Origin of the sequence: Rhodococcus sp. BL-253-APC-6A1W (assembly GCF_012843405.1) — a bacterium.
GTDB lineage: Bacteria > Actinomycetota > Actinomycetes > Mycobacteriales > Mycobacteriaceae > Rhodococcus.
Genome location: NZ_JABAFB010000003.1, coordinates 113,042 through 170,712, shown reverse-complemented (window position 1 = coordinate 170,712; position 57,671 = coordinate 113,042). Strand labels below are relative to the sequence as shown.

49 protein-coding genes (2 of these 49 running past the window's edge) are annotated in these 57,671 nt (G+C 67.6%); 30 read left to right on the top strand and 19 right to left on the bottom strand.

The features are described from left to right. From ileS to HF877_RS05410, 3 genes are all read left to right on the top strand, one after another. A protein-coding gene (gene ileS, locus HF877_RS05420) for an isoleucine--tRNA ligase (protein WP_346765079.1) crosses the window boundary here: on the top strand, nt 1–2,189 show its 3' portion. The gene continues 910 nt to the left of window position 1, outside the view; only the last 2,189 of its 3,099 coding nucleotides appear in the window; the start codon falls outside the window, past its left edge; the stop codon is at nt 2,187–2,189. A gap of 53 nt (nt 2,190–2,242) precedes the next feature. Beyond that, the gene (locus HF877_RS05415) at nt 2,243–3,580 is read left to right on the top strand and encodes a DNA polymerase IV (RefSeq protein ID WP_346765068.1); all 1,338 of its coding nucleotides are present in this window, start codon (nt 2,243–2,245) and stop codon (nt 3,578–3,580) included. Nucleotides 3,581–3,701: 121 nt separating this feature from the next. Then, on the top strand, nt 3,702–4,196 hold the full coding sequence (locus tag HF877_RS05410; RefSeq protein WP_169620152.1) for a hypothetical protein: 495 nt from the start codon (nt 3,702–3,704) through the stop codon (nt 4,194–4,196). A gap of 94 nt (nt 4,197–4,290) precedes the next feature. Here the strand turns inward: HF877_RS05410 and HF877_RS05405 are convergent, their stop codons facing one another. Then, nucleotides 4,291–5,247, bottom strand: coding sequence for a hypothetical protein (locus tag HF877_RS05405; RefSeq protein ID WP_169620151.1), 957 nt, complete (start codon nt 5,245–5,247; stop codon nt 4,291–4,293). Between the two features lie 206 nt (nt 5,248–5,453). On the opposite strand from HF877_RS05405, the gene lspA reads away from it, so the two are divergent. The 5 genes from lspA to dnaE are packed head-to-tail and all read left to right on the top strand — an operon-like array spanning nt 5,454 to nt 12,118. Next, entirely contained in the window at nt 5,454–5,996 is a 543-nt protein-coding gene (gene lspA / locus HF877_RS05400) for a signal peptidase II (protein WP_240952056.1), read from the top strand. A gap of 14 nt (nt 5,997–6,010) precedes the next feature. Next, nucleotides 6,011–6,919, top strand: coding sequence for an RluA family pseudouridine synthase (locus tag HF877_RS05395; protein ID WP_206036640.1), 909 nt, complete (start codon nt 6,011–6,013; stop codon nt 6,917–6,919). 3 nt (nt 6,920–6,922) lie between these two features. Further along, a complete protein-coding gene (locus HF877_RS05390; RefSeq protein WP_169620149.1) occupies nt 6,923–7,570 on the top strand; it encodes a hypothetical protein in 648 nt (215 codons plus the stop codon). Between the two features lie 52 nt (nt 7,571–7,622). After that, nucleotides 7,623–8,543: an EamA family transporter RarD gene (gene rarD / locus HF877_RS05385; protein ID WP_346765067.1), complete on the top strand. Its 921-nt coding sequence runs from the start codon at nt 7,623–7,625 to the stop codon at nt 8,541–8,543. A gap of 38 nt (nt 8,544–8,581) precedes the next feature. Next, on the top strand, nt 8,582–12,118 hold the full coding sequence (dnaE, locus tag HF877_RS05380) for a DNA polymerase III subunit alpha (RefSeq protein ID WP_169620147.1): 3,537 nt from the start codon (nt 8,582–8,584) through the stop codon (nt 12,116–12,118). A gap of 511 nt (nt 12,119–12,629) precedes the next feature. On the opposite strand, the gene HF877_RS05375 is transcribed toward dnaE, so the two are convergent. Together HF877_RS05375 and HF877_RS05370 are read right to left on the bottom strand one after the other, a co-directional pair. Further along, a complete protein-coding gene (locus HF877_RS05375; protein ID WP_169620146.1) occupies nt 12,630–13,622 on the bottom strand; it encodes a hypothetical protein in 993 nt (330 codons plus the stop codon). Then, on the bottom strand, nt 13,619–14,611 hold the full coding sequence (locus HF877_RS05370) for a hypothetical protein (RefSeq protein WP_169620015.1): 993 nt from the start codon (nt 14,609–14,611) through the stop codon (nt 13,619–13,621). The genes HF877_RS05375 and HF877_RS05370 overlap by 4 nt, the downstream gene beginning before the upstream one ends. Before the next feature lie 399 nt (nt 14,612–15,010). On the opposite strand from HF877_RS05370, the gene HF877_RS05365 reads away from it, so the two are divergent. From HF877_RS05365 to HF877_RS05350, 3 genes are all read left to right on the top strand, one after another. Beyond that, a complete protein-coding gene (locus tag HF877_RS05365) occupies nt 15,011–15,190 on the top strand; it encodes a hypothetical protein (protein ID WP_169620145.1) in 180 nt (59 codons plus the stop codon). Nucleotides 15,191–15,826: 636 nt separating this feature from the next. Then, complete coding sequence (locus tag HF877_RS05355) at nt 15,827–16,222, top strand: YciI family protein (RefSeq protein WP_169620143.1); 396 nt, start codon at nt 15,827–15,829, stop codon at nt 16,220–16,222. Then, complete coding sequence (locus tag HF877_RS05350) at nt 16,219–17,457, top strand: DUF6596 domain-containing protein (RefSeq protein WP_169620142.1); 1,239 nt, start codon at nt 16,219–16,221, stop codon at nt 17,455–17,457. The genes HF877_RS05355 and HF877_RS05350 overlap by 4 nt, the downstream gene beginning before the upstream one ends. Before the next feature lie 98 nt (nt 17,458–17,555). Here HF877_RS05350 and HF877_RS05345 read toward each other — a convergent pair whose 3' ends face one another. Next, nucleotides 17,556–18,056, bottom strand: coding sequence for a TetR/AcrR family transcriptional regulator C-terminal domain-containing protein (locus HF877_RS05345; protein WP_296549088.1), 501 nt, complete (start codon nt 18,054–18,056; stop codon nt 17,556–17,558). Nucleotides 18,057–18,340: 284 nt separating this feature from the next. On the opposite strand from HF877_RS05345, the gene HF877_RS05340 reads away from it, so the two are divergent. After that, nucleotides 18,341–19,246 (top strand): alpha/beta hydrolase, encoded by a 906-nt coding sequence (locus HF877_RS05340; RefSeq protein WP_169620140.1) that lies wholly within the window; start codon nt 18,341–18,343, stop codon nt 19,244–19,246. 294 nt (nt 19,247–19,540) lie between these two features. Here HF877_RS05340 and HF877_RS05335 read toward each other — a convergent pair whose 3' ends face one another. Then, a complete protein-coding gene (locus HF877_RS05335) occupies nt 19,541–19,765 on the bottom strand; it encodes a hypothetical protein (protein ID WP_169620139.1) in 225 nt (74 codons plus the stop codon). A 115-nt stretch (nt 19,766–19,880) separates the two neighbouring features. Here HF877_RS05335 and HF877_RS05330 point away from each other — a divergent pair, with 115 nt between their 5' ends. From HF877_RS05330 to ilvA, 3 genes are all read left to right on the top strand, one after another. Next, nucleotides 19,881–20,315: a nitroreductase family deazaflavin-dependent oxidoreductase gene (locus HF877_RS05330; RefSeq protein ID WP_169620138.1), complete on the top strand. Its 435-nt coding sequence runs from the start codon at nt 19,881–19,883 to the stop codon at nt 20,313–20,315. A gap of 4 nt (nt 20,316–20,319) precedes the next feature. After that, nucleotides 20,320–22,086, top strand: coding sequence for a pyruvate dehydrogenase (locus HF877_RS05325; RefSeq protein ID WP_169620137.1), 1,767 nt, complete (start codon nt 20,320–20,322; stop codon nt 22,084–22,086). Nucleotides 22,087–22,213: 127 nt separating this feature from the next. After that, a complete protein-coding gene (ilvA, locus tag HF877_RS05320) occupies nt 22,214–23,524 on the top strand; it encodes a threonine ammonia-lyase IlvA (protein WP_346765066.1) in 1,311 nt (436 codons plus the stop codon). A gap of 30 nt (nt 23,525–23,554) precedes the next feature. On the opposite strand, the gene treZ is transcribed toward ilvA, so the two are convergent. After that, nucleotides 23,555–25,318: a malto-oligosyltrehalose trehalohydrolase gene (gene treZ, locus HF877_RS05315; RefSeq protein ID WP_169620135.1), complete on the bottom strand. Its 1,764-nt coding sequence runs from the start codon at nt 25,316–25,318 to the stop codon at nt 23,555–23,557. 103 nt (nt 25,319–25,421) lie between these two features. Between treZ and HF877_RS05310 the strand changes: the two genes are divergently transcribed. Continuing rightward, the gene (locus tag HF877_RS05310; protein ID WP_169620134.1) at nt 25,422–26,072 is read left to right on the top strand and encodes a TetR/AcrR family transcriptional regulator; all 651 of its coding nucleotides are present in this window, start codon (nt 25,422–25,424) and stop codon (nt 26,070–26,072) included. Nucleotides 26,073–26,078: 6 nt separating this feature from the next. Here the strand turns inward: HF877_RS05310 and HF877_RS05305 are convergent, their stop codons facing one another. Continuing rightward, a complete protein-coding gene (locus HF877_RS05305) occupies nt 26,079–26,492 on the bottom strand; it encodes a YchJ family protein (RefSeq protein ID WP_169620133.1) in 414 nt (137 codons plus the stop codon). 56 nt (nt 26,493–26,548) lie between these two features. On the opposite strand from HF877_RS05305, the gene HF877_RS05300 reads away from it, so the two are divergent. Further along, complete coding sequence (locus tag HF877_RS05300; protein WP_169620132.1) at nt 26,549–27,034, top strand: TIGR00725 family protein; 486 nt, start codon at nt 26,549–26,551, stop codon at nt 27,032–27,034. A 92-nt stretch (nt 27,035–27,126) separates the two neighbouring features. On the opposite strand, the gene HF877_RS05295 is transcribed toward HF877_RS05300, so the two are convergent. Next, the gene (locus HF877_RS05295) at nt 27,127–28,398 is read right to left on the bottom strand and encodes an amidohydrolase family protein (RefSeq protein ID WP_169620131.1); all 1,272 of its coding nucleotides are present in this window, start codon (nt 28,396–28,398) and stop codon (nt 27,127–27,129) included. A 572-nt stretch (nt 28,399–28,970) separates the two neighbouring features. On the opposite strand from HF877_RS05295, the gene HF877_RS05290 reads away from it, so the two are divergent. The 5 genes from HF877_RS05290 to HF877_RS05270 all read left to right on the top strand — a co-directional run bounded on the left by HF877_RS05290 (nt 28,971) and on the right by HF877_RS05270 (nt 33,478). Further along, complete coding sequence (locus HF877_RS05290) at nt 28,971–29,777, top strand: hypothetical protein (protein WP_169620130.1); 807 nt, start codon at nt 28,971–28,973, stop codon at nt 29,775–29,777. 464 nt (nt 29,778–30,241) lie between these two features. After that, the gene (locus tag HF877_RS05285; RefSeq protein ID WP_169620129.1) at nt 30,242–31,819 is read left to right on the top strand and encodes an ABC transporter substrate-binding protein; all 1,578 of its coding nucleotides are present in this window, start codon (nt 30,242–30,244) and stop codon (nt 31,817–31,819) included. 28 nt (nt 31,820–31,847) lie between these two features. Then, nucleotides 31,848–32,669, top strand: a complete 822-nt coding sequence (locus tag HF877_RS05280; RefSeq protein WP_169620128.1) for an SDR family oxidoreductase — start codon at nt 31,848–31,850, stop codon at nt 32,667–32,669. An 87-nt stretch (nt 32,670–32,756) separates the two neighbouring features. Then, a complete protein-coding gene (locus tag HF877_RS05275) occupies nt 32,757–32,978 on the top strand; it encodes a helix-turn-helix transcriptional regulator (protein WP_169620127.1) in 222 nt (73 codons plus the stop codon). Next, complete coding sequence (locus tag HF877_RS05270; protein WP_169620126.1) at nt 32,975–33,478, top strand: DUF2029 domain-containing protein; 504 nt, start codon at nt 32,975–32,977, stop codon at nt 33,476–33,478. The genes HF877_RS05275 and HF877_RS05270 overlap by 4 nt, the downstream gene beginning before the upstream one ends. A gap of 76 nt (nt 33,479–33,554) precedes the next feature. On the opposite strand, the gene treY is transcribed toward HF877_RS05270, so the two are convergent. From treY to HF877_RS05255, 3 genes are read right to left on the bottom strand one after another with little or no spacing between them, the layout of a single operon-like run. After that, nucleotides 33,555–35,918, bottom strand: a complete 2,364-nt coding sequence (gene treY, locus HF877_RS05265; protein ID WP_169620125.1) for a malto-oligosyltrehalose synthase — start codon at nt 35,916–35,918, stop codon at nt 33,555–33,557. After that, nucleotides 35,915–38,119 (bottom strand): glycogen debranching protein GlgX, encoded by a 2,205-nt coding sequence (gene glgX / locus HF877_RS05260; protein ID WP_169620124.1) that lies wholly within the window; start codon nt 38,117–38,119, stop codon nt 35,915–35,917. Before glgX ends, treY begins: the two co-directional genes overlap by 4 nt. Before the next feature lie 44 nt (nt 38,120–38,163). Beyond that, on the bottom strand, nt 38,164–40,242 hold the full coding sequence (locus tag HF877_RS05255) for an SGNH hydrolase domain-containing protein (RefSeq protein WP_169620123.1): 2,079 nt from the start codon (nt 40,240–40,242) through the stop codon (nt 38,164–38,166). 149 nt (nt 40,243–40,391) lie between these two features. Between HF877_RS05255 and HF877_RS05250 the strand changes: the two genes are divergently transcribed. The 3 genes from HF877_RS05250 (at nt 40,392) to bioD (ending at nt 43,556) form a co-directional block, all read left to right on the top strand. Then, nucleotides 40,392–41,681, top strand: coding sequence for an adenosylmethionine--8-amino-7-oxononanoate transaminase (locus HF877_RS05250; RefSeq protein WP_169620122.1), 1,290 nt, complete (start codon nt 40,392–40,394; stop codon nt 41,679–41,681). 61 nt (nt 41,682–41,742) lie between these two features. Continuing rightward, nucleotides 41,743–42,882: an 8-amino-7-oxononanoate synthase gene (locus tag HF877_RS05245; RefSeq protein WP_169620121.1), complete on the top strand. Its 1,140-nt coding sequence runs from the start codon at nt 41,743–41,745 to the stop codon at nt 42,880–42,882. After that, on the top strand, nt 42,879–43,556 hold the full coding sequence (bioD, locus tag HF877_RS05240) for a dethiobiotin synthase (protein ID WP_169620120.1): 678 nt from the start codon (nt 42,879–42,881) through the stop codon (nt 43,554–43,556). The genes HF877_RS05245 and bioD overlap by 4 nt, the downstream gene beginning before the upstream one ends. Here bioD and HF877_RS05235 read toward each other — a convergent pair. Then, entirely contained in the window at nt 43,553–44,185 is a 633-nt protein-coding gene (locus tag HF877_RS05235) for a methyltransferase domain-containing protein (RefSeq protein WP_169620119.1), read from the bottom strand. The genes bioD and HF877_RS05235 overlap by 4 nt on opposite strands. Before the next feature lie 154 nt (nt 44,186–44,339). On the opposite strand from HF877_RS05235, the gene HF877_RS05230 reads away from it, so the two are divergent. From HF877_RS05230 to HF877_RS05215, 4 genes are read left to right on the top strand one after another with little or no spacing between them, the layout of a single operon-like run. Next, nucleotides 44,340–44,627: a hypothetical protein gene (locus HF877_RS05230; protein WP_169620118.1), complete on the top strand. Its 288-nt coding sequence runs from the start codon at nt 44,340–44,342 to the stop codon at nt 44,625–44,627. After that, entirely contained in the window at nt 44,624–45,433 is an 810-nt protein-coding gene (locus HF877_RS05225) for a hypothetical protein (protein WP_169620117.1), read from the top strand. The genes HF877_RS05230 and HF877_RS05225 overlap by 4 nt, the downstream gene beginning before the upstream one ends. 57 nt (nt 45,434–45,490) lie before the next feature. After that, nucleotides 45,491–47,407: a fumarate reductase/succinate dehydrogenase flavoprotein subunit gene (locus HF877_RS05220; RefSeq protein WP_169620116.1), complete on the top strand. Its 1,917-nt coding sequence runs from the start codon at nt 45,491–45,493 to the stop codon at nt 47,405–47,407. A 1-nt stretch (nt 47,408) separates the two neighbouring features. Next, a complete protein-coding gene (locus HF877_RS05215; protein WP_169620115.1) occupies nt 47,409–48,167 on the top strand; it encodes a succinate dehydrogenase/fumarate reductase iron-sulfur subunit in 759 nt (252 codons plus the stop codon). 16 nt (nt 48,168–48,183) lie between these two features. Here HF877_RS05215 and HF877_RS05210 read toward each other — a convergent pair whose 3' ends face one another. From HF877_RS05210 to HF877_RS05180, 7 genes are all read right to left on the bottom strand, one after another. Next, complete coding sequence (locus tag HF877_RS05210) at nt 48,184–49,164, bottom strand: iron-siderophore ABC transporter substrate-binding protein (RefSeq protein ID WP_346765065.1); 981 nt, start codon at nt 49,162–49,164, stop codon at nt 48,184–48,186. 92 nt (nt 49,165–49,256) lie between these two features. Then, a complete protein-coding gene (locus HF877_RS05205; protein ID WP_169620114.1) occupies nt 49,257–50,408 on the bottom strand; it encodes a VWA domain-containing protein in 1,152 nt (383 codons plus the stop codon). Continuing rightward, nucleotides 50,405–52,618, bottom strand: coding sequence for a DUF5682 family protein (locus HF877_RS05200; protein ID WP_169620113.1), 2,214 nt, complete (start codon nt 52,616–52,618; stop codon nt 50,405–50,407). The genes HF877_RS05205 and HF877_RS05200 overlap by 4 nt, the downstream gene beginning before the upstream one ends. Further along, a complete protein-coding gene (locus tag HF877_RS05195) occupies nt 52,597–53,697 on the bottom strand; it encodes an AAA family ATPase (protein ID WP_169620112.1) in 1,101 nt (366 codons plus the stop codon). Before HF877_RS05195 ends, HF877_RS05200 begins: the two co-directional genes overlap by 22 nt. After that, nucleotides 53,694–55,118 (bottom strand): DUF5691 domain-containing protein, encoded by a 1,425-nt coding sequence (locus HF877_RS05190; protein ID WP_169620111.1) that lies wholly within the window; start codon nt 55,116–55,118, stop codon nt 53,694–53,696. The genes HF877_RS05195 and HF877_RS05190 overlap by 4 nt, the downstream gene beginning before the upstream one ends. After that, a complete protein-coding gene (locus tag HF877_RS05185) occupies nt 55,115–56,425 on the bottom strand; it encodes an SWIM zinc finger family protein (RefSeq protein WP_169620110.1) in 1,311 nt (436 codons plus the stop codon). Before HF877_RS05185 ends, HF877_RS05190 begins: the two co-directional genes overlap by 4 nt. A 42-nt stretch (nt 56,426–56,467) precedes the next feature. Beyond that, entirely contained in the window at nt 56,468–57,094 is a 627-nt protein-coding gene (locus tag HF877_RS05180) for a TetR/AcrR family transcriptional regulator C-terminal domain-containing protein (RefSeq protein ID WP_169620109.1), read from the bottom strand. A gap of 121 nt (nt 57,095–57,215) precedes the next feature. On the opposite strand from HF877_RS05180, the gene bioB reads away from it, so the two are divergent. Then, a protein-coding gene (bioB, locus tag HF877_RS05175) for a biotin synthase BioB (protein WP_169620108.1) crosses the window boundary here: on the top strand, nt 57,216–57,671 show its 5' end (the start). It continues 558 nt past the right edge of the window; the window shows 456 of its 1,014 coding nt (coding positions 1–456); the start codon lies at nt 57,216–57,218; its stop codon lies beyond the right edge, outside the window.

Below are 57,671 nucleotides of genomic sequence, written 5' to 3'. Positions count from 1 at the left end.
TCGATTTCTTCGTCGGCCGGGACAACGCGCACCAGGTGATCGCCGCCGACTACGTCACCACCGACTCCGGTACCGGAATCGTCCACCTCGCACCGGCTTTCGGTGAAGAGGACATGGAGTACTGCCAGCGCAACGGCATCGAACTGGTGCAGCCGCTCGACCCGGGTGGCAAGTTCACCTCGATGGTGCCGCCGTACGAGGGCCTCCAGGTCTTCGACGCCAACCCGGTCATCATCAAGGACCTCAAGGCCGCCGGAAAACTCTTGCGCCACGAGACGATCGAGCACTCGTACCCGCATTCCTGGCGTTCGGGCCAGCCACTGATCTACATGGCGGTGCCGTCGTGGTTCGTCGCGGTCACCGAGTTCCGCGACCGCATGGTCGAGCTGAACAAGCAGATCACCTGGGTGCCCGAACACATCCGCGACGGACAGTTCGGTAAGTGGCTCGAGGGTGCACGCGACTGGAACATCAGCCGGAACCGCTACTGGGGCAGCCCGATCCCGGTCTGGGTGTCGGACAACCCGGAGTATCCCCGAGTGGACGTCTACGGCTCGCTCGACGAACTCGAGCGTGACTTCGGCGTGCGGCCCGACGATCTGCACCGGCCCATGATCGACCTGCTCACCCGGCCCAATCCCGACGATCCCACCGGGGCGTCGACGATGCGCCGGGTTCCCGAGGTGCTCGACTGCTGGTTCGAATCGGGCTCGATGCCGTTCGCGCAGGTGCACTACCCGTTCGAGAACACCGACTGGTTCGACTCGCACTTCCCCGGCGATTTCATCGTCGAGTACAACGGGCAGACGCGCGGCTGGTTCTACACGCTGCACGTCCTCGCGACCGCGCTGTTCGACCGTCCGGCGTTCAAAACCGTTGCTGCCCATGGCATCGTCCTCGGCGAGGACGGCCTCAAGATGAGCAAGTCGAAGGGCAACTACCCCGACGTCAACGAGGTGTTCTCCCGCGACGGCTCCGACGCCATGCGGTGGTTCCTCATGTCGTCGCCCATCCTGCGCGGCGGCAACCTGGTCGTCACCGAGCAGGGCATCCGCGAGGGCGTGCGACAGGCGCTGCTGCCGCTGTGGAACGCATGGAGCTTCCTGCAGCTGTACGCGTCGACCCCCGGAACGTGGCGCACCGACTCGTCGAACGTCCTCGACCGGTACATCCTGGCCAAGCTGGCCGAGACCCGCGACGTCATCACCGACGCGCTCGAGGCCGTGGACATCGCCGGTGCCTGCGACGAGTTGCGCACATTCTGTGACGCACTGACCAACTGGTACGTGCGACGGTCCCGCTCGCGGTTCTGGGACGAGGACCGCGACGCGATCGACACCCTGCACACGGTCCTCGAAGTCGTGACGCGGCTCGCGGCGCCGCTCCTGCCGCTGGCCACCGAAGTGATCTGGCGTGGGCTGACCGGCGAGCGCTCGGTGCATCTCGCCGACTGGCCCACCGCGGAGGAACTGCCCGCCGATCCCGCGCTCGTCACCGCGATGGACGAGGTCCGCGGTGTCTGCTCGACGGTGCTGTCGCTGCGCAAGGCACAGCATCTCCGCGTGCGGCTGCCGTTGCCGCTCGTCACGGTCGCGACACCGGGCTCGGCGCACCTCGAACCGTTCGTCGACCTGATCAAGGACGAGGTCAACGTCAAGAAGGTCGTGACCACCGACGACGTGGAAGCGCACGGCCGCTTCGAGATCGCGGTGAACGCACGGGTCGCCGGACCGCGCCTCGGTAAGGACGTCCAGAAGGTCATCAAGGCAGTCAAGGCAGGGGACTGGACCGAGTCCGAGGACGGCGTCGTCACCGCAGCCGGCATCGAGTTGCTGCCGGAGGAGTACACGAGCAGGCTCGTCGCGGCGGAACCGGAATCCACCGCCGCACTGCCCGACGGCAACGGGCTCGTCGTCCTCGACACGGCCGTGTCCGAGGAACTCGAGGCGGAGGGCTGGGCCAAGGACCGCATCCGGGAGCTGCAGGACGCGCGCCGCAACCTGGGTCTGGATGTGTCCGACCGGATCTCGGTGCAGTTCGAGGTTCCCGCAGACCGCGCCGAGTGGGCGGCCCGGCACCGTGATCTGATCGCCGGTGAAGTCCTCGCGACGACGTTCGACCTCGGCCCCACCGGACCGGACGCGATCGAGCTGGGTGAAGGAGTCCGCGCGTCCATCACCAAGGCGTGAATGCGCGGGCGGGCAGGCGTGAGCGCGTCGGTGTGGGGCTCTAACCTGGAGACGTGCCCGCCTCCGTGAGTCGGCGCTGGGTTCTGCACCTGGACCTCGACGCGTTCTTCGCGTCCGCCGAGCAACTGACCCGGCCGACCCTTCGGGGTCGGCCGGTGCTCGTCGGTGGGCTCGGTGCCCGCGGCGTCGTCGCGGGCGCGAGTTACGAGGCTCGTGTGTACGGCGCGGGCTCCGCCATGCCGATGAGCCGCGCACGCCGGCTCATCGGAGCGTCGGCAGTGGTGCTGCCACCGCGGGGGGTGGTCTACCACCACCTGAGTTCGGTCGTGTTCGAGACCTTGCGTGCCCACGTCCCGGTGCTCGAGACCTTGTCCCTCGACGAAGCGTTCGCCGAACCGACCGGACTCGCGGGAGCGTCCGCCGCCGAGGTCGAGCGGTTCTGCACGGAACTGCGCGCACACGTGCTCGAGCGCACCGGACTGGTTGCCTCCATCGGGGCGGGTTCGGGAAAGCAGATCGCCAAGATCGGGTCGGGTCTCGCGAAGCCCGACGGACTTCTCGTCGTTCCGCCCGACGAGGAATTGGCGCTGCTGCACGGTCTTCCGGTCCGCAAGCTGTGGGGTATCGGACCGGTCTCGGAAGAGCGGCTGCGCAAGCTCGGAATCGACACCATCGGCGATCTCGCATCGATGCCGGTCGCGGAAGCCGCGTCCGTCCTCGGGCCCACCGTGGGCCCGGGGCTGCACCGGCTCGCCAACGGGCACGACGACCGGCCCGTCGCGGAGCGGGCCGAAGCCAAACAGATCAGCGCCGAAACCACCTACGCCACCGACATCGTCGCGCTCCCGGACCTGCGACGCGCCATCTCGGCGAGTGCGCTCGCGGCGCACACCCGGCTGTGCAAAGACGGTCGTGCCGCGCGCACGGTGGTGCTCAAGCTGCGGAAATCCGACATGTCGGTGCTGACCCGGTCCTCGACGCTGCCGTACGCCACCGAAGACCTGCAGGTGCTCACCGCGGCCGCGCAACGGCTCTCCCTCGACCCGCTCGACATCGGCCCGATCCGCCTCGTCGGGGTCGGCTTCGCCGGATTGTCGGCGTCGGTGCAGGACACCTTGTTCCCGGAACTGGACCGGTCGGACGGCGATGCGCCGGACACCGTCGCCGACGACGCGGATCTCCCGGCGATCGCGCCGGTGCTCGCGGACCGGTGGCGTCCGGGAACGGATGTGTTCCATCCCGAATACGGGCACGGGTGGGTGCAGGGAGCGGGCCACGGGGTCGTCACCGTGCGATTCGAGACCCGCTCGACGGGACCGGGACCCGCTCGTACACTCCCTGAAGACGACTCGCGTCTCGAGATGGCCGATCCGCTGGCGAGCTTGAACTGACACGGGTTCTCACTACCCTCACGGTGTTCTTACTACCGCCGGGTACTGTTGCGGACGATCGCAACCGGATGAACCGGGCACGAATACTCGTGCACGACCGAGAAACGAGAAGGACGACAAGTTGAAGCTTCGCAAGATCACCGTGGCCACGGTGGCGCTCGCCGCCGCCCTCACGATGTCCGCCTGCAGCTCGGATGACGGAGGTAGCACCGAGACCACCGCGAAGACCACGACGGCAACCACGACGACCGAGGTCGTTGCGGACTACCCGCCCGTCCCGACCCCGGAGGAACTGCAGGCCTCGCTCGACCGCGCGTTCGACGAGACCGTGCCCGCCGAGGAGAAGACCGACCTGGTGCAGGGCGCCGAGCTCGATCCCACCCTGATCGACCAGGTCGCCATCGCTGCGAAGCAGGCCGGTGCGGTGATCACCATCATCGACGTCAACGACAACGAGAACGGCACCGCCACCGCCGGCATCGAAACCCAGCTCGGCGACCAGGTCGCCACCGGCACCGTCGATTTCGTCGCGGAGGACGGTGTCTGGAAGCTGTCGAAGAACAACGCCTGCGGCATCGTCGCGGCCGCGCAGCTGCAGACCCCTGCCTGCCCCTGATATCCCTGCCCGACCCTGATACAAGGGTTAGGCACAGAACGGTGCCCTACGCGGATTTCCGCGTAGGGCACCGTTTTTCGCTGTTCGGACCCGGTCAGTTCTCGGGGGAGTGCCATTCCACGCGGTCGACCTGCGACTGCGCGAGCCGGGTGGTGGCGTCGGGGTCGACGTAGACCTGGTCGCCCGACAGCACGAGTGTCCCCTCGACGGGCAACGGAAGCATCGGATCGAATGTCATGCTGCCTTCCCCGGCCATCGTGTAGTGCTCGATGTCGAGTTGGCCCTGTCCGTTGGGCAGCATCCACACCGAGCCCTGCGGTGTCTGCTCGACCCGGACGTCGACGGTGACGCGCTCGTCGTCGTCGGAGACCAGCGTGGCGGTGCTCACCTGGTCGATCGTGACGCCGGCGCTCATCACCTGCTGACGGATCTGCCACACCGCGCCCACGCCGATCTCGGCGTCCGGGAACGAGACCATGCGGTACACGGACTGATAGAACGCCTGCTCGATCGCGGAGCGGGCGACGTTCGCCGTTTCCACCGTCGGCGCCAATCGGAGTGCACTGATCGCGCCGGTCGGGGCGACCGTCAGCCCGGCCCGGGAGCCGGCAGCGTCGGCGAGCGCCGACGCGAGCATCGGATCGGGCGACGTCCCTTCGCCGAGAACGATGTCGACGAGCGTGCTCGGCTGGGTGTCGGAGACCGCCTGCGTCACCGACGCGGCGAGGGGAAGGTTGAGTTCGGGAGTGGAGAAGTCCTGACGTGGCTCTTTGTCGATCTGCTGGAACACCTCCGAGCGGGTGGTCAGCACGACGTTCTGCTCGACGTCGGCCGGAGGTGCGAGCCGCACCACCGCGCGGGGCTCGCTGCCCGCCTCCAACACCGTGGTCGTCACCGCGGATACGGGCACCGTCACCTCGGAGGATGTCGCCGCGGATGTAGCAGGGGCGCCCTCCGAAGAATCGCCGCATCCGGTGACGAACGCGGCGAGGGAGAGAACGGCGGCGAGGGCACACGGCCTCGGGTGAGGGAATCTGGACAGCACAGGCACATCACCAGGGTAGCCACGGCGGGAGGGGTGACCGCTCACTCGTGCGGGTAGGGGATGATGTAAAGGTGACTGACGAAGCTTCCCGCCCCGATCCCGCGGGCGATCCCGCTGTGCCGAGGGCGGTGGAGACGCCCACACCCGACGCGGTAGCGGCACCCCTGCCCGACGCGGTAGCGGCACCCCTGCCCGACGCGGCAGAGGAACCCTTGGACGGCGCGGTGAAGTCCCCGGTCGGTCGTCGGGCGACCCGCGCCCTCTTCGTCCTCGCGTTCCTGATCTACGTGGCGGACCTCGTGACGAAGGTGCTCGCCGTCCGCTTCATCGATCCTGCCGATCCGGTGTCCATCGTCGGCGACACGGTGACGCTCACGCTCGTCCGTAATCCCGGTGCCGCGTTCTCCATGGCCACGGGCATGACCTGGCTGCTGACCATCGTCGCGATCGGCGTGGTCATCGGCGTGATCAAGATCGGGAGGACACTGCAGTCGCGCTGGTGGGCACTGGGCCTCGGCCTGGTACTCGGCGGGGCGCTGGGCAACCTCACCGACCGCCTCTTCCGTTCCCCCGGCCCGCTGCAGGGTCACGTGGTGGACTTCGTGTCGGTCGGATGGTGGCCGGTGTTCAACGTCGCCGACTCCGCGATCGTGTGCGGAGCGATCCTCCTCGTCGCGCTGACCGTGTTCGGTATCGAGCCGAACGGCAGCAGGTCCACGAAATCCGACACCACCGGAAAGGAAAGCCGCCAGTGAGGGAAACCCGGTCGATGCCTGTACCCGACGGGCTCGACGGGATGCGTGTCGACGCCGGCCTCGCCCGCCTGCTCGGTTTGTCCCGTACCGCCGTCGCCGCACTCACCGAGGAGGGCGCCGTCCTCGTGGACGGGACGCCCGTCGGCAAGTCCGATCGTCTCTCGGCCGGGTCGTGGCTCGAGGTCGAACTCCCCGAGCCGCCGCGTCCGCTGACCATCGAGCCACAGCCCGTCGAGGGCATGGAAATCCTGTACGCCGACGACGACATCGTCGCGGTCGACAAGCCCGTCGGGGTGGCGGCGCACGCGAGCGTGGGGTGGACCGGGCCGACCGTCATCGGCGGTCTCGCAGCCGCAGGGTTCCGCATCTCCACGTCCGGTCTGCACGAACGGCAGGGCATCGTGCACCGTCTCGACGTCGGGACTTCGGGGGTGATGGTCGTGGCGACCTCCGAGCGGGCCTACACCGTGCTCAAACGCGCCTTCAAGCAGCGCACCATCGACAAGCGGTACCACGCGCTGGTGCAGGGCCACCCGGATCCGAGCAGCGGCACCATCGACGCACCCATCGGCCGGCACCGCAGCAGCGACTGGAAATTCACCGTGGCCGCGGACGGCAAGCCCAGCGTCACCCACTACGACACCATCGAAGCGTTCCAGGCCGCGAGCCTGCTCGACGTCCACCTCGAGACCGGCCGCACGCACCAGATCCGGGTGCACTTCTCGGCGTTGCGGCACCCGTGCTGCGGCGACCTCACCTACGGTGCCGACCCGCGCCTCGCGGCCAGGCTCGGTCTCGAGCGCCAGTGGCTGCACGCAAAGTCGCTGGGGTTCGCGCACCCGACCCAGGGGCAGTGGATCGAGATCGAGAGCAAGTACCCGGCCGATCTGGAACACGCACTCGACGTGCTCCGCAGCGCCTGACCGATGAGGCGCGCGCTCCCGTGGGCGGCTGTCGCCGTCCTCGTTCTCGCCGTGCTCGTCGCAGGGTGGCTCTCGCCCGTGCGGCCCGCCTCGGTACGGAGCGACGGCCTCGGTCCGGACAGCGGTGAACTCGTCGCCGACTATCTCGCACGCGCCGACGCGAGCCTTGCCGACGCGGAACGCGAACCGGACGCCCCGCACTGGGGCCTGATCTCGTTCGAGCGGGAGGTCGACACGGCCGCCGTCGCGGCTCTGCCCGGGCAACTGCGGATCGCGCAGGTGTTGTTTCGCGTTCCGATCGACCGAGTGCAGACGCCGCTCGTCCCGGTGGCAGTGTCGGCGCACCCGGAGGCGCTGCGCAAGGCTCCGCTCGTGGCGGCGGGACGGTTGCGTCTCCAGTCGTCCGGTCCCGACCGGGCCGCGCGGATCGCGGCGGTGTCGGCGGACCGGCTGGCCGCGGGCTGTGCCTGCGTCGTCGGCGTCGCGGTGCGGGGCACCGCCGCACAGTTGCGTGCCGCCGCCGACGACCCGGCAGTACGCGCGGTGGAAGTACTCCCGTCCGATGCCGTCGCGGGACGTTTCTCCCTGATCCCGCTGCTGCCCGAGCATGCCGAGACCGTCGTGCCCGGCCCGGACGACGCCGAACCCTGAGATCGTCCGCCCTCGGCGTGAGCCGGGATCGTCGCAGCCGTACGGTGTCCTCGTGAACCGCCCGACCGCTCCCGTTCTGCGCACAGGCGTGCTGTGCGGCCTCGGCGCATACCTGTCCTGGGGGCTTTTTCCCGCCTTCTTCGGGCTTCTCGCGCCGGCCGGTGCCATCGAGATCCTCGCGCACCGGGTGCTGTGGACGCTCGTGCTCATGGTCGTCGTGCTCGCCGTGATGGGCAGGCTCGGTTCGCTGCGCGGCCTGTCCCTGCGCACCTGGGCACTCGTCGCGGCGGCCTCGGCGGCGATCGCGGTCAACTGGGGCACCTACATCTACGGGGTCACGTCGGGGCGCGTCGTCGAAACCGCACTGGGGTACTTCATCAATCCGCTCGTGAGCGTGCTGTTCGGCGTGCTGTTCTTCCGCGAGCGGCTGCGGCCGGCCCAGATCGCTGCGCTCGTGCTCGCGGTGTGTGCGGTCCTGGTCATCACCGTCGACTACGGGCGGCCCCCGGTCCTGGCGCTGACGCTGGCGCTGTCGTTCGCGTTGTACGGAGTGATCAAGAAGGTCGTGCCACTCGACCCGAGGACATCGCTGGCGGGGGAGGGCGTGGTCGCGGCTCCGTTCGCGCTGGGATACGTGATCTTTCTCGCTGTGACGGGGGCCGGCACCTTCCTCGGTTTCGGTGCGGGTCACACGGCTTTGCTGATGTCCGCGGGGGTGGTCACCGCCGTGCCGTTGCTGTTGTTCGGGGCTGCCGCCCAACGCGTTCCGCTGGCTACGCTGGGGATGTTGCAGTACCTGACGCCCAGCCTGCAGATGGCGTGGGGGGTGCTCGTCCTCCACGAGGACATGCCGGCGTCGCGGTGGATCGGTTTCGTCCTGATCTGGGTGGCGCTTGTGGTGTACAGCACCGACGCGCTGATCCGGTCGCGTCGTGGGCGCGCCGCGGTCAAGGCTGTCGGTAGCTCGGCTTAGACTCGTCGGTGCCCACAGACATCCCGGGAGAGGCACGCGTGGCTGACTCGTTCGTTCATCTGCACAACCACACCGAGTACTCGATGCTCGACGGCGCCGCCAAGGTCGGCCCGTTGTTCGCCGAGGCGCAGCGGCTGGGGATGACGGCCGTCGGCATGACCGACCACGGAAACATGTACGGCGCCAGCGAGTTCTACAACGTCGCCAAGAAGTACGACATCAAGCCCATCATCGGTATCGAGGCATACGTCGCACCCGGCTCCCGCTTCGACACCAAGCGTGTCAAGTGGGGCGACCCGAGCCAGAAGTCCGACGACGTCTCCGGCTCGGGTGCCTATACCCACATGACGATGGTCGCGGAGAATGCCGCCGGCCTGCGGAACCTGTTCAAGCTGTCCTCCCTGGCCTCGATCGAGGGACAGTTGGGCAAGTGGGCGCGCATGGACGAAGAACTCATCGCGTCGCACGCCGAGGGCATCATCGCCACCACCGGCTGTCCGTCGGGCGAGATCCAGACCCGCCTGCGGCTCGGCCACGACCGCGAGGCCCTCGAGGCCGCAGCGAAGTGGCAGGAGATCTGGGGCAAGGACAACTTCTTCCTCGAACTGATGGATCACGGTCTGTCCATCGAACGCCGGGTCCGTGAGGGCCTGCTCGAGATCGGCAACAAGCTCGGTATCCCGCCGCTGGCCACCAACGACTGCCACTACGTGACCAAGGACGCCGCGGAGAACCACGAAGCGCTGCTGTGCATCCAGACCGGCAAGACGCTCTCCGATCCCACCCGGTTCAAGTTCGACGGTGACGGCTACTACCTCAAGTCCGCCGACGAGATGCGCGCCATCTGGGACGCCGAGGTGCCCGGCGCGTGCGACAACTCGGTGCTGATCGGCGAACGCGTGCAGCCGTACGACGACGTGTGGACCCACCGCGACCGCATGCCGATCTTCCCGGTGCCCGAAGGCCACACCCAGGAGAGCTTCCTGCGCCACGAGGTGATGCGCGGACTCGACCGCAGGTTCCCGTCCGGCCCGCCGCAGGAGTACCTCGCACGCGCCGACTACGAGATCGGCGTCATCAACGAGATGGGCTTCCCGGCCTACTTCCTCGTCGTCGGCGACCTGATCAATCACGCTCGGGAGGTCGGTATCCGGGTCGGACCCGGTCGTGGTTCGGCCGCGGGTTCGCTCGTCGCCTACGCGATGGGCATCACCAACATCGATCCCATCCCGCACGGACTGCTCTTCGAGCGATTCCTCAACCCCGAGCGCGTGTCGATGCCCGATATCGATATCGACTTCGACGACCGCCGCCGCGGCGAGATGGTGCGGTACGCCTCGGAGAAGTGGGGCACCGACAAGGTGGCGCAGGTCATCACGTTCGGCACCATCAAGACCAAAGCCGCGATCAAGGACTCCGCCCGAGTGCAGTTCGGGCAGCCCGGCTTCGCCATCGCGGACCAGATCACCAAGGCGCTGCCGCCGCCGATCATGGCGAAGGACATCTCGGTGTCCGGCATCACCGATCCGAGCCACGAGCGGTACAAGGAAGCCGTCGAGGTGCGCGCGCTGATCGACTCGAACCCCGACGTGCGGAAGATCTACGAGACCGCGAAAGGCCTCGAAGGCCTGATCCGTAACGCAGGCGTGCACGCCTGCGCGGTGATCATGTCGTCCGAGCCGCTGATGGACGCGATCCCGCTGTGGAAGCGTGCGCAGGACGGCGCGATCATCACCGGCTGGGACTACCCGTCGTGCGAGGCCATCGGCCTGCTGAAGATGGACTTCCTCGGGCTGCGCAACCTCACCGTGATCGGTGACGCGATCGAGAACATCAAGGTCAACCGCGGGATCGATCTCGATCTCGACACTCTTCCGCTCGAAGACCCGGCGACCTACGAACTCCTCGCGCGCGGCGACACCCTCGGCGTGTTCCAGCTCGACGGCAGCGCCATGCGCGATCTGCTGCGCCGCATGCAGCCCACCGGCTTCGAGGACATCGTCGCCGTCCTGGCGTTGTATCGCCCCGGCCCGATGGGCATGAACGCCCACAACGACTACGCCGACCGTAAGAACGGCCGGCAGCAGGTCACCCCGATTCATCCCGAGCTCGAGGAACCGCTCAAGGAGATCCTCTCCGACACCTACGGTCTGATCGTCTACCAGGAGCAGATCATGCAGATCGCTCAGAAGGTGGCCGGTTATTCGCTCGGGCAGGCCGACATCCTCCGGCGCGCCATGGGTAAGAAGAAGCTCTCGGTGCTCGAGGAAGCGTATGCGGGCTTCCGGGAAGGCATGCTGAAGAACGGCTTCTCCGAGCCGGCGATCAAGGCCCTGTGGGACACGATCCTCCCGTTCGCGGGTTACGCGTTCAACAAGTCGCACGCAGCCGGCTACGGTCTCGTCTCCTTCTGGACGGCGTACCTGAAGGCGAACTACCCCGCCGAGTACATGGCGGGTCTGCTCACCTCGGTCGGCGACGACAAGGACAAGGCCGCGATCTACCTGTCCGACTGCCGCAAGATGGGCATCACCGTGCTGCCCCCCGACGTCAACGAGTCGCACACCAACTTCATGTCGGTGGGTGAGGACATCCGGTTCGGGCTCGGCGCGGTGCGCAACGTGGGCACCAACGTCGTGGCATCGATCATCAAGGCCCGTGAGGAGAAGGGGAGGTTCACCGACTTCTCCGACTACCTCGACAAGATCGACACGGTCGCCTGCTCGAAGAAGGTCACCGAATCTCTCATCAAGGCAGGCGGTTTCGATTCGCTCGGGCATCCCCGTAAGGGATTGATGCTCGTGCACGCCGACGCGATCGACGCGGTGATGAGCACCAAGAAGGCCGAGGCCATTGGCCAGTTCGACCTGTTCGGCGGCGCCGACGCCGACGAGTCGGTCGCGTCGGTGTTCAACGTGAAGATCCCCGACGAGGAGTGGGACAGCAAGCATCGTCTCGCGCTCGAACGCGAGATGCTCGGTCTCTACGTCTCGGGGCATCCCCTCAACGGTGTCGAGCACGTACTCGCCGCCCAATCCGACACGCACATTCCGGCGATCCTCGAGGGCGGGTTCAAGGACGGTACGCAGGTCACCGTCGGCGGCATCCTCGCGTCGGTGAACCGGCGCATCAACAAGAACGGTCTCGCGTGGGCGTCGGCTCAGCTCGAAGACCTCACCGGCGGCATCGAGGTGCTCTTCTTCCCGCAGGCCTACGCCGTCTACGGCATGGACGTCGTCGAGGACTCGGTTGTGCTCGTCAAGGCGCGGGTCTCCGTCCGCGACGACCGCATCTCGTTGATCGCCAACGACCTCGCCGTACCCGACCTGTCCCAGATCGGGGTCGCGAAACCGGTGTCGGTGTCGATGCCGACACGGCTGTGCACTCCCGACAAGGTCGGGGCGCTGAAGAATGTGCTCACGAGGCATCCGGGGACGGCCGATGTGAACGTGCGACTGATCACGGGGAGCAAGGTCACGGTGCTCCGACTCGACGACAGCCTGCGCGTCGAACCCTCGTCCGCGCTGATGGGTGACCTGAAGGCGCTGCTCGGTCCCAGCTGTCTGGCGACCTGACCGGGGACTCGGCACCGGGCTCCGGGGTCGGGGTGTTCCAGCTGTTGTTCCGCGACCGCGGCACACCGCAAAGCCGGAGTCGGGCCCGAGCCGCGCAACCCCTACACCGAGCTGCGCGATGCGCTGGTGGCTCGGGATAGACGAGAAGGCCCTCGCGCTCGAAGGCCCCGGTAGCGGGGTAGTTGTCGACAGTGGGCGATTCGGCAGCCCCCGCCGAATCTGGCACCGCTGCCACAGAAGATCGCCGCGCAGCCGCACTGCGGGGTCTCGTGTGCGCCACCCACCGACCCGGCGAAAGCTCGCCGTACGTGAGACTGCGCGTCAACACCCGATTCCTGATCGGGATCATCGCTGCTCCCAGCGGCGTCGCCGATGCCCTCGACCGCATCGACCTGTACGAACCGACGACACGGTGCCGGCCGCGGTCAACGACAGCATCGTCGAGTGCAGCCATATCAGGCGAGCCCGCCGACCCCGAAAACCGGATAGCGTTGCAGCCCTTCTCGACTGCTTACGCGCCCGGTTCTGGATTGACTCTGCATGCAGGATCGGGTGCGGATTCGAGACCAGAAGATGAGTGACCGCCCATGCGTGGCTCGCTGGTTCGGGCAGACCGCGGCTGCTGCGCATGCGCTGCCGCAGCGGCAGCCAGTGCGGACAGCAGGGCGTCGCGTCCGCTGCGATCGGGTGCGACCTCGACCCCGGCCTCGTTGCGGCTACCCGGTCGGTTTGGGTTCACATCGGGGTCGGCGACGTGTGTGCGGATGAGAGCGGCGAGACGGCCCGGCGCGATCGTGAGGCCGTCGACCGGGCGGCGTCGGTCGATCATCGACACCAGAGCGAACAGTGCCTTGGCCGCATCGCCACGGGCACCCTTGTGTGGAGTGTCGAGCTTCCACTCGGGGAGCCGATCCCGATACTCGTGGGCGATGACCAACAGGGCGCACAGATCCGTGACGTCCTTCGGTGCGAGGCGGCTGCGCCAGGCAAGCGCTTTGAGCACGACCGCCTGCTCGACGTCGGGGACCGGCACCTCGAACAGCAACGTCTCGGAGGTGGTCAGGCGTGCGCGGACCCGCACGTCGAGCGCGTCGGTGGCGAGCACGAGATTCAGGCCGGGAATCGCATGGAATCCTCGGCCGTCGTACTCGATCTTCGCCAAGGGTCGTCCGCTGGTGCTGGGGACCAGCAGGTCCACCGACAGTGGGGTCGCCGAGCCGGAGGGCGCTTCGTAGTGATTCCCTGTCACCAGCCGGTATCCGCGTTCGACGAGCGCGTCGTGCAGAGCGCTGTCGGCAGCGGCGACGGTGTCCATGCCGGCGTCCGCGTCGGCGGTCACCCGAGCGACCGAGTCGGTCGTCGGATAGATCCGGTTGAGCAGGTGCACCATGTGCCCGCCGATCACCCGATAGTTGCTGCCGTAGGCCGCCGCCGCGAGATCGGCGAGGGCGCGCAGCCCGCGATCGGCCGCGTTCGATGCGGCAAGGACTTCGACCTCTATCACAGTGCACCCTTCTTGATCGCGGCGAGCAGGTGCTCGGCGGCCTCGTGTGCGTCGGCACCGGAACTGTGGAGCACATCGTGCACGGCGATCAGCGGATCGGCCAGCAGTGCCGGTTCGCCCGCTGCGGCGGCGGTGCGCCACAGTGTCGGATCCGCCGGCACGGTGACCGCCAGCGTATGGGCCTCTGCGGAGGCGGGACCGAACCCGGCCGTGGCCACGTCGACGAACTCCGGGACATAGAGCACGGCCTGGGCCGGTAGACGCCACGGTGCGTACACGTCCGCGGCCGCATCCCCACTGAGGAGGGCGGTGACACCCCGGTCGGTGCAGAACTCCACCGCGGTGGCCGCTTGGGCGAGAACCGGGTCCGCGCCGTACCAGTACGTCGTCGCACCGCCCGGGCCGGGATAGTCGGCAAGATAGTCCTCGAGCAGTGCCTCGCGGGAGTCGGCGACCCAGCCCGCGGGGGTCCGGTGCACGTGAGGGCACTGTTGCAGCGCCAGCGACACCGCCTGCTGGGTGACGTCCAAAGTCGCTGCGAGTTCTCGTTGGGGCATCGGCTGGTCGGTCAACAGGAGCAACCGTTCGATCGCCCAGCGGGTCCACGGTTTGCGGCCGCGGGCCGGGTGCCCGGCGGACGCGGGCCGGGGGGCGGATTCGGGTGCCACCGGGTAGCGGGTGCCACCGAGCACGATCAGATTCTCACCGGGGGCGATCACGTCGACTTCGCCATCCAAGGCGAGAGTGCGCAGGTGCGGGGTGGCGTGTGGTGTGACGATCAGCAGGTGGCGAGCCGGGATCGGAGTTTTGCGAAGGGCGGTGAGCGTGTGTGGGGTGGGGGGACGCCGCCGCACTCGCACGATGGTGGACCGCGTACGGCCGTCGGGAAGCGTCAGGTCCAGCTCGTGCAGGGAGCCCGACGCGATGCGGATGCCGGCTCGGCGCAGCAGTTCTACCGCGTTGGTGAGGAGCTGTGCTGTCTCTTTCATGCTGGTTCGCCCCCTCTGCCTGAGGATACAAGCATAGATGAAAATACCTGCCTTAGCTTGTATCGCTCAGCAAATCCCTAGGGACGGAGCGGTGACGCAGGGGTAGTAGGCGCTGGCTCCGACGCTGCGTTTAGACGCCAGATGCATTGCCGGATCAGCGGAGGTTGTTGTGCACGACGCGGTCGATCGGTTCGTTGGTACTCACCCCAGACGTGGCTAGCTCGAGTGACCCTGTCGATGACAGGACTGCGATTCCGTGGATGCCCACCCACAGGGCGGCGGCCACCTCTGCCGGGTCCGGCGTGGTCGTCGACTGTTGAACCAACCGGAGCACCTCTCGTTCCGGTCGCGATCACTGGAACCACGCCCGATCGCAGCGTGCCGTGGTGGCGTCGTCGGATGGTGGTCGAGGCCCTCGAACCGCTGGATCTGTCCGTCTATCGGAGAGCCGGCGTCGACGGCGTACGCGCAGCCACTGACGCCGTGATGGCCGCGATCCGGTCCCGAACAGGACAGGAATACGTCGACACCTACGCCAAGGGTTGGGTGCCACCGGCTGCCAGTCCTGAAGCGGCGTGACCAGCAAGGAGTCGCTATGGGTTGCTCTCGCGGTGGCCTGTCACGCGAGCCGACACCAACGCCATCTCGTCGACGGCACTTGTGTCGAGGTCATCGGTTCCTATCTCCAAATCCCAAGTTGCCCCATCGATGACTTCGCGGGCAATGTTGAGGTGTCCGAGATGACAGCTGGTCTCCCCGAGGAGATGCACAACACCCCTTGAGCGCGGATGTGGTGACGCGCTCGAACCGCCAGCACCTCAGTGCCGTTGAGGCCGGGATCGACTTCGAAGTCGCCAGGTACGGAGTAGTTGGGAGCGTTGCCGAGCATGATCTCGTCCAGAAAGAAGCGCACTCCCTCTCGTACATGGACGCTCATACCGAGTGGAGACCACCCCGACTGCACGGCGGATTGGCGGAGCTCGCTCTCCGACAGTCCGACGAGCATTGTGGGGAACTCGCTCCACCTGCCTCGACAGCGCGCGAAGCAGCGGACGGTTGCCCGTCATGGGTTCGCCCTGGGGTCTGCTGACAAGTGCACTCATCTGCAGAGACCGTCTGATGCGACTCGATTTTCGGATCGTGTCGAAGATGATCGACCGGCTCCGATGTCACATTAGAAGGGCCGGGAGGCGGCTCTCGACGGAAGGCAGACCGATGAAGTACGTGATCCTTATCCACTCGAATCCCCAGCCCTGGGGCCACCCGACCGGTGACTACCTGGCAGAGCACCAGGCGCTGCCGCAGGCACAGCGCGAGAGGATGAACGCCGACTTCGAGTCCCTGCTCGGTCAGATGCAGGAGAGTGGCGAGTTGCTCGGCGGCGAAGCGCTCGGAGATCCAGCCGCATCGAAGCTGTACCGTTGGCAGGCCGGGGAACCCACCTCCAGCGACGGACCTTACGCGGAGAGCAAGGAGCACCTGGCCGGCTTTTTCATGATCGACGTCGACTCACCGAGTCGCGCCGAGGAGATTGTCGCAAGGTTCGCCGGGCCGGGTGAGACCGTCGAACTGCGGCCCGTCATGTGGCCCGGAGGCGATAGCAGCGAATGACTGCCACGGTCGGCGAGGATGTGTGGCGGCGCGAGACGCCACACATCCTCGCTGCGCTCGTCAGGAGGTATGGCGACTTCGCCGCCTGCGAGGACGCCGTGCAGGAGGCCCTGATCGAGGCATCCCGTCAGTGGCCCGCGAGAGGCGTGCCGGAGAAACCCCGAGGCTGGCTGCTGCGCGTGGCATCGCGACGCCTCATCGATGCCCGACGCCAGGACGCTGCGCGACGAGATCGCGAACGACACGTCTTTACGTCGGACCAGCCCTATCACGCGGTCGAGGCTGAATCGATGGTCGAGAACCAGGATGCTTCCCTGGAAGTCCTGACCCTGTGCTGCCATCCAGCGCTGACGCCGGAGTCACAGGTGACGCTCGCCTTGAGGACGGTGCTCGGGCTCACCACCAAGCAGATCGCCGCCGTACACATTATTCCGTCCTCCACCGCCGGTCAGCGAATCAGTCGAGCCAAGGCGGCCATCGATCTGCACCGCAGACGATTCCCGCCACCCGCATCGCCGAAAGAGCGACTTCCAGCTCTGATGCACGCGCTGTACCTGATGTACACCGCCGGACACAGCCGCGCTGACGGGAAACAACTGCTCGACGCTGCGGTCACGACCGAGGCGATCCGCTTGGCGCGCCTCCTGTACAAGGGGTTCCGCGATGAGCCGGAGACGGCGGGGCTGCTCGCACTGATGCTGCTCAGCGAAGCGCGTCGGCCTGCGCGCATCACGGTACGCGGCGACCTGATACCACTCAGGGATCAAGACCGCTCCCTGTGGGATCGGGAAGTGATAGCCGAGGGGATCGACCTCATCGAACATGCACTGCCCACCGGTCCGGTGGGCGCCTACCAGCTACAGGCCGCGATCTCGGCGGTGCACGCGGAGGCTCCCGGCTGGGAGGACACCGATTGGGAGCAGATCGCAGAGCTGTACGCCATGCTCGCCCATGTCGCCCCGTCGCCGGCCGTCACCTTGAACTACGCGGTGGCCGTCAGCGAAACACAGGGGCCGGTGAGCGCGTTGAGCATGGTGGAACCGCTCCTCGACGATCCGCGTATGAGCGGAAGTCACCGCCTGCACGCAGTACGGGCTCCCCTCCTTGAAGCCTGCGGTCGCCGGGAAGAGGCGCTGGAGGCGTTCAGGATCGCGAGCAGGCTGTGCACAAACATTCCCGAACAGCGCTTCCTCAACAGCCAGATCACCCGTGTACAGGCTGACGCGATCGAGTAACAACCCCCTGCGTTCTGCTGCCGGCACGCATCCACCTGCGACGGGCAACTGCTCCGACGCGGCCTGCCTCTATTAGAGGCCACACCACCACGTCGCAGTCACTCCGGCATCAGCATGCCGCCGAGGACTCGGCGCACCACAGGCTCGAACATGTCACCGGGCTGGTCGGCGCCGGGATCCGAAATATGGAGCGCAGCTGCAAGATACGGATGATCGCCAACCGCGGCCGTTTTGTGCAAGTACATCACCTGAGAGGATCGACGCTCCCGACTTGCCGTTCCACCACCGACCTCGGCACGAGCGAACTGCTGGACAAGGGTGTTCAGAACGGCCACCACCTGAAGCTTCACCGCCCCCGTCGCGTCGACCGCCGCCATGGCCCGGAGCGCATACTCGAGAAAGTCGATTCCGCGAGGGCCGACGCGCATCGACTCGACCGGAATATCAAGCAGCCACGGGTATTTCACGTGAACGCCCTTCGCGCGAGCCGCGAGGGCGGTGAGGTCGTCGATCGCCTCGCCGCGCAGCGCCACATCGAGGTCGATCTCCCCGGCAGCGGCATCCACCATGAGGTCGAATACTTCGTCGTGCCCCGCCACGTAGCGGTACAGAGCCGACTGACTCACTCCGAGTTTCTGCGCGATCCGGCGAGTGGAGACGGCCGGCAATCCCCCCTCGTTTGCAAGTTCCATCGCCGCGGTAGCGACATCGTCGCGGCTGTGCGCCGGCGCCGGACCGCGTGTGCCGTACGAGCGTTCCCACACTGTCGTGTGCGGTTGCTTCATTCCGGACTGTGTCACTCGACGCCACTCTCCACTCGTTGCTGCCTGTCTTGACCTATACTAAAACTGCGTTCGGTGAACGCAATAAATGGAGGTTCAGGATGGCACTCGACAATCAATGGGGACCGCGGCGATGGGCACAGAACGGATCGGTACGTCTCGCGTTCGATCAATTCCGGCCGGAACTCGGCGGAGAACCGCTACTGATCGCGACGGGGCTGGGTGTCGATCGGCATGCGGTTCCCGACGGGTTCTGTGAGCAACTGGCCGACCACGGTTTCGCTGTCGTGCGGTACGACCAGCGTGACGGCGGCGAGTCGACACATCTGCCGCCGACGGCCGTACGAAACCCGATCGCCGCGCTGCTGGCCAAACGCGGGGAGACCTACACCGCCGAAGACATGGCGGACGACGCAATCGCGGTGATCGACGAGCTCGACTGGAGCTCGGCGCATGTGCTCGGAGTCTCGCTCGGTGGTGCCCTCGCGCAACGCGTCGCCCTTCGGCATCCCGACCGAGTGCGTTCCCTCACGTCGGTCGCGGCCGTCCCGGGCGATGTCGCCGGGTTGCGCACATTCCGCTACATCCGTTTGCGCACCCTTTCGAAGTTTGCGCGCCTCAGATTTCCCGATACCCGAGAGGGCGCGATCGAGGCCGGCCTCGCGGTAGCACGACTGGTGACGTCCCCTCGCCGCGAGTTCGACGAAGCCGAAATGCGCGCACGATTGGAAAGTAATCCCGACCCTGGCGTGCACGACCAACAGGCACAGAGCCGACAAGTCGGCGCTCAGTGGAGCGGACCACCGATCACCGCGATCACGCAGCCCACACTGGTGGTGCACGGCGAGGACGATCCTCTGATCAAACCCGAAGCCGCGCATGCCATCACGGCCCGGATTCCCGGCTCACGCATGCTCATCCTCCCGGAAGCCGGGCACGAGCTGCCTGCGCACGCATGGAAACCACTCGCTGCCGCAATCCGCGAACTTGCAGACACCACTACCTGAGCGAGGTCACGAACTCTTTCGAGCACGGATCGGCTCGACCGGTCGCATCTGTTCACCCACGATCAGCGGCACGCCATCACGGAGGGGACAGACCATCGATACTCACGCGGTACTCGATGCCCTCGAGTGTTGCCATGGTCCAGCCGTCCTTGACTCGGTATCGGCACAGTGCGTTCCGGCCGCATCAACCAGACCGGAGAGGTAGGAGTCGTCCTCGAGTTGCCGCAGTACCAGGTCACGCTGCCCGCATCAACCAGTCACCGTTCACGCCTCGGGGCCGTCCCGTCCGGGCGGTTACGACCGCCGGTAATACGCCCGGCGGACCCACCACACGAGCGTGGTGGCTGCTGCGGCAGTGAGCACCGCGGTCTGTGCGGTGCCGGTGAGGACGAGCAGCGCCACGAGTACCAGGAACCCGACTGCGAGGGCCTCGAGTTTGTACATCGGCCATGCGGAACCGGCGATGTCGATGTGGCTGTCGCGCGCAGCGTCACGGGTCGGCGACTCGAGTGTCGTCATCGCACCTCCTGCGGGTCGGGAAAGCCTTCTGTCAGGGTAGTCGCATCCGAGAATTCGGGTCAACGAACTTTCGGACGGACGTGTGGCGGATCACGGGAACGTGTTCACTGGGTGCATGCCCCTTACCGGAGAATATGAACCCAGCCCCTCGTCCTGGGCGGCCGATCAGGTCGCGACCTACGAGTCGTCGGGCGGTACCGAGGGCACCACCCTCGGCGGCAGGCCTGTGGTGATCCTGACAACTCGCGGTGCCAAGACCGGCAAGCTGCGCAAGACCCCGTTGATGCGGGTCGAACACGACGGCACGTATGCCGTCGTCGCCTCGCTCGGGGGCGCTCCCAAGAATCCGGTGTGGTACTACAACGTCGTCGCAGATCCGCACGTCGAATTGCGCGACGGCACCGAGGTCTACGACATGATCGCTCGCGAAGTGCACGGTGACGAGAAGGCGCTGTGGTGGGAGCGGGCGGTCGAGGCGTACCCCGACTACGCCGACTATCAGACCAAGACGGAGCGTGCCATCCCCGTTTTCGTCCTCGAGCGGACCTAGCACGATGGCCGGGCGCACCGTCGCGGACCAGCTTGTGGCTCAGCTCGTCGATGCCGGCGTCCGCCGGATCTACGGCATTGTGGGCGACAGCCTCAATCCGGTCGTCGATGCGGTGCGCCGCACCGGCGGCGCCGCCCGGGGTGGCATCGACTGGATCCACGTGCGCCACGAGGAGGCGGCCGCGTTCGCGGCGTCGGCCGACGCGCAGATCACCGGTGAACTGGCTGTGTGCGCAGGTTCCTGCGGTCCGGGAAACCTCCACCTGATCAACGGGCTGTACGACGCCCACCGGTCGGGCGCCCCTGTCCTGGCGATCGCGTCCCACATCCCGTCGACGCAGATCGGAACGGCCTATTTCCAGGAGACCCACCCTGACCGGTTGTTCGTCGAATGCTCGGCCTACACCGAATTGATCGGCGCGGCCGCGCAAGCGCCGCGCGTCGTGCACAGCGCGATGGCGCATGCCCTGGCGGCCCCGGGTGTGGCGGTGGCGATCCTGCCCGGCGACATCGCCGCGCTGCCTGCGGCTGGTACGGCACCGCGCCTCGTCCGCACGGGCGCACCCACGCTCGTTCCCGATCCCGCCGACGTCCATGCGCTCGCCGAGGCCGTCAACGCAGCGGACAAGATCGCGATCTTTGCCGGCGAAGGGGTGCGGGGAGCGCGCGAGGAGTTGCTCGCGCTCGCCGATACGGTCGCGGCGCCGATCGGGCACAGCCTGCGCGGCAAGGAATGGATTCAGTACGAGAACCCGTTCGACGTGGGAATGACCGGCCTGCTCGGATACGGCGCCGCACACGACGGTTTGCACGGTGCGGATCTGCTGCTGCTCATCGGCACCGATTTCCCGTACGACCAGTTCCTTCCCGATGTCCGGACCGCCCAGATCGACGTCGATGCCGCGAGGCTGGGCCGCCGCACCGAGCTTTCGCTCGCGGTGCACGGGGACGCGGCCGCAACCTTGCGTGCCCTGCAACCCCTGCTCCAGCGCAAGACCGACCGGGGATTTCTGGAACACACCCTCCAGCGGCATCGCGACCTGATGGAGAAGGTCGTCGGGGCGTACACGACACCGGTGGGCCAGCGAAAGCCCATCCATCCCGAGTATGCGGCCTCGATCCTCGACGACGTCGCAGCGGACGACGCGGTGTTCACAGCGGACACCGGGATGTGCAACGTGTGGTCCGCCCGGTACCTGAACCCGAACGGCCGACGGCGATTTCTGGCGTCGGCCCTGCACGGTTCGATGGCCAACGCATTGCCGCACGCGATCGGCGCACAGATCGCCACACCCGGACGGCAGGTCGTGTCCGTGAGCGGCGACGGCGGACTGGCGATGCTGCTCGGGGAACTGATCACGGTGGCGATGCACCGGCTTCCCATCAAGATCGTCTTGTTCGACAATTCGACCCTCGGGATGGTCAAACTCGAAATGCTGGTCGACGGTCTCGCGGACTTCGGGGTCGACGTCCCGGCGGTGGACTATGCGAAGGTGGCCGACGCGCTGGGGTTCTTCACCCGCCGCGTGGAAGATCCGGGCGACGTGGAGCACGCGCTGCGGGATGCGTTCGCCCAGCCGGGACCGGCGCTGATCGATGTGGTCACCGACCCACGAGCGTTGTCGCTCCCGCCGACGATCACCGGAGAACAGGTCAAGGGCTTCGCCCTGGCCATGTCGAAAGTCGTCATGAACGGGGGAGTGGGCGAAGCCGTGCAGATGGCGAAGTCGAACCTTCGCAACGTGCCGAGGCCGTCGCAGTTCGGCTCCTGACCGGGGCGTCCCGTGGCGTCCGAGAGGCGCGGGTGGGGGTCCCGCGTTGTCGCGCAACCACAGGTAGTGGCAGCATTGACCGGTGACCTCCACCGCGCGAACAGCAGAACCGACACACGAGACGACCGTGCCCAGCGCGGCTGACATCGATGCGGCTGCCGAGCGAATTTCCGCGGTCGTCGCCCCGACCCCCCTCGAACCGAACCCCCGGCTGTCCGCGCTGACCGGCGCCCACGTCTACCTCAAACGCGAGGACCTCACGCGGGTGCGGTCGTTCAAGTTGCGCGGCGCCTACAACGCAATGGCTCAACTCGACGCCAGCGAGCGTGCGGCCGGGGTGGTCACCGCGAGCGCCGGCAACCATGCGCAGGGTGTGGCATACGCCTGCCGCGCGATGGGAATCACCGGCCGTATCTACGTTCCGACGCGCACCCCGAAGCAGAAGCGCGACCGTATCCGCGCGCACGGTGGTGATTTCGTCGAGCTCATCGGTGTCGGCGACACCTTCGACGCGGCGGCCGCCGCGGCCGTCGCAGACGTCGCGCGGACCGGCGCCACGATGATCCCGCCGTTCGACGACGCGCGTACCGCCGCCGGCCAGGGCACCATCGCCCGGGAGATCCTGGAACAGTTGCACGGAGACCTCGACGTGCTGATCGTGCCGGTCGGCGGAGGCGGACTCATCGCCGGACTCGCGGCGTACCTGCGCGAACGATCGCCGCACACATCCATCGTCGGTGTCGAGCCTGCCGGTGCGGCGTCGATGACCGCTGCGCTGGTCGCGGGTGGTCCGGTGACGTTGCCGGAGGTCGAACCGTTCGTGGACGGCGCCGCGGTCAAACGGATCGGTGATCTTCCGTACGCCGTGGTCTCCCGTCTCGGCGCGGAGGTCGTCACCCACTCGAACCTTCCGCTCGTGGCCGCGCTGCGCCGGGAGGGTCTCGGCAGCGGGCCGTTCGGGTTGGCGCAGGTCGACGAGGGAGCAATCTGCACCGCCATGCTCGAGCTGTACCAGAACGAAGGCGTCATCGCGGAGCCTGCCGGCGCGCTGGCAGTGACCGCGCTCGAGTCACTCGCGGTGCAGCCGGGAGCCAATGTCGTGTGCCTGGTGTCCGGTGGCAACAACGACGTCTCGCGCTACGGCGAGATCATCGAGAGGTCGCTCGTGCACCGTGGTCTCAAGCACTACTTCCTGGTGGATTTCCCGCAGGAGCCCGGATCGTTGCGCAGGTTCCTCGACGAGGTGCTCGGCCCCGACGACGACATCACTCTGTTCGAGTACGTCAAGCGCAACAACCGTGAGACGGGTGCGGCGCTGGTCGGCATCGAACTCGGTGCGGCAGAGAATCTTTCGTCGCTTCTTCATCGGATGGACGCGTCGCCTGTCGAGGCGCAGCGGCTCGAGCCCGGGTCGCCGGCCTACCGTTATCTGACGTAGGCCGGCGTCCCCGCCGACGGAGATTTCTCGTCAGACGAGCGGTTCCGATCGGGTCGCGCCGGTACGGGATTCGAGAATCACGAAGGAATGTCCCGGCACGAGCACTGCGGATTCGGTGCGATTGACGGTCGGTTCGTCCCACCACAGGATGGGGCGCCCTCCGACCGGTACCGTCACCGGATCCGGTCCGAGATTGCACACCACTCGTAATGCCCCACGGTACAAGGTGATCCAGCGTTCCTCTTCGTCGTAGGTGACGTGGAGATGCTCGAGCCACGGATCGCTGACTTCTGCCCGCGCGCGGCGCAGCGCGATCAGCTCCCGGTAACAGTCCAGCAGTCGTGCGTGCTCGGGTGCGGTGCGCTCGTCCCAGTTCAGTTTCGAGACCTCGAAGGTGACCGGATCCTGCGGATTGGGAACGTCCTCGGTGTTCCACCCGTGTTCACCGAACTCCCGGCGGCGGCCCTCCACGACCGCCGCGGCGAGTTCCGGTTCGGGATGCGAGGTGAAGTAGCGGAACGGTGTACCGGCACCCCATTCTTCGCCCATGAACAGCATCGGCGTATACGGCGAGGTGAGGACGAGAGCAGCCCGAACGGCAAGCTGCCCGGCGTCGAGATAGGCACCGGGCCGGTCGCCGAGCGCCCGGTTGCCGATCTGGTCGTGGGTGCACGTGTAGGCGACCAGTGAACTCGCGGGCGTGCGGCGGATATCGAGGGGACGACCGTGTATCCGCCCGCGGAACGTCGAATACGTTCCGGCATGGAAGAACCCGTGTCCCAGTGTCTGCGCCAGGCATTCGAGAGACCCGAAATCGCCGTAGTAGCCCTGACGTTCCCCCGACACGGCGGTGTGGATCGCATGGTGGATGTCGTCGGCCCACTGTGCCTGCAACCCGTACCCGCCACCGGAGCGCGGGGTGATCATGCGGGGATCGTTGAGGTCGCTCTCCGCGATGAGGCTCAGGGGGCGTCCGAGATGCGTGGAGAGACGGAATGTTTCGACTGCCAGTTCCTCGAGAAGGTGGGTCGCGGTGTGGTCGAGGAGGGCGTGAACCGCGTCGAGCCGGAGCGCGTCGATGTGGAAGTCCCGGAACCAGCGGAGCGCGTTGTCGAGGATGTACCGGCGGACCTCGCCGGAGTCCGTGCCGTCCAGATTGATGCTGTCGCCCCAGATGCCCGGGGCGGGCGCCACATACGGGCCGAACCTGCCGAGATAGTTACCCGACGGGCCGAGATGGTTGTAGACCACGTCCAGCGCCACCGCGATACCTCGCGCGTGCGCAGCGTCGACGAAACGTTGCAGTGCGGCCGGGCCGCCGTAGGGCTCGTGCACCGCGTACCACAACACACCGTCGTAGCCCCATCCGTGGGGGCCGTTGAAGGCGTTGAGCGGCATGAGTTCGACGAAGCCGACACCGAGATCGGCGAGTTCGTCGAGCCGGCCGATCGCCGCGTCGAGCGTGCCCTCCTCGGTGAACGTGCCGATGTGAAGTTCGTAGAGGACGCTGCCCGGGAGTTGCCGGCCGGTCCACAACCGGTCGGACCACCCGCCGGGGTCGACGGCATGGAGTTGTGACAGTCCGTGCACCCCGTCGGGTTGCCTCGGAGAGCGGGGGTCCGGGAGCACCGTGTCGGTGTCGCCGTCGAGGACGAAGCCGTATCGGGCGTCGGGGGGGACGTCGACTTCGGCACGCCACCACCCTCGCCTGTCACGCTCCATGGGATGAAGAGCCTCGTCGGCGTACAACTGCACTGATGATGGGATCGGGGCCCAGACCTCGAAGGTATGCACCACACCAGCATGCCGTGTGTTCGCCTGCGGTGCAGCGTGTCACCTACGCCGGGACCGATTTCGGCGCGTCGGCGCTGCACGCGGTGCTGCTAGGGTGATCGTGATGTCCGAGCCCGCCCGAAGAACCTACAGCTCGCCGCTCAGAGAAGAAGCGGCGCGCCGGACCAGGGCCGCGATCCGTGGGGCAGCGGCGCGCCTCTTCGTTCGCGACGGATACGTGAGCACCACGGTGCGGCATATCGCCGAAGAGGCAGGTGTCGCGGTGCGGACCGTCTTCACCGCCTACCCCGGTGGAAAGGCAGATCTGTTTCGCGAAGCCCTCGACGAAGCCGTCGCAGGCCCCGGCGACACGTCGGCAACTCAGGGGCGTCCCACCGTGCGGCGACCCGGTGACCGCCCGATGACCGAGGCCGACCTGATCGTCGAGCGGGTCGTCGACTACGGCGCCGAGATGCTCGAACGTGCCGGCGGGCTCCTCATGACTTCCGTCGAGTCGTCGGGCGCCGACCCCGATATGCGCCGGTTCGCGGAAGAAGACGCACGTGCGACCGCCGACAACGCGCGCACCATCGCGGAAGGCCTGTACGAGGGCGGCTGGCTGCGTCCCGACATCACCGCCGAGCACGCCGCCGACGTGCTGTACACGCTCATCTCGCCGCAGGTGCACTCGCTGTTACGCCGTGATTGTGGGTGGGACATCGCGCATTACCGCTCGTGGCTCGCGTCGACGCTCCGTGCGACACTTCTCCGCTGACCGGATCTACCGGCCACCGTCGGCGTCGAGGTAGAGCCAGTCGCCGTTCTCCCGCACGAACCGGCTGTGCTCGTGCATCGAGTCGGACACTCCTGCGTGCGTCCAGTGGGCGCGGAACTCGACGGTGCCTTCCGCGTGGAGGAAACCCCCGCCGGTAGTGTGCAGGATTTCCAGACCGGTCCAGTGTTGTTCGGGATCCAGGTCGAGGCGTGCGGGCCGGGTGGACGGGTGCCAGGTGCGACGGAGATAGTCGACATCGCCGAGGACGAACGCGGTGTACCGCGACCGCATCAGTTGTTCGGCGGTCGGTGCGCTGCGCCCGGCGAGAAATACTCCGCAGCATTCGCCCAGGGGGATACCGCGCCCGCACGGGCACGCGGTGTCGGCGGAATGCACAGAATTCTGACGGCGTCGGACCATCGCGCCATTGTCCCACTGCCGCAGATCCCTCACCGAGGGGCGTGTGGTGGTGCAGAATGCCGACCATGCACGCTCAGCGATACGTCGGGGTGGTCGGACCGGGTGAGGCCACGCCCGAGCAGCGACGGATCGCCCGCACGCTGGGCGGTCTGCTCGCGGGGCGCCGCGCGATCGTGGTGACCGGGGGATTGGGCGGGGTGATGGCCGCGGCGTCCCGGGGCGCGATCGAGGCGGGCGGCACCACCGTGGGTTTCCTCCCCGGTGACGATCGTGCCGACGGCAATCCGTATCTGACGGTGGCGATTCCCACCGGGCTGGGCGAGATGCGTAACGCGCTTCTCGTCCGCAGTTGTGACGCTCTCGTGGTCGTCGGCGGAAGTTGGGGGACGATGAGTGAAATCGCGCTCGCGGTGCGAACGGGTGTGCCTGTCTTCTCCGTCGGCGGATGGAAGATGCCCGCTGGTGGCGTGCTCGACGTCGAATCTCCGGCCGAGGCGGTGGAGTGCGTGCACGCGCTGCTGTGGCGCCAAGAACCCCGGTAAGACGCGCAGCACCGGCCATCCGATGGGATGGCCGGTGCTGCAACGGATGCCGAGAGGAGACGGCGCCGTGTTTCCTGGTCCGGTACGGACGTCTACGAGTTCGCGAGTTCGTAACGCCGGCGGTACTCGCTCTTGGACGTCTCGCTGATGTCGACGTCCGTGGCCCGGGCGCGCAGAGCACCGACCGTCGCCTGCTCACGAGGGATGTGGGCGAACGGGTCCCAATCGAAGAACCGCGCGGCGTTACCGAAGGTGATCTTGTCGATCTCCTCGTCGGTGCACTCGGAGGCGACCAGTTCCTCCATGAGCATCTCGGGGGAGTTCGGCCACGTCGAGTCCGAGTGCGGGTAGTCGCACTCCCACGCGATGGTGTCGATGCCCAAGTGGTTGCGGTTGTTCAGGCCGCTCGGCTCGGTGATGTAGCACGCCAGGAAGTTCTTGCGCCACACGTCCGTCGGGGTCATACCCGTGGGCAGGAAGCTCACTCCCGTCCACGACTGGTTGACGATGTGCCGCTCGAGACGGTCGAGCCACGGAGCCACCCAGCCCACGCCGCCCTCGCTCATGGCGAATTTTAGGTCCGGGAACTTCCGGAAGACCCCGCTGAGCATGACGTCGTTCGCGGCGATCGTGGAGATGAGCGGCGTCAGCACCATCATGTCGTCGATGTTGAAGCCTTCGGGCCGCTTGACCAGGCTGAAGCCGCCACCGATGTGCAGGCTGAGCACGATGTTGTGGTCGACGCAGGCCTTGAAGATCGGGTCCCAGTAGCCGGACTTGAAGTCCGGGTAACCTTCGCCGACACCGTAGGGAGTTTCGGGGATGCTGATCGAGCGGCAGCCCATGGCGGCGAGTCGCGCGATCTCCTTGACGGATTCGTCGACGTCGAAGAACGGGATGATCCCGAGCGGAATGAATCGTCCCGGGTGGGCGTTGGGGACCTCGCCGACCACCCAGTCGTTGAACGCCTTACAGGCGGCGAGGGACAGCTTCTTGTCGGGAAGGCTTGCCAGGTGGGTGCCGGCGAAGCCGGGGAAGGTGGCGAACAGCGTTGCGGCGAGGGTGCCGTTGGCATCCATGTCACGCACGCGCATGTCCATGTCGTAGACGCCGGGCCGCATTTCGGCGTATCCGGTGGGGTCCATGCCCCATTCGCTCTTGGGCCAGGAGACGACGGCGTTGAGGCCGGAGCTTCCCACGACCTTGTCCTGGAACAGCCAGGCCTGCACGTTGGGATTGCGCGGATGGGCGGTCAGGCGCGGTGCCTGGTCCATCAGGCTCTTGGGGAAATACTTTTCGAAGATGTCAGCTGGCTCCACGACGTGGTCGTCGATGCTGATCATCACCATGTCATCAATGTTCATTTGGGTCCGTTCCTCTCCTGTCCTGCGCGGTGAGTGCTCGCAGCGATCCCGGTCACACAAGAGAATATCGCTTCCATGCACGAGAATCGGGTTCAACACTACTGAAAATGGTGCTTCTTGGGAATCCTCGGCCGCCGGAGGTCGGGTTGGCCGTCGTTCCGGTAGGGGAGGTGGGTCCGGGGGAATGTCCGGCGCCCGCTCACCGCGCTGTCCCGTGCCGATAGGTTCCCCTTCGATGAATTCGCTGAAATGCCAGTTCAGCGACAGTTTTCGGGGCCGAAGACGCTAGGATCGGCCGCATGTTCCGGCACCGTCGACGAGGATGTTCCGCGGTGCGGCAGAGGAGGTCGTGGGGCAGACGAGGTCACCCGGCGAGAGGCAGCCGGTTCCGGGGGTCAGGGAGGACGTAGTGGTGGCGCAGAGCGGAGAGTCCCCCCTGCCGGTCGAGGACAGCGATCCGGCGACGGGGGCCGAGCGGTGGGCCGACCGGACAGCGGAGCAGAAGTGGGAGACGGCTCGGACGGTGTGGGACCCGGATCGGTGGCGGACGCAGAACGTCCGGCCGAACCCGCTTGCGGTGCGTTGCTGAGAACGCCTCGGCGACCGAGCAGGTCTGTGGTCTCGACGGTGACGACCGGCCTGACGCCGCGGATCTCGTCTCCCTCGGCGAGCGCCTGACCGGCCTCCGCGTGCAGTGGCGTGAGCTGCACGACCTGGAAGCTCGACTCCGCAGCGAATTACACGCCTCGGGCATCGAGCCGGAGGTTGTGCCGAAGCGGGCGGTGCGTGACATCGCAACGGCCCGACCTTCCTGGAGGGAGCACCCCGTCACCGCCCGTCAAGTGCAGATCCTCGAACGGCTCGAAGCCGAGACGGATGCGACGTTTCCGGCTGGGTCGACCAGCACCCGTGGCCAGGCCTACGACCTGATCGCCTCGTTGCTGGCCGGCAACATCCCGCAGGCGCAGATCAGGGACCGGCTCGCAGGACCCCTGTTCATGTTCGGCCCCGACGTCGCCGAAGAACGCCCCGATCTGGTCGATGCGACCTCGGACATTCCGCGTGCGCGTCTGGCTGCCGAGCTGCGCGGGAACATCATCCCGAATCTGCCTGCACTCGAGGCGCCGGATACCTCCACATTGTTCACCGATGCCGGTGGATACTGTGCGTTGCGCTTGATCGACCATGTGGAGTCCGAGCTCCGCTACTTCCCGGTCCTCGGATGGGACTACACGCTCGACGGCGGTGCCTCGTTCACACAATGCGGCCACAATGCTCGCGTAGCGACCGGCGCGATACTCGAGGCACGCGACAAGCCGGTCCCGGACTGGATCGAGCGCGTCTACCGCCCCTACGCCCAGGCTGATCCCACCTCATGACCGGGGTTACCGATTAGGTCCGGAACGACGAATCGCAACGCGATCGCGGAAGTGGTTGAAGAAGAGGGGCTTTCACCGATCGCAGGCACGGGCACGGCAGTGCTTGCGCGAACCGGATTGCACTGCGCCGCAGTAGGATTCCTCCGGTAGATTCACTATCCCTTCGTGAAGAATGACGTTCTGCAATGAGAGAACATTAGTATTACGCCCACGTATCCGCAAGGATTTCCGGGGAATTACTTTCCGAGTCGCCGAATTGCTTGGTGCCGTTGACAAATGGCCGATGCTCCGTGACAGTGGGCGTGCACCGGGCGGCTTTGCTCCTCGAATCCGGTGAGATGTCATCTGTTCTGTCGGGCGCGCAGCGCTCGAATCGAGTTCTGTCGATCCGTTGCACTGCGCATGGGTGGATGTGTGCGCGTGTGGTTCGGCTCGCCCCTTGTTCCGCACGTCGAGAGGTCCCCATGTTCCGACCCCACCGCTTCCTACCCGCGATCGCGGCGGCCTGCGCCGCTGCCCTTCTGCTGACCTCCTGTGGCGGCGCCGAATCCGGCAACGTCGCCTCCGCGGCAGGCGCCGATGCCGGCGACCCCGTGGCGGGCGGCACCCTCCGCACCATCCAGATGGGCGAGCCGCGCAGCCTGGATCCGGCCGCACTCTCCAATACCTGGGCGCACCAGCCCGTGCTCGGCAACGCGCTCTACGGAACGCTGATGATCAACAATCTCGACACCCTCGACATCGAGTACAAGATGGCGACCGACTTCGCCACCACGGACGGGGGAGCGACCTTCGACCTCGTCCTGCGCCCCGGGCTGACGTTCACGGACGGCACACCGCTCGACGCGGCTGCGGTCAAGTTCAACTGGGACCGGCTGCGCGACCCCGCGCTCGGATCGACCGCGATCCGGCAGGCCGCACAGGTGGCGTCTTCGGAGGTCGTCGATCCGACCACACTGAGGATTGCTTTGGCGGCACCCAATCCGCATTTTCCGCAGGGCATGCTCACTACCTCGATGAACTGGATCGCCTCGCCGGCCGCATTGCAGAAGGGCGCGGCGGAGTTCGACCGTGAGCCTGTGGGCGCCGGGCCGTTCTCCTTGGAGAACTGGGTGCGGGGTGACTCGATCGATCTGGTGAAGAACCCGGACTTCTGGGACGCACCCAAGCCGTACCTCGACAAGCTCACCGTCCGCACCGTGGCCGACAACTCCCAGCGGTTCAACATGATCTCCACCGGCGGCGCCGATCTGTCTCTCGAAGCGAGCTGGGGAACTCTGGCCAAGGCGGACGCAGCGGGTATCCCCGCCGAGGTCGTACCCGCAGGTGGCGGTCAGATCATGATCATGAACTCGGCGCGCGCGCCCTTCGACGATGTGCGGGCCCGCCGGGCGTTATCCCTGGCGGCAGACCTCGACGCCCTCAACAGCGTCGTCTTCAACGGCGAGGGTGAGATCCCCGAGACCCTGTTCCCCGAGGGCTCCCCGTACTTCGCCGACATCCCGCTCGCGACGAGCGACAAGGAGACCGCGCAGCAACTGTTCGACGAACTGGCAGCAGAAGGCAAGCCGGTTTCGTTCACCTTCATGTCCTACCCCACGCAGGAAACGAAGGCGGCCGCCGAGTCGCTGCAGGCGCAACTCGGTGCGTTCGACAACGTCGAGGTCAAGGTCGAGGTGGTGGACTACGCCGCGGCGACGGCCCGCGCCGGCTCGCGCGACTTCGACATGGTGATCTCCTCTGCGATCACTCAGGATCCGGACTACGCGCTGTGGACCGCATTCCACGGTGACTCTCCCGGAAACTTCTCGGGTCTCGACGACCCGGAACTCAACGACGCCTTGGATGCCGGCCGCGTCGCCGAAGGGGCGGACGAGCGCAAGGCAGCGTACGAGACAGCACAGAAGCGGCTCGTCGACCTGGTGCCCGGTATCTGGTACACCAAGGCCGCGCCCGCGGTGGTCTACAGCGAGAACGTCCACGGCGTCCGGATGTTCACCCTCGGCTCACCGATGCCCGAAGAAATGTGGATGACGAACTGATCCGGTTCGTCACGGGAAAGGTGAAGCGATGGAACTGTCTTCGGCGCGGCATGCATTCGTCACCGGCGGGGCCAGCGGGATCGGGCTCGGAATCGTCGACGCGCTGACGCAGCACGGGATCTCCGTGACGATCGCCGATATCGATCGGCAGGCTGTCGAGGCGGTGACGGCCGAGCGGGGGCCCGCGATCTGCGGAGTCGGTCTGGATGTTCGCGATCGCGATTCCTGGGCGCAGGCGAAGGCCGACGCCGAATCGGTGTTCGGACCGGTGGACATTCTCGTCAACAACGCCGGGATCGGGTTCAACGGCCGCGACGTGGTGGATACGGACGCGGACGTTTTCGACCTGCTCGTTGCGATCGATCTGGCGGGAGTGTTCCACGGCGTCACCGCATTCGGTGCGCAGATGCGGGATGCGGGGCACGGGCACATCGTCAACACGGCGTCGGTCATGGGGCTCACGGCGGGTGCTCCGGGCCGCGGTGCCTACAGCGCGGTGAAGAGTGCCGTCGTCTCCCTGTCGGAGGCGCTCCGTGCCGAGATGGCGTCACACGGCGTGGGCGTGTCCGTGCTGTGCCCGGGACTCGTGAGGTCGAACCTCGATGCGAACACCACCCGGTTGGGAGGGCATGTGGAGGATGCTTCACACATCAAAGGCGCGGGAGATGTAGGGATGACACCGGCCGCGGCAGGGGCCTGCGTAGTGCGGGGGATCGCCGAGGATCTGCCCTACATCGTCACGCACCCGGAATATCTCGGGTACATCGAGAAGCGAATGGACGCCATCAGAGCCGCGGTGGAGGCAGTGGCCGCGGTGGAGATCGGGAGCGGAGCAGGGCCGGTGGCCTGACCTGGCCGGCCGGTGCGCTGCTGAGTGGGAACAGTTCGAAAGACAAGTATCCTTGACATGAAATGACAAGCAAGCTTTACTTCTGGCATGCCGGAGACACCGAGAGGCAACAAGGTTCGCGAGCTGCGCAAGCAGGCGCGTCTCACGCAGGCCGAACTCGGTACGGCAGTCGGGGTAAGCCGTCAGAGCATCGTCTCGACCGAGAAGGGTGATTACGCACCGAGTGTCTACCTCGCTCTGCGACTCGCTCGCACCCTCGGTACCACTGTCGAAGAACTGTTCCCACTCAACCCGGAGGGGCTCCCATGACCGCGTTTCTCAAGGCTGCTCGTGTCGTCGCCGACCTCGACGACGACTTCTACCACGACGAACGGCAACGCGATGTCTGGAACGAGGCCTCCGCGGTGGGGTTCCAGCTGTTCCAGTGGTGTGCCCTTGTGGTCGGGGCCGTCCTGCCGTGGGTCGCGGGCCGGGCCGGTGCCCACATCGCGATCGGTGTTCTGGCCACGTGGTTCGTCCTCTCGATGGTGACCATCGCCTATGCCCGCGCTCGAGATGTCGACGTCTACGCCACCGCGAAAACGCTACGTCCGCGAACCGTTTTCGCGGTCGTGCTCTACCTGGCCGGTGTCGCCGGCATCTACGTGGAACTCGCGAACCCCGTCGGCTACGACAGCGCGACCTGGGCAGGTATGGCCGTGGGGGCGTTCGTCGGCGCCGGTGCGGTGGCGGCTGTTCTGGTGTGGGTCCGCCGCCGCGACCGGCGCCGCGAAGCCGAGGAAGCAGCGCGGGACGAAACCGAGGTGTGAGCACGGAGCCCGCAAGTTTCGGTTAGTTTTTGCCCGCTGTGCGGGCATTTAACCACCAAGGTCAACAGACATCATCTCAGTCGCGCACCAGCGCCGCCACCGGCAGCGCTGCGAAAAGATTTGCGGGCCGGACGGTTCCGGAGAATTGCCGTCCCGAGAGCGCATCTGTCCAGGATCCGGGCGGGAGGTGGAACACCGTGTCGCCCCAGCCCGTCGCAGCGAGAGCCGCGGTATGCCGCATCGACAAGGCGAGCACATCGACGTCGTCGGCCGTCGGGCCACGGCCGAATGCCAGGACGTGCTCGGCTCCGGGCCCCGCCGCGAACAACGGGACGTACGCGCCGTCCACGAAACTCTCCGACTTCTCCCGGCGCAGCCGCAGCGCACTCTTCACGACCGTGAACTTCGCGGGCACCGAACCGGATTCGCCGAGCAAGCCCTTGCGGATCGCGAAATCGACCGGACGCCGGTTGTCTGGGTCGACGAGGGAGTCGTCCCACAGTTCCGTCCCCTGGTAGACATCGGGAACGCCCGGCCCGAGAAGCTGCAGGAGCTTCTGCCCGAGGGATGCCGCGGCGACATGCTGCTCGAGTTCGGCGACCAGTCCGGTGAGAGCCACACCGACGGGTCCGCCGCACACGGCATCGAGCCAGTCCGTGACGGCGCCCTCGAACTCCGCGTCGACCTCTGTCCACGTGGAGCGGGTGCCGTTCTCGCGCAGCGCTTTCGTGGCGTAATTGTGGAGCCGCTCGCGCAGTTCCCCGGTGACAACACCGTCGGCCGGCCACACCCCGAACAGTGTCTGCCAGAGGAACAGCCCGATGGCGGCGTCGGGCGGCGGCGCGATCGCATTCCATTCGCCGAGCCGCTGTGACCACAGGTCGGAGACCTGGGACAGCACTCCGATACGAGCGCGCACGTCCTCGCTGCGTTTGGTGTCATGTGTCGACAACGTCGTCATCGCGCGGGGAAGACGACGTGCACGTTGGGTCCAGGAAAGGTGGAATTCGGCTGCGCCGAGGGAGAAGCGGCCCGGCTGCCCGCCGACTTCCTGCAGGGACACGAGCCGGGCAGCCCGGTAGAACAGGCAGTCCTCCACCGCTTTCGCGGTTGCCGCGCCACAGACCTGGCCGAAGCGTGCGGCTGCTTCGCCTCCGGTCGCGAGCGCCGTTGTGAGCATCCGGAGGGCGGGCTCGAGGTCCGGCTTCTCCCGGGCGACCTCGCCGACGATGCGGGGGAGCATCGTGGCGAGCGGAGCATAGTCGGCGCGGTAGACGGGCACCCGCGCCGCGACCGTGGTCACCGCATCGCGCAGGACTGCGTCCGAGAGTTCCTGTGCGGAGCCGGCCGCGCCGTATCCGGCGGTGTCCTTCCGGATCGCGCGGACGAGCCGGGCCACCTCCGGAGCAAGTCCGGACCGCAGCACCGAGCACTTGAGGTCGCGTTCCTGGGAATGCAACCACGCGGCGTCCCCGTCGGAGCCGGTGTAGGTCCGGGACACCGCGGTGAGCGCCTTGTCGCCGCGGGGGTCGACGAACACCGCGGCGAGTTCGTCGAGTGCGTCGTACCCCGTGGTGCCGTCGACCGGCAACGTCATGTCGAGGGGCTCACCCTCGGCGAGGATCTTTTCGATCACCAGCCAGCGCTGCGGTCCGATCAAGGAGCGCAGGCGCTCGAGGTACGCCGACGGATCGGCGAGACCGTCGGGATGGTCGACCCGCAGGCCGTCGACGAGGTCGTCGTCGATCCACGACGCGACCTGGGCGTGCACCGCGTCGAACACCCGCGGGTCCTCGACCCGCACTGCGGCCAGATCGTCCACGGTGAAAAAGCGCCGGTATCCGATCAACCCCGAATCCCAGGGCGCCAGCCGGTACGCCTGGCGTGCGTGGATTTCGGCCGGGGTTCCGTCGTCGGTTCCCGGTGCGATCGGGAATCGCTTGTCGTAGTAGGCGAGCACGGGTTCGTCACCCGTGCGATCCACCGTCAGTTCCTGCACCGCGTCGGCGGAACCCAGCACCGGAAGGGCGATCCGGCCGTCGGCACCGTTGTCCTCCGACCAGTCGATGTCGAAGAACGACGCGTACGCCGAGTCGCGGCCGCGCCGCAGCACGTCCCACCACCAGGCGTTCTGGCGTGGGTCGCCCACGCCCACATGGTTGGGGACGATGTCGACGATCACGCCCATTCCGCGCGAGCGCACCTCTCGTACGAGGTGTTCGAAACCCGCACGCCCCCCGAGTGCCGGCGACACTGTGGACGGATCGACGACGTCGTATCCGTGATTCGATCCGGTGGTGGCGGTGAGCAGGGGAGACAGGTACACGTGCGAGATCCCGAGGCCGTCGAGATAGTCGACGATGGAGACGGCGTCGGCGAAGGTGAACGCGTCACCTCGCATCTGCAGCCGGTAGGTGGACAGCAACGGGAGTGAGGTCATGCGGTCCTCCGCAGCACCACCATCGAACGTGCTTCGACCAGGATCGGCTTTCCTGCGGTGACGCTGAACTCCCGCACGCCGTCCGCGACATCGGTATCGATTGCCACGGACCATTCGTCCGCGTGCGCGCCGTCGGGAGTCACGAACTCGATCGGTTCGTGGTGGGCGTTGAAGCACAACAGGAACGAAGTGTCGACGACGCGTTGCCCGCGCTGGTCCGGTTCGGGGATGCCCTCTCCGTTGAGGAACACCGCGAGCGACTTGCCGAAACCGCTGTCCCAGTGCTCTGGGGTCATCTCTTCCCCGGAGGGAGTGAGCCACGCGATGTCGCGGGACTGGTCGCCGCTGCGGATCGGCCGGCCCTCGAAGAAGCGACGACGCCGGAACACCGGATGCTCGGTTCGCAGCGCGATGACATTGCGGGTGAACGCCACCAGATCGGCATTGGCCTCGGCGAGAGACCAATCCATCCACGACAATTCGTTGTCCTGGCAGTACACGTTGTTGTTGCCGCGCTGGCTGCGCCCCATCTCGTCGCCGTGCGCGAGCATCGGGGTGCCCTGCGACAGCACCAGCGTGGCGAGGATGTTGCGCTGCTGTCGCGCCCGCAGAGTCAGGACCTCGGGATCGTCGGTCGGACCTTCGACGCCGCAGTTCCACGACCGATTGTGCGACTCGCCGTCCCGGTTGTCCTCACCGTTGGCGTCGTTGTGCTTGTCGTTGTAGGACACCAGATCCGCGAGTGTGAAGCCGTCGTGCGCGGTCACGAAGTTGATGGACGCGCCGGGACGCCGGCCGGTGTCCTCGTACAGGTCGGACGAGCCGGTCAGGCGGGAGGCGAATTCCCCGAGGGTCGACGGCTCGCTGCGCCAGTAATCGCGCACCGTGTCGCGGTACTTGCCGTTCCACTCGGTCCACAGGCTGGGGAAGTTGCCCACCTGGTAACCGCCTTCGCCGATGTCCCACGGCTCGGCGATGAGCTTTACCTGCGAGACCACCGGATCCTGTTGTACCAGATCGAAGAACGCCGACAGCCGGTCCACATCGTGCAGTTCGCGGGCGAGCGTGGATGCGAGGTCGAACCGGAAACCGTCGACGTGCATCTCCGTGACCCAGTACCGCAACGAATCCATGATCAGCTGGAGAGTGTGGGGATGCCGGGCGTTGAGGCTGTTGCCGGTCCCGGTGTAGTCCATGTAATGGGTCTTGTCGTCGTCCACGAGACGGTAGTACGCGGCATTGTCGATTCCCCGGAAGCTGATGGTCGGCCCGAGGTGGTTGCCCTCGGCGGTGTGGTTGTACACGACATCGAGGATCACCTCGATTCCCGCTTCGTGGAACGCGCGGACCATAGCCTTGAACTCGGCAACCGCCTCGCTCGGCTTCGACGACGACGAGTACTCCGTGTGCGGGGCGAAGAACCCGAAGGTGTTGTAGCCCCAGTAGTTGCGCAGACCCTGGTCCAGGAGCACCTGGTCGTGCATGAACTGGTGCACGGGCATCAGTTCGATCGCGGTGACCCCGAGGTCGAGCAGGTGGTCGATGACGGCGGGATGGGCGAGACCCGCGTAGGTGCCGCGCAGGTATTCGGGGACGTCGGGATGCGTGGCCGTCATCCCCTTGACGTGTGCCTCGTAGATCACCGTCTCGTTGTAGGGGCGCCGGGGATGCCGGTCGTTCGCCCAGTCGAAGAACGGGTTGATCACCACCGTCGTCATGGTGTGGCCGAGGGAGTCGAGCTGGGGGAAGTCGGCGTCCGGCGCGCCCGATTCCGCGCTCTCGTCGCTGTCGGACTCTGCGTCCGTGTCCGAGGGCAGCGCGTACGAGAACAACGACGCGTCCCCGTCGAAGTCACCGTCGAAGGCCTTGCCGTACGGGTCGAGCAGCAGCTTGCTCGGATCGCACCGGTGGCCGTTCTCGGGGTCGTAGGGGCCGTGGACCCGGTATCCGTACCGCTGGCCCGGCGAGACCGTGGGCAGATATGCGTGCCACACGTAGCCGTCGACCTCTTCGAGCGGAATGCGGGTCTCGGTGCCCTCACGCGAGATCAGGCACAGTTCGACTTTTTCGGCGATTTCGGAGAACAGTGCGAAGTTCGTTCCGGCGCCGTCGTACGTCGCACCGAGGGGGTAGGCACTACCGGGCCACACAGGGATCGGCTCCGGTGTTTCTTCGCTGGTATCCGTGGGGCTGGGCTGCATGACTGCACAGTAGCCGCACCCGGGCGCATGAACTCGCCGGGCGTTCACCACCAGCCGGTAGCGGGACCCAGTTGCGCCTCGAGATCGGGTGTCATCGTGCGCACGTACGTCGTCGTGAGGTGGTTCTCGTCACGGTAGATCAGCACATTGCCCTCGACGACGCGGCAGACCTCGGGCCGGCACAGGGAATCCGACAGGTCGATCAAGCTCACGTTGGGGGAGAAGGCCGAGGCCTCGATCGCCGGGTCGACCGGGTCGAGGGCGTCGGCGCGCGCCACCGCACACGAGTCGGAGTTACCGCCACCTGCAAGGCAATCGGCAGCCCGGTAGCTCATGTCGTCGTGGAACAACCACGGGTTGTCGCGGATCGCGACGACGGGGATGCCGTACTCGTCGAGTGTGCGCCACAGGTCGACGTACCAGAACGGGGTGAAATCGCCGGGCCCCTCGCCTTCGTCCTTCGTCCGCGTCGAGGTGGTGAACAGGTAGTCGGGAGGATCGGCCTGGAGTTCTGCCAGCACCTTCACCGACCATGTGTCGCACTCCACCGTCGGAGATTCCTCCGTGAGCTCCGCGAGCGGGTCCGAGAGCGGGCACCCCACCTTGAGATAGGTGTCGAGCCGGAAGCCGTGTTTCTTGCCGAGGGTGTCGAGTGCCGCGAGCCAGTGCTCGGAGTGGGAGCCTCCGGCGAGCACCATTCTCCGGGTCGACAACGGGTCGCCGTAGGTGCACGTCAGCGGTTCGCGGTTGGTGTGCTGGGCGATGCAGTGGTCGAGCGTCGCCGGCGGCAGATCCCGGTGTGCGACGAGCAGCGGGGGCTGGACGGGCTGCGGCTCGACGTCGACGAAGCCCTTCAGCGCAGCAGCACCGGGATACAGGTCGGGTGACAGTGCCACCACGCGCTCGAGGACATCGTCCTGACGGGCAACGTGGGTTGTCCAGCTTGCGGTCGCGGCCACGAGTGCGACACCGGCCACTGTGACGGACGCCACGAGAACCTTGCGGGTGCGGCCGGACTCGGACCGGCGGATCGGGTTCTCCAGCCATCGCGTGGTGGCCTCCGCGAGCGCGAGAGACACGGCGATCACGCCGAGGCCGCCGAGCAACCCGACCGAGGGCCTGTCCCGGAGCACCAGGTAGCCGATGAGTACCGGCCAGTGCCATAGATAGAGGGCGTAGGCGACGGCTCCGAGCCGTACCAGCGGGACGCTCGACAGCACCCGCGCGGTCGGTGTGTCGGCAACGCTGTCCCCGGCCCGGGTGTTACCGGCCACGACCAGCGCCATGGCCGCGCCGACCGGCACGAGCGCCCACGGTCCCGGGAAGAGACTGTTGCCGTCGAGGACGACACCACAGGCACACAGCACCGCCAGACCCACGACGCCCAGGACGATCCGCGCCGGACGGGGGACCCGCAGCCACGGGGCCACACAGGCGAGCACTCCGCCGAGTGTGAGTTCCCACATCCGGGCGGCGCTGTCGTAGTAGAGCCACGACTGGGGCACGTCGGCCAGGACGGCGTATGTGAGGGAGGCGACGGTGAGGATGGTGAGCAGCACCGTGAGGGGAGCGCGGGCGGGTATCGATCTGCGTCGCAGGAACCACGTCGCGCCGAACACCACGATCAGTGCGCCGATGTAGAACTGGCCCTGGACCGAGATCGACCACAGGTGCTGCAGCGGGCTGACCATCGGGTCGGCCGCCAGGTAATCACTCGCTGTGCGCGCGAGATGCCAGTTCTGCATGAACAGCAGCGACGCACCGGTCTGCTCGGCGACGCGGAACCACTGCGTATACGGCAGCAGCGCCACAGCCGCGACGGTCGTCCCCAGCAGCACGAGCACCAGCGGCGGGAGCAGTCGCCTGCCCACCCGCCGCAACACCGGTCGCGGGTCCAGCGGGGCGTGCGACTCGGCAACCCGGAGCAGGGTGCCGACGAAGAAGAAACCGGAGAGCGCGAGGAAGACGTCGACACCGCCCGACACGCGTCCGAACCAGACGTGGAAGACCACGACGAGGGCGATCGCAAGGCCCCGCACGCCGTCGAGATCGGCGCGATACCCGAGACGGGTGCCCGGTGCCGCAGTGGCCTCCGGGGCCCGGTCCGAGGTGCGGACTGGCATACGTGTACTCCTCAGCGTCGTGGACTCGGCGGTGCCTCGGGCGGGACGCCGTGGAACACGCGAGCAGTTTTCCTGTGACCTTGGTACCCAGGAACTTGGGCAGACTACGTCCAATGCACCCGCCGATTCCAACCGCCTACAGTCGTGCCGTGGTTTCTCCCCGCATGTCCGCCGACCGGATCCGCACGCTCGACGCCGATCATCTGTGGCACCCGTACGGCGCGTTTCCGGCCTCCACGGAACCCCTGGTGGTGGACCGTGCGGCCGGTACGAGGCTGGTGCTCGCGGACGGACGCGAGCTTGTCGACGGCATGAGTTCGTGGTGGGCGGCGGTGCACGGTTACCGGCATCCGGTGCTCGACGCCGCGGTGACCGATCAGCTCGCGAAGATGAGTCACGTCATGTTCGGCGGACTCACCCACGCTCCGGCGGCGAGGCTCGCGGAGTTGCTCGTCGACATCTCGCCGGAGGGCCTGGACAAAGTGTTTCTCGCCGACTCCGGATCGGTGTCGGTCGAGGTGGCCGTGAAGATCGCGTTGCAGTATCAGCGGGCTGTCGGCCGTCCCGAGCGACATCGCCTCCTCACGTGGCGGGGTGGGTACCACGGGGACACGCTCGCCCCCATGAGCGTGTGCGACCCGGAGGGCGGCATGCACGCGATGTGGACGGACGTGCTGGCCAGGCAGGTTTTCGCGCCGGCGCCTCCCCGCGCGTTCGATCCCGGTTACGTCGCTGCCTTCGAGTCGGTCCTGACCGAGCACGCGCACGAACTCGCCGGGGTGATCGTCGAACCTGTCGTGCAGGGGGCGGGAGGTATGCGCTTCCACGACCCGGCGTACCTGCGCGAGTTGCGGCGCATGTGCGACGAACACGGATTGGTACTGATCTTCGACGAGATCGCGACCGGGTTCGGGCGGACCGGGGAGATGTTCGCCGCCGACCACGCCGGCGTCGCGCCCGACCTGATGTGTGTGGGGAAGGCGCTGACGGGCGGCTACCTGACCCTGGCGGCAGTGCTTTGCACGACGCACGTCGCAGAAACGATCAGTGCCGGGGAGGGCGGCGGTGTCATGCACGGGCCCACCTTCATGGCGAATCCACTCGCGTGCGCCGTCGCGGTCGCGTCGACCGAGCTTCTGTTGTCGCGGGACTGGCGGGCCGAGGTGGCCGATCTCACTGCCGGGCTCGTGTCCGGGCTGGCGACGGCGCGCGATCTTCCGGGAGTGACCGACGTGCGGGTGCTCGGCGGAATCGGGGTGGTCGAAACCCGGGAACCGGTCGACATGCGGGCGGCGACCGCGGCGGCGGTGGAGGCGGGCGTCTGGCTGCGGCCGTTCCGGAATCTCGTCTACACGATGCCGCCGTACGTGTGCACGCCGGAGGATGTCGCCGCGATCACCGCGGGTGTGGTCGCTGCGGCTGCCACGGTGCGGGGCTGAACACCCGGGGCTGAACACCCGGGGCTTCCGTACTTGAACACTGTTCAAGTACGGTAGCGCCATGTCCACCTCCGCCGGTCTCGCCTGGCTCGACCACGCCGCGGAACGGCGACGGGTCGCCGGTCTGCACCGAGAACTCGTTCCCCGCACCGTCGCCGCACCGATCGTCGATCTCGCATCCAACGACTACCTCGGGCTCGTCCGCCATCCGGAGGTGCTGGCCGCGGCGACGGCCGCGCTACGCCGCTGGGGCGGCGGTGCCACCGGATCGCGACTGGTTACGGGCACCACCGCCGAACACGAGTTGCTCGAACGCGAACTCGCCGAGTTCACCGGCGCAGAAACCGGATTGGTGTTCTCGAGCGGATACGCCGCCAATCTCGGCGCTGTCACCGCGCTGGCGGGCAGGGACACCGTCGTCGTCTCCGACGCGGGATGCCACGCATCGCTCGTCGACGCGTGCAGGTTGTCCCGGTCGAGGATCGTCGTCACCCCGCACGGTGACGTCCGGGCGGTCGCCGCCGCCCTCGCCGCGCGCACCGAACCGAGGGCGCTCGTCCTCACCGATTCGGTATTCAGTACCGACGGCGACCTTGCCCCGCTGCGCGACCTGCACGATGCGTGCCGCACCCACGGCGCACTCCTCCTCGTCGACGAAGCTCACGGGATCGGGGTCCGGGGAGCGGGCGGCCGCGGGCTCGTCCACGAGACGGGTCTGGCCGGGCAGCCGGACGTGATCGTCACCGCCACCCTGTCGAAATCGCTGGCCTCCCAAGGGGGTGTGGTTCTCGCGGACGCCCGGGTGCGTGAACACCTGATCGACACCGCCCGCACGTTCATCTTCGACACCGGACTCGCTCCCGCCGCGGTCGGTGCCGCGCGCGGAGCCCTGAAGGTGCTGCGCGCCGAGCCCGGACTCGCCGGCGCGGTCCTCGAGCAGGCGGCGCATCTCGCCCGGGTGACGGGTGTACTGCCGCCGCCCTCCGCGGTGGTGTCGGTGATCCTCGGCGACCCGCACGTCGCGGCACGTGCGGCCCGGCGATGCCGCGAGCGCGGCGTGCATGTGGGCTGTTTCCGCCCGCCCTCGGTGCCCGAGGGAACCTCCCGCCTGCGCCTGACCGCACGGGCGAATCTCTCCGAGCACGAACGCGCCCTGGTGGACTCGGTACTCGCCGAGGTAGTGGCCGAGGCCCGCACGTGACCACGCTGTGTATCACCGGCACATCCACCGGAGTCGGAAAAACCGTCGTGACCGCCGCGCTCGCGTCACTCGCCACGAGCCGGGGACTGCGGGTCGCGGTGTGCAAGCCGGCGCAGACCGGGGTCGGCGACGGCGAACCCGGCGACCTCGCCGAGATCGTCCGGCTCACCGGAACCGATATCGAGACCGTCGAACTCGCCCGATACCCCGACCCACTCGCGCCCGACACCGCAGCCCGGCGCTCGGGACGGCCGTTGCTCGATCTCGACCGAACCGTCGACGCGGTGCGTGCGCTCGAGGACACCGCCGACCTCGTCCTCGTCGAAGGCGCCGGCGGCGTGCTGGTCCGTCTCGGTGCCGCCGGGTTCACACTCGTCGATCTCGCCGGGGCGCTCGGCGCACCGACGGTGGTGGTCGTGGCCGCGGGCCTCGGAACCCTCAATCACAGCGCGCTGACCGTCGGGGCGCTGCGCGCGGCCGCCGTGGAATGCCGCGGACTCGTCATCGGCAGCAGTCCTGCCACACCGGATCTGGCGGAGCGCTGCAACGTCGGTGACCTGCCCGCGGTCACGGGTGTGCCATTGCTCGGTTCCGTACCCGAAGGGGCGGCCGCCCTCACGTCCGCGGAGTTCGCGCGCGCTGCGCCCCGCTGGTTGCGTGACGTTCCGGTCTAGGACGGCGAGTGCGCCACCACCCGGATACCGACTCCCGCGAACCCGGTGCGTCGCACCTCGTCGATCACGAATCCGGCCCGTTGCAGGTAGACGACGGGGTCGCGGGTGAGGTGATCTGCTCCGAACCGAATCGACACAGGTTCGAGCACGCGCATCGCCGCTGTCACCGCTCTGCTGGTGGAAGGGCCGTGCTCGGCGAGCACGACCTTGCCGCCGGGCACGAGTACACGCATCGCTTCACGCGCGGCCGACTCCGGATCGGGGATGGTGCAGAACGTGAGCGTCGACAGCACGGTGTCGACCGATGTGTCCGGGACGGAGAGCGACTGCACGTCGCCGCGGACCACGGCGCAGTGGTCGAGCCCGTATTCCTCGATGCGCCGCCGCGCCAGCCGCAACATGCCCTCGGAGAGGTCCACCCCGAGGACTTCGGTGACATCCGGCCCGTACAGGGGCAGATTGAGCCCCGTACCGACGGCGATGTCGAGCACTCGGCCACGGGCCTGCTCGACCGCCCATTGCCGGGGACGGCCGAGCAGGCGTCGCTCGACGACACCGATCTGCGAGTCGTATCGATCGGCCATGGCGTCGAAGACCTGCGCAATTCGTGCGTTGTCCGGCTGCGCCACGAGCCCTCCGTTCCGGGTGCCGGTGTGCGAGGGAAGGCAACCGCTCTTCGCAAACCGGAAACGGCTCGGGAGTACGCACACCTGTCGTAGTGTGAATGCAATCACATGGAGTCGGCGGGCGTCGGCGTGCCGACCGTTTTCCTCGGAGGTACGGATGTCCACCACCGATATGCACGAGCTGCAGAACGCGATCGGCCAGCTACGCCGATGCGTCGGGTCGCTACGGTCGCGCTACGGCGACGCCGCGCCGGTCCGCAGGCTCACCAACGACCTCGACCGGCTCGACATCGACGCGCGTGACTTCCAGGAGACACCGCCGCGTTCGCTGTGGGCGGCATCCGAGGACCGCATCCCGATTCCGGATTCGCCCTACGACGAGTCGTTGTTCCGCGGAGTCGACGCCGACGACGAAGGACTCGGCGGATTGCACGGGGAGCGGTGAGCGCCCCTGCCGGCGCCGGGGTCCGAAGTGCGGCCCGGGCGCGCATCGCCGCGCGCACATTACGGACCGATCGGTGGTGGCAGACACCTGCGCTGACCGTTCTCGGTCTGGCCGCGTTCATCGTCTACGCCACCGTGCGGTCGTTCACGCGCTCTGCCTACTGGGTCGACGAGTACCACTACCTCACGCCGTTCTATTCACCGTGTGTCAGCGCCTCGTGTTTGCCGGGTTCGTCGCACTTCGGCGTGTGGGTCGGCGAACTCCCGCGGTGGATTCCGCTGGCGTTCGTCTCGCTGCCGTTCCTGCTGCTGTTCCGGCTCACCTGCTACTACTACCGCAAGGCGTACTACCGGTCGTTCTGGTTGTCGCCACCGGCCTGCGGTGTTGCGGAACCGCACCGGACGTATACCGGCGAAACCCGATTCCCCCTCATCGTGCAGAACTCGCACCGCTACTTCTTCTACATCGGGTTCGTCATCTCGCTGGTCAACACGTACGACGCGATACTCGCGTTCCACAGTCCGAGCGGCTTCGGGTTCGGACTCGGGAACGTGATCCTGGTCGTGAACGTGATCTTGTTGTGGGGGTACACGCTCTCTTGTCACTCCTGCCGGCACGTCACCGGTGGCAGGCTCAAGCATTTTTCGAAACACCCTGTGCGCTACAAGATCTGGACGTTCGTCTCGAAGATCAATGCGCGGCACATGCAGTTCGCGTGGATCACTCTGGGCACGCTGGTCCTCACCGACTTCTACATCATGCTCGTCGCGAGCGGCACCATCTCCGACCTCCGATTCATCGGCTGACAGACCGGTACGACCGGCACCACACGAGGCACGACGCGATACGGAAAGGCACTACACATGGGGGAAGTCGAGCGGCACGACTACGACGTGGTCGTGATCGGAGCGGGGGGAGCCGGACTGCGGGCGGTCATCGAGGCTCGGCAACGCGGACTGAGGGTCGCGGTCGTCTGCAAGTCGCTCTTCGGCAAGGCCCACACCGTGATGGCGGAAGGCGGGTGCGCCGCCGCGATGGGCAACGCCAACTCGCGCGACTCCTGGCAGGTCCACTTCAAGGACACGATGCGCGGCGGAAAGTTCCTCAACAACTGGCGCATGGCAGAACTGCACGCCCGTGAGGCGCCGGACCGGGTCTGGGAACTCGAAACCTACGGGGCGCTGTTCGACCGCACCCCGGACGGACGGATCAGCCAGCGCAACTTCGGCGGGCACACCTATCCGCGACTCGCCCACGTCGGCGACCGGACCGGCCTCGAACTGATCCGCACGATGCAGCAGAAGATCGTCTCGCTGCAACAGGAGGACTTCGCCGCGACCGGCGACTACGAGGCGAAGGTGAGGGTGTTCTCCGAATGCACCATCACCGAACTCCTTCTCGACGGGCAGGGCCGCGTCGCGGGCGCCTTCGGATACTGGCGGGAATCGGGCAGGTTCGTCCAGTTCACGGCGCCGGCCGTCGTCATCGCGACCGGGGGAATCGGCAAATCCTGGAAGGTGACCTCCAACTCGTGGGAGTACACCGGGGACGGGCACGCCCTCGCGCTGCGTGCCGGTGCCTCACTGATCAACATGGAATTCGTCCAGTTCCACCCCACGGGCATGATCTGGCCGCCGAGCGTGAAGGGCATCCTCGTCACCGAAGGGGTCCGCGGTGACGGCGGTGTCCTGAAGAACTCCGAAGGGGAGCGGTTCATGTTCTCCTACGTCCCGCCGGTGTTCAAAGGGCAGTACGCGGAGACTCCCGAGGAGGCGGACCGCTGGTACGAGGATCAGGAGAACAATCTCCGCACGCCTGACCTGTTGCCGCGCGACGAAGTGGCACGGGCCATCAACTCCGAGGTCAAAGCGGGTCGCGCCACCCCGCACGGCGGCGTATTCCTCGATATCGCGTCGCGGATGCCCAGCGCGGAGATCATCCGGCGATTGCCGTCCATGCATCACCAGTTCCTCGAACTCGCGGACGTCGACATCACCCGGGAGGCGATGGAGGTCGGCCCGACATGCCACTACGTGATGGGCGGCATCGAGGTCGATCCCGACACCGGCGCGGCGTCGGTACCGGGCCTGTTCGCGGCAGGGGAGTGCTCGGGAGGGATGCACGGATCCAATCGTCTCGGCGGTAACTCGCTGTCGGATCTGCTGGTATTCGGCCGTCGTGCAGGGCTCGGTGCCGCCGACTACGTGCACGGTCTCACCACCCGGCCCGAAGTAGCCGACGAAGCGGTGGAAGAGGCGGCCCGCACAGTGCTCTCACCGTTCGATCCCGCCGACCACGACGAGGTGGAGAACCCGTACACGCTGCACCAGCGGCTACAGGGCGTGATGCACGACCTCGTGGGCATCATCCGCACAGCCGACGAGGTGGAACGCGCGCTCGCGGAACTCGACGACCTGCGCGCGCGGATCCCCAACATTGCGGTGGAGGGGAACCGGCAGTACAACCCGGGCTGGCACCTCGCGCTGGATCTGCGGAACATGCTGCTCGTGTGTGAGTGCGTGGCGCGGGCGGCGTTGCTGCGCACCGAGAGTCGCGGCGGTCACACGCGCGACGACCATCCCTCGATGGACGCGAACTGGCGGCGGACACTGCTGGTGTGCCGCAAGTCCGGAGAGGACCGCATCATCCCGCAGGTGTCCGTCGAACGGGAAGAGCAGACCCCGATGGATCCGGAACTGCTCGAACTCTTCGATATCGAGGAACTCGCCAAGTACTACACCGACGAGGAACTCGCCGGTCACCCCGGACGGAGGCACTGAGATGGCCGACAGTGAGGGCTACACCGCCGAGTTCAGGATCTGGCGCGGGGACCGCGACGGCGGGGAACTGCAGGAGTATTCGGTGCGGGTCAACGAGGGTGAGGTGGTCCTCGACATCCTCCACCGACTCCAGGCTACCCAAGTGCCGGACCTCGCGGTGCGATGGAACTGCAAAGCCGGCAAATGCGGTTCGTGCTCGGCGGAGATCAACGGACGCCCGCGTCTGACGTGCATGACCCGTATGTCGCTCTTCGAGACGGACGATCCGATCGTCGTCACGCCCTTACGGGGTTTCCCGGTCATCCGTGACCTCGTCACCGACGTGTCGGGCAACTACGCCAAGGCCCGGGAGATTCCGGCGTTCGCGCCTCCCCCGGACCTCGCGCCGGGGGAGTACCGCATGCAGCAGATCGATGTGGAACGCTCGCAGGAATTCCGCAAATGCATCGAATGCTTCTTGTGTCAGAACGTATGTCACGTGACGCGCGACCACGAGGAGAACCGGCCCGCGTTTGCGGGACCCCGGTTCTTCATCCGCCTCGCCGAACTCGACATGCACCCGCTCGACGTCGCGGACCGGCGCGACCTCGCTCAGGACGAAGCCGGACTCGGCCTCTGCAACATCACCAAATGCTGCACCGAGGTCTGCCCCGAATACATCCACATCACCGACAACGCCATCATCCCGATGAAGGAACGGGTGGCCGGTCGCCGGTACGACCCGGTCGTGTGGCTGGGCAACAAGCTGTTCCGGCGCTGACCTACCCGCGCGGTCGTCAGCTGACGCGCTCGCTCAGAAGCGGCACCAACTGCTCGAGCGCGAACGGAATCGACAGGGCCGAGTTCAGCGAGATGGCGTTGGCGATGTCGCTGCCGCTGTCGAGGACGAGGAAACGGCCGTCCCGCACGGCAGGAAGCTGCTGGAACAAGGGGTTGTCGGTGACCTCGGAGGTCTCGACGAAGATCGGCAGCACGACGAGCAGGTCGGCGTCGAGCATGCCCAGGTTCTCCTCCGAGACCGGGATGAAGAAGCTGTCCGTCTCCACGGCCTCCACGGCCGGGTTGTTGACGAACCCGAGGTCCTGCAGGAACTGCACGCGCGCGTCGCCGGAGACGTACGCACCCCATCCGTCCGAGGTGTAGGCGGCGACGGTGACGGTCTTGCCGGCGAACTCCGGATGCTCCGCCGCCGCGGTGGCGAACTGTTCGTCGATGTCCGCGACCACTTCGGCACCCTTGTCGGGGACGCCGAGCGCGGAGGCCACCATCGAGATCTGCTCGTCGCGCGGCGTCAGATATGCCGTGGCGCCCTTCGGGGGACCGACCGTGGTGGCGATCGCCGAGAGCGTGTCGTACCGGCCCTGATCGCCCGAACTGGCGGTGTCGAGGATGAGATCGGGTGCCAATGCGGCGATCTGCTCGAAGGACGGGTCGACGGTACCGATGATCTCCGGAGACTCCGAGTAGCCGTTCTCGACCCACGGGCCGACTCCGTCGCCACCGAAGGCCAGCCAGTCGCTCACGCCGACGGGCTGGACGCCGAGCGCCAGTGCCGTCTCCGCGTCGCCCCATCCGAGGGCGGCGACGCGCTCGGGCTGTGATTCGACGGTCACATCACCGAACATGGTGGCGATGGTGGCGGGAAACGCTCCGGATCCGTTGTTGCTCGTCTCGTCGGCCGAATCGCTGTCGGTCGAGCCGCACGCTCCCACGGCGAGCGTGGTGGCCGCCATCAGCGCCACAAGTCGGAGTTTCACAGGTGTCCTCGTTTCACTTGCCGGTGCACGTCGTATGTGCGTTAGGTGATCCTAACCCCCGGTGGGGGCGGCACGGTATCTCGGCGGCCGAGTTACATCGACTGTGCCCATCGACCGATATCGCCACGTTCGAGCGCGAGTGCGAGCAGGTCCGGGAAACGGTCCGGGGTGCACGCGAACGCCGGCACGCCCAGAGCGCCGAGCGCCGCCGCATTGTCCCGGTCGAACGCCGGAGCGCCGTCGTCCGATAGCGCGAGCAACACCACCACCTGGACCCCGGCGGCGAGCATCTCGCGCACCCGGGAGAGCATTTCGGCCCGGATGCCGCCCTCGTACAAGTCGGAGATCAGCACGAACAGCGAGTCCGTGGGGCGCGTGATGAGGGTCCGGCTGTAGGCGATCGCCCGGTTGATGTCGGTGCCCCCGCCCAGTTGCGTGCCGAACAGCACGTCGACGGGGTCGGTGAGCTTGCCCGTGAGGTCCACCACGGCGGTGTCGAAGACGACGAGGGAGGTACGCAGCGCCTGCATCGAGGCGAGCACCGCAGCGAAGACCGCCGCGTACACCACGCTCGACGCCATCGATCCCGACTGGTCCACGGCGAGCACCACGTCCCGCTGCACCGCCTGGGAGCGTCGTCCGAAGCCGACGAGACGCTGCGGAACCACGGTGCGATAGTCGGGTTGGTAGTGCGCCAGATTGGCGCGGATCGTGCGGTGCCAGTCGATGTCGCGAGTTTTCGGATTCGAGGTCCGGGACGATCGGTCGAGGGCTCCCGACACCGCGGTCCGGGTGCGCTGGGCGATGCGTTCCTCGACCTCACGGACGACTTTTCCGACGACTGCTCGTGCTGTCGCCCTGGTGGTCTCGGGCATCACTTTGTTGAGGCTCAGCAGGGTGCCGACGAGATGCACGTCGGGTTCGACGGCGTCGAGCAGTTCCGGTTCGAGCAGCAGCCTGTCGAGTCCGAGGCGGTCGACCGCGTCGCGCTGCATCACCTGCACGACCGTCGTCGGAAAATACGTGCGGATGTCGCCGAGCCAGCGTGCGACCTTCGGGGCCGAGGCGCCCAGTCCGCCGCTGCGCGGTCCTCCGGTCCCGTCCGCGTCGGTGTCGTACAACGCGGCGAGGGCCGCGTCCATCGCCGAATCGGTTCCCGCGCCCAGCGCGGTGGTGGATTCTTCCGCGGCATCGCCGAGGAGAAGTCGCCAGCGCCGCATTCGCTCGTCGAAATCCGTTGTCATGCCGGGACCCCCAGAATCAAGGCGGTTGCCGCGACTGCGCGACGGCCGCGTTCGGCGTCGAGTGCCGCAGAGGTGCGGTGCTCGGGGCCCCCTCGCACAGCCCGGCCGAGCAGGCTGCGTTCCCCGTGTGCGAACGAACCGAACGTGCGTCGCAGCACGGGCAGGACGTCGACGAATTCCTCGGAGCGCAGATCCGACACCCACGTGTCGATCAGGGACAGCAGATCGCGGTCGTGCACGAGCAGCAGCCCTCCACCGCCGACGAATCCGTCGATCCAGCGTGCCTTCGCGGCCGCCGCGGACCCCACCGACAACGCGCGGGCGACCCGCACAGCGGTCGCGCGTTCGTCCAATCTCCCCACATCGCGAAGCATCCGGACCGTCCGGCCGGTGAGCACGCCGTCGACATCGTCGCGGTCGCACACCGAAGCGAGCGTGTCGAGCCAGCGTTCCGTCGCGCCGGGATCGTCGCGCAATGCCAGAGCCGTGTGCACCTCGTCGACGGCGTTTCGTACCGTGTCGGCGGCGTCGGTGTCGAGCCCGGTGACGGCGGACGGCAGGCCCGCGCAGACGCGAGCGAGGACCGCATCGGCGACATGCACCAGCGAGGACAGATCGGTCCCGCGCACATCGCCGTAGCGGACCGTACGGATCAGCGACGGGAGTGCCGACATCAGATGCAGCACATCGTGATCGAGCGCGGCGGCCGCGTCGATCGCAGTGACCAGTTGGGGCACCGCGTCGCGCAGATCCGCGAGCAATGCCTGTTCGAGCAGGTCGGTGACCTCGCCGAGCGTGGTGCCCGCGGTCCGGGCGCGGTCGAGCACCGTGGCTGATGCGGCGGCCTCGACGGTGGTGCCCCACCGGGACGCCTCCACGATGGCGACCGCCAGTTCCGGATCCCATTGCAGCGACCAGGTCTCGCGAAACGTTCCCGTCGAACGCACCGCGCTCTCGGCCGGTAGCGCCCACTCGATCCCGAGCAGCGACAACTTGTGCAACAGGCGGGATCGTTGCAGATCGAGATCTTTGCGGAGGTCGAGGTCCAGCTTCTTGGCGATCGGGGCGCGTTTGAGCCGAAGGCTTTTCGAGCGCGCCTGCAGGTCGGCGTCCAGCGGAACCGTCGGGGTGTCCTCGGGAACCGCGCCGAGTGCTTCTCCGATCACGAGTGTGCGCGCCACGAAGTCGAGCAGCACCTCGTCGCCGTCGCACAGGACCGCACGGGTGGCCTCGACGGCCTCCGCCAAACCGGGCACAGCGCGGCCGCGCAGCGCCGCGAGCGTATCGGCGAGGCGGGTGGCTTCGATGACATGCGCGCTCGAGACCGGGAGGTCTTCCTCGCGCAGCACCCGCGCGACGCGGGTGAACCAGCGTGCGGTCGTGTCGTCCGGGTAGCGGAAGAGGTGGTCGTACCAGCCGGGCGAGGTGATGCCGGCGCCGTAGCCGGACGCGGCAGAGAGCCGCGAATGGGTCCACGGCACCCACGTGAGCGCCGCTTTCACCTTCGGAAGACCTCTGAGCACGCGCGCGTCCGGCGCCGCCGGACCGAGCGGGCCGCTCAGGGCGGGCGCGTGCATCGCCCCGCACACGACGGCAATGTTGCGGGCACCGGCCTTGACGGCCGTGCGCAACACCTGCCGCATGTGGGCTTCGCGGCGCGCCGTGTGCTCGTCGAGTTCCACGTCGGCGCGCAAGGCCGCCATCGCCGCAGTGATCTCGTCGAACGCTCCGGCCCCCGACTCCTCCTCCGCCGAGGCATGCTCGATCACGGCATCCCACCACTGCTCGAAGTCGTCGTAACCCGCCGCGGACGCCAGCGCCGCGAGCGGGTCGGTGCGCTCCGCAGATTCCGGAGAACGGTCCGCGGCCAACGATACTGCCGCCGGAAGGTCGCAGAAGCGCACGTCGGCGTCGTGCAGGATCGCCCAGCGCAATGCCTGCCACTCCGGCGAGAACGCCGCGAACGGCCAGAACGCCGCGCGCGCGGGTTCGTCGCGCACGTAGGCGAGCAGCGCGACCGGCGGTTGCATCTCGTCGGATGCGGCAAGGGCGAGGAACGGATCGGCGTCGGCCGGTCCCTCGATCAGGACGGTGTCGGGCTCGAACTCCGCGAGGGCGCGCAGCACCGCCCGCGCCGACCCCGGCCCGTGGTGCCGGATGCCGAAGACCCGGATTTCGGCGCCGTCGCTCACCCGGTGATCTCCCGGCATGCGCGATAGAAGTCCGCCCACTCGGGACGCTCCCGCACGACCGCCTCGAGATATTCGTTCCACACCACGCGGTCGGCGACCGGGTCCTTCACCACCGACCCGAGGATGCCCGCGGCGATGTCGGTGGAGCGCAGGACTCCGTCACCGAAGTGCGCCGAGAGCGCCAGCCCACCGGTGACCACGGAGATCGCTTCGGCGGTCGACAAGGTGCCGGACGGCGACTTGAGTTTGGTGCGTCCGTCGGTGGTCACACCCTGGCGCAGTTCCCGGAACACAGTGACCACGCGCCGGATCTCCTCGGCGGCAGCAGGGATCTTCGGGAGTTCGAGCGAGGTTCCGAGTTGTTCGACGCGACGGGTCACGATCGCGACCTCGTCCTCTTCGCTGGCGGGCAGGGGGAGCACCACGGTGTTGAATCGTCGTCGCAGCGCCGAGGACAGTTCGTTGACGCCCCGATCGCGATCGTTGGCGGTGGCGATCACGTTGAAGCCCTTGCTCGCCTGCACTTCGATGCCGAGTTCGGCGACGGGCAGCGTCTTTTCCGACAGGATCGTGATGAGGGCGTCCTGCACGTCCGCGGGGATGCGGGTGAGTTCCTCGATGCGGGCGATGGCACCGTCGCGCATCGCCGTCATGATCGGCGACGGGACGAGCGCGTCCGCAGACGGTCCTTCGGCGAGCAGTCGCGCGTAGTTCCAGCCGTAGCGGACCGAGTCCTCGGACGTGCCGGCCGTGCCCTGGACCAGTCGGGTCGACGACCCGCTGATCGCAGCGGAAAGATGTTCGGACACCCACGTTTTGGCGGTACCCGGGACACCGAGCAGCAACAAGGCGCGGTCGGTGGCGAGGGTGGCCACCGCGACCTCCATCAGACGTCGCGGGCCCACATACTTGGGGCTGACGACGGTGCCGTCGGACAGTTCGCCGCCCAGCAGGTACGTCACCACCGCCCACGGCGACAGGTGCCAGGACGGCGGGCGGGGCCGGTCGTCGAGCCGCGCCAGCGCCGCGAGTTCGTGCGCGTACTGCTGCTCCGCATGGGGGCGCAACAGCGTTGGTTCGGAAACGGCGTCGGTCAACTCAGCTCCTCGTGAAGGGTCTTGCGCAGGGTCAAGGTGTCGGCGGCCGTCGCGAACAGGTTCAGCCGGTCGAGGTGGTCGGTGCGGTTCGCGGCGTCGGCGAGCAGTTCGGTGAGCTCGAACGGTGCGCGATGCGCGATCAGCGCGAGGATCGTCCGGAACGAGCGGACGCCGGTTCCCTCATCGCCGTACAGCGCGATGAGTACCTTCTCCGCCAGATCCCGGGGCCACGGCGCGGGGAGAGCGCCGAGCAGGTCGGGGTCGAGCAGGGCGCGGCCGGCCGAGTCGTGCAGATGCGCCACCAGTACGGGGCGGGGCAGCGCCTGCGCGACGTCGGCACCGACCGTGCCGTCGCGGCGCAGCAGTGCGGCGGCCCATTCTCCGTTGCGATGCAGGGCAGTGGCCGCAGCCCAGCCCGCGTCGAGCGCCTCGCGTGCGGGTTCGCCGACGCGGTACCCGAGTACCTGCCGGGCGGTCGGAGCGATGTGCTGCCACGCGGACGGAGGAGCGGAGGACACGACCGTCGTCAGCCGGCGCATCGCGACACCACCCGGCCGGGAGGCGCCCTCGTCCACGCCGTCGCGCAGCGCTTCCGCGTCGAGTCGGTCCGGGACCTCGACCACGAGATCGCCGTCGTCGACGCGTGTCCACTCCCGCACCCGCCGGGACATCCGCTCGGCAAAATCGGAGTCGGGGAGGCGGCGCAGCAACCCGAGGGCGGTCGCGCGGACCTTGCGGCTGCGGTCGTCGAGCGCGTGCTCGAGCAAGGCTTCGTCGTGCTCGCCGAGGCCGTTCGTCAGCAGTTCGAGCAGCGCCGCTCGCTGCGCCGCCGTCTCCGACGACCACGACGCCGTCAGTCGCGCTGCGGCGGCATGGGGGTCGGCGGCCCGCGCCACCGCGAACCATCGGCGGCGCTGCGCAGGCGAGCCGTGCAGCCAGAGTCGTTCGTCGGCCGGGTCGGGTGTGACGAGGTGGGACCACTCCGGGTTGAGCGCCGCCACCCACTGGCCGCGGGCGCCGGCGAGGCGCAGCAGGTGCTCGCGGTGTGGGGTGTCGGGCGCGGCGAACCACAGCAGATCCACCACGATCTCGTGCGGTGCCCGGAACCGCTCGGCGAGCGCGAACCACTCCGGAAGAAGGGGCGAGCGGACGACGAGCAGTCCACGCAACCGCTCGGCTGCCGCCGGTGGGAGCGTGAGGCGGTCGTCGTCCGGGGCAGGGCTCGGCAGTGTGCGCACCGTGGGGAGGGTCGCGGCGGTGAGGAACGCGGACTCGAGGGCGGCGGCCGCGAGCAGACGCGAAGCCGGATCGCCGGTCAGCGCCGTCGCCGCGTCCGCGGTGTGCAGCGTCGACGTTGCCGGTGCCGAGCGGGCTGTGCCGAGCAGCGCCGCGGTCGACAGGGTTTCGAAGGTCTCCGTCACAGTGACAACTCCTGTCCTGCCGTGAACAACGACGCCGGTGCCAGGCGGGTACCGTCCCAGTCTCCGCATACCGTCAGCGGGTGGCCACCCGCGACCGTGAGTAGTCGCCACCGCGTGTCGTCGTCACCGCCGAGCGGCAGCGCGCGACCGTGCCGGTCGACGAGGTGCCAGGACCCGTCCGATCCGACCGGAACGACGCTGTCGAGCAGCATCGGCCACGAGCGGATCCACGGGTCGGCGCCCAGCACACGGGCGTACTCGTCGAGTGCCGCATCGAAATCCGGTGCGGTCCCGGGCAAGGAGGCAGGCAGCGTGGTGAACGGTTCGGGATCGGCGTACCGCTCGCCGACGAGCGCGCGGAGCGGTGCGGCACCGGGATAGAAATGCAGGTCGGCGTCGACGAGCATGCCCGGCGGGGGAGTCGCGTCGGGGAACCGGGCGGTGCCGTGGGAGAAATCCAGAAGGATCGCCCAGCGTCCGGTGTCGCGGCCACGTAACCACACCTTGCGGGTGAACAGTCGGCTGTCCTCGGAGATGCGGGTCGCGAGTACCTGCCATCGGTCGCGGACGGGCGGCTCGGAACGCACGTCGTCGGCGCGGGTGGGGAATCCGAGGTGGGTGCGCACCGACCGCGCGAGAGGGTCGGGCAGGTCGTCGATCTGCCGGTACGCGACCACCAGCAGATGCAGACGCGCGTACTCGGTGAGCACCCGGGCGGGCCAGTCCACCTCGGTCGCGACGACCCCGGCGAGAGCGCGCAGTGTCGAGGCGACGCCGGGGACCTGCGCATCGACCATGCGAGCCGCGATGTCGTCGTAGGTGGAGTACCCGTGGTCGACGGCACCGAGACCGCTGCGGATCCGGTCGGTCAGCCAGCGGTCGAGTTCGTCGAGCCCGGCGGCCGCGCGCTCGGCGCGGCGCTGGACGGTCGCCGGATCGGGAGCCTTTGCGGGTTCGTCGCCCGGCTCATCCGGGGGAGTGGTCTGCGCGGCGCGTGACGCGAGCCATTCGGTGACCGAGCCGGGTGGGTCAGCCTTCGGCACCATGCCGTCGGACCAGCGCATGAGCAGGGCGAGTGCGTGCTTGCACGGGAGTTTCCGGCTCGGGCACGTGCATGTGTAGGCGGGGCCGTCGAGGTCGATCGCGGTGCGGTAGACAGCGGTGCCCCGGCCGCGGCATTCGCCCCAGAGCGCGCCGTCCTGCCGCCCCGTATCGATCCACCCCGACACCAGTCCGCGCGCAGCGGTCAGCGAGGACGGATCAGGTGCGGCGGCAGCGATCCGATCGGGGGGCCAGGGGCTTGTCACGTCCTGAGAACGTACGGCAGGGTTCCGACAGCGACCGAATCGTCAGGATGTGGCACGGGTGTTCAAACGCCTCCGGATGCCGTCGACGAAGAGTGTCAGGCCGAAGTCGAAACGGATGGCGGGATCACCGTCGAGGAGATCGTCGTCCGAGGTCGGCGCCGTCTCCGTCGCGACATCGGGCGATACCGGCCCCCGCGTCAGCGCGCCGAGTTCGGCGAGTTGCGCGCGGGACTGCTCGTCGACGGTGTGGCCGAGTACATAGTGCAGCAGCGCGTAACCGGCGAGTTCGGCGTGCGCGCGGGAAAGCCCTCCGCGCTGCGCCGCGGCGACGAACGCATCGCGGGCGCGGGAAGTGGTCAGCCGCGACGCGTAGGTGGATGCGACGAGTTCGGCGCCGTCGCGATGGGCGAGCAGAGCGGAGCGCAACCGGTGGGCGAGTTCGGTGAGCGCATCGTCCCAGTCGGGGGAGTCCGGTTCCGCGTCGACGCCGTCGAGGATGCGGTCGGCCATCGCGCCGAGAAGAGTCTGTTTGTTGGGGAAATGCCAGTACAGCGCGCCGGGCTGAACGCCGAGCGAGGTGGCGAGCTTGCGCATTGTGAGGTCGCCGAGCCCGTATTCGTCGAGGATCGCCATGGCGCCGTCGAGAACGTCGCCGCGTCGCAACTGCACCGTGTCCGCTCCTGTCCGTCCCGCTGTGTCTGGGCCTCCCGTTGACAGTATCGGACCCCCCACCTAACCTGAACGCCGTTCAATTGAACACCGTTCAAGTTTTCTCATGTCAGGAGACGCAGTGACCCAGGCGCCCGCTCGCACCGACATCCTCGACCTCGCTCGCGACCAGGTACTCCGGGGCGGGGTCGGGTTCGACCGCGACCGGATGCTCGACGTGCTCCGCCTGCCCGACTCCCGGCTCGAGGAACTACTCGACGTCGCGCACGACGTCCGCATGGCGTGGTGCGGACCGGAGGTGGAGGTCGAAGGCATCGTCAGCCTCAAGACCGGCGGCTGCCCCGAGGACTGCCACTTCTGCTCCCAGTCCGGCCTGTTCGCCTCACCGGTGCGCGCCGCGCGCCTCGACATCCCGTCGCTCGTGGAAGCCGCCAAGCAGACTGCCAAGACCGGCGCCACCGAGTTCTGCATCGTCGCCGCCGTGCGCGGCCCCGACGAGCGGTTGATGGCCCAGGTCGCCGCCGGCGTCGAGGCGATTCGCAACGAGGTCGACATCCAGGTCGCGTGTTCCCTCGGC

What these genes read in the sequence shown, in the direction of transcription:
- HF877_RS05365 (WP_169620145.1), top strand. Translation starts at nt 15,011, where the DNA reads ATGGTGGTCGAGGCCCTCGAACCGCTGGATCTGTCCGTCTATCGGAGA.
- HF877_RS05390 (WP_169620149.1), top strand. Translation starts at nt 6,923, where the DNA reads ATGAGGCGCGCGCTCCCGTGGGCGGCTGTCGCCGTCCTCGTTCTCGCC.
- HF877_RS05215 (WP_169620115.1), top strand. Translation starts at nt 47,409, where the DNA reads ATGGCCGACAGTGAGGGCTACACCGCCGAGTTCAGGATCTGGCGCGGG.
- HF877_RS05270 (WP_169620126.1), top strand. Translation starts at nt 32,975, where the DNA reads ATGACCGCGTTTCTCAAGGCTGCTCGTGTCGTCGCCGACCTCGACGAC.
- HF877_RS05280 (WP_169620128.1), top strand. Translation starts at nt 31,848, where the DNA reads ATGGAACTGTCTTCGGCGCGGCATGCATTCGTCACCGGCGGGGCCAGC.
- HF877_RS05275 (WP_169620127.1), top strand. Translation starts at nt 32,757, where the DNA reads ATGCCGGAGACACCGAGAGGCAACAAGGTTCGCGAGCTGCGCAAGCAG.
- treY (WP_169620125.1), bottom strand. Translation starts at nt 35,918, where the DNA reads ATGACCTCACTCCCGTTGCTGTCCACCTACCGGCTGCAGATGCGAGGT.
- HF877_RS05205 (WP_169620114.1), bottom strand. Translation starts at nt 50,408, where the DNA reads ATGACAACGGATTTCGACGAGCGAATGCGGCGCTGGCGACTTCTCCTC.
- HF877_RS05340 (WP_169620140.1), top strand. Translation starts at nt 18,341, where the DNA reads ATGGCACTCGACAATCAATGGGGACCGCGGCGATGGGCACAGAACGGA.
- HF877_RS05305 (WP_169620133.1), bottom strand. Translation starts at nt 26,492, where the DNA reads ATGGTCCGACGCCGTCAGAATTCTGTGCATTCCGCCGACACCGCGTGC.
- HF877_RS05395 (WP_206036640.1), top strand. Translation starts at nt 6,011, where the DNA reads ATGCCTGTACCCGACGGGCTCGACGGGATGCGTGTCGACGCCGGCCTC.
- HF877_RS05255 (WP_169620123.1), bottom strand. Translation starts at nt 40,242, where the DNA reads ATGCCAGTCCGCACCTCGGACCGGGCCCCGGAGGCCACTGCGGCACCG.
- HF877_RS05295 (WP_169620131.1), bottom strand. Translation starts at nt 28,398, where the DNA reads ATGAACATTGATGACATGGTGATGATCAGCATCGACGACCACGTCGTG.
- HF877_RS05310 (WP_169620134.1), top strand. Translation starts at nt 25,422, where the DNA reads ATGTCCGAGCCCGCCCGAAGAACCTACAGCTCGCCGCTCAGAGAAGAA.
- HF877_RS05220 (WP_169620116.1), top strand. Translation starts at nt 45,491, where the DNA reads ATGGGGGAAGTCGAGCGGCACGACTACGACGTGGTCGTGATCGGAGCG.
- HF877_RS05335 (WP_169620139.1), bottom strand. Translation starts at nt 19,765, where the DNA reads ATGACGACACTCGAGTCGCCGACCCGTGACGCTGCGCGCGACAGCCAC.
- HF877_RS05245 (WP_169620121.1), top strand. Translation starts at nt 41,743, where the DNA reads ATGTCCACCTCCGCCGGTCTCGCCTGGCTCGACCACGCCGCGGAACGG.
- HF877_RS05350 (WP_169620142.1), top strand. Translation starts at nt 16,219, where the DNA reads ATGACTGCCACGGTCGGCGAGGATGTGTGGCGGCGCGAGACGCCACAC.
- glgX (WP_169620124.1), bottom strand. Translation starts at nt 38,119, where the DNA reads ATGCAGCCCAGCCCCACGGATACCAGCGAAGAAACACCGGAGCCGATC.
- HF877_RS05370 (WP_169620015.1), bottom strand. Translation starts at nt 14,611, where the DNA reads ATGAAAGAGACAGCACAGCTCCTCACCAACGCGGTAGAACTGCTGCGC.
- HF877_RS05300 (WP_169620132.1), top strand. Translation starts at nt 26,549, where the DNA reads ATGCCGACCATGCACGCTCAGCGATACGTCGGGGTGGTCGGACCGGGT.
- HF877_RS05230 (WP_169620118.1), top strand. Translation starts at nt 44,340, where the DNA reads ATGTCCACCACCGATATGCACGAGCTGCAGAACGCGATCGGCCAGCTA.
- HF877_RS05325 (WP_169620137.1), top strand. Translation starts at nt 20,320, where the DNA reads ATGGCCGGGCGCACCGTCGCGGACCAGCTTGTGGCTCAGCTCGTCGAT.
- HF877_RS05330 (WP_169620138.1), top strand. Translation starts at nt 19,881, where the DNA reads ATGCCCCTTACCGGAGAATATGAACCCAGCCCCTCGTCCTGGGCGGCC.
- HF877_RS05200 (WP_169620113.1), bottom strand. Translation starts at nt 52,618, where the DNA reads ATGCCGGGAGATCACCGGGTGAGCGACGGCGCCGAAATCCGGGTCTTC.
- HF877_RS05355 (WP_169620143.1), top strand. Translation starts at nt 15,827, where the DNA reads ATGAAGTACGTGATCCTTATCCACTCGAATCCCCAGCCCTGGGGCCAC.
- HF877_RS05285 (WP_169620129.1), top strand. Translation starts at nt 30,242, where the DNA reads ATGTTCCGACCCCACCGCTTCCTACCCGCGATCGCGGCGGCCTGCGCC.